The following is a 57671-nucleotide window of genomic DNA, read 5'->3' as shown; positions in this document are numbered from 1 at the left end:
ATGAGGCATTTGAAGAAAAAGTCACTTTTTTCCATGATGACCGTGTCAACTCAGCGACCTTGAGCGCCGATGGCTCTCATTTGTTGACGGCCAGTAACGATAAAACAGCGAAAATCTGTAGTGAGAAGAGCGATGGCTTATGGGAAGAAACCATCATTTTCCATGATGACGTTGTCAATTCAGCCACCTTCAGCCCCGTTGGCCACAGTCTGGTGACGGCCAGTAAAGATGGCACGGCAACAATCTATGGCTTGGAGGCCGGATCATGGCAATATAAAGCCGCCATTTCCCATAATAACGATGTCATCTCGGCCATCTTCAGCCCGGATGGCCAACATGTTCTGACTGCCAGTAAAGATGGCAAGGCGAAAATCTATGGCAAGAAAGCTGACGGATCGTGGGTCAAAAAAGCCATCATTTCCCATAAAGATTGTGTTTCCTCGGCCACTTTCAACGCCGATGGCCGCCATGTGCTGACCACCAGTAGAGATGGAACAACAAAAATCTATGGTCAGGAGAGGGATGGATCCTGGAGCGAAAAAGTCACCATTCCCCCTGATAATTTGATCAGATCAGCCACCTTTAGCCCCAATGGCCACCACTTAGTATGCATCTATGAAGACGAAGTACGAATTATCAGACTATATAGCCCCCTATTTCATGATCAATGTCACCTCTTTTGATTCATCGCTCTCAATAACTGAGAGCATTCAGAAAGAGGCTGTTATAGTTACCGGTACTGGAAGACAGAAACTTCATTGGTAGCACCTAAAAACAGATATTGAACTTTTATTTCAAAACAGACTCCAATGTACCTCATCAACTTTGAAGGTCCCTGCTAATTGAGGGCGAGTAGTGCATTAGGAGAAACCAAATATGCTTCCTGAGGCTAATAGTTCCGGCATGGCTGCAGTCTCGCCGTCAACCCATCGTGCTCGATTGGAGGGTGAACCATCGGGTGCCAGTGCGGGTAGGTCCATCACTGTATCTGACAAGGGAAAAAAGAAAAAACTTTTATTTCTCCATCTACCTATTGAAATAACAAACAAAATTATTGGTTTGTTGAAGTTTCGAGATGTTGCCAGCTTACAGCAGGTTTGTACTCATTTTAACTGGGCTATTAAAAACGATCATGCTTTGGAAAAGGCATGGTATCAACGGTTTTCTTCACCACACCAATATCAATTAAAGAAAATCCTTCCTACAGGGGATAAAGAACAACTCCGTCATTGGCTGCGACCGTTTACGAAGGATGAAGCGTTAGTCGAGTCAATTATAGAACAACGAAATAGCGCTTGTTTTCCTGCTCTGTTCTATTTCACCAAAGCCCGACTGATGTCTCAGTACAAAACGTTCGCTGTAGATACAGAAGTGATTATTGTCCATCATGGCATTGTCAACTCAGCCACCTTTAGTGCTGATGGCCGCCATTTGGTGACGGCCAGTGAAGATAAAACGGCCAGAATCTACGGCCAGAAGGAGGATGGATCATGGGAACAAAAAGTCATCATTTCCCATAAAAATCGAGTGAGCTCAGCCAAATTTAGTCCCGATAGTTGCCATGTGGTGACCGCTGGTTATGACAACAAGGCGAAAATCTATGAACTGGAAGATGATGGATCATGGGAAGAAAAAGCCATCATTTCCCACGATAGTCAAGTCAACGCAGTCGCTTTCAGTCCTGATAGTCGCCATGTGCTCACCGTCTGTAACGATGATAACGAGGTAAAAATCTGCAGTCGGCCAGACGATGGATCATGGGAAGAAAAACTCATCATTTCCCATGAAGAGTGTATCAACTCCGTCAGATTCAGTGGCGATAGCCGTCATGTGATGACCGCCAGTGACGACCAAAATGTGCAAATCTATTATCAGAAGGATGATGAATCATGGGAAGTACAAACCGTCATTTCTCATGATGACGAGGTTAACCATGCCATCTTCAGTGCCGATGGCCGTCATGTGTTGACCGTCACTGAAGACGATGAGGCGAAGATTTATGGCCAGATGGACGATGGATTATGGGTAGAAAAAGTCACCATTCCTCATAGCAGTGAAATCAACTCAGCGGCCTTCAGCGGCGATGGCTGCCATTTGGTGACGGCCAGTAAAGATAATACGTCGAAAATCTATGGCCAGAAGACCGATGGATCATGGGAACAAAAAACCATCATTGCCCATAATTGTCAGGTCAGCTCAGCCGCTTTCAGTCCCGATTGTCGCCATGTGGTAACCGCCAGTTTTGACGACACTGCGAAAATTTATGGCCAGAAGGACAATGGATTGTGGGAAGAAAAAATGACCATTCCCCATGATGCTTGGGTTAAAAGAGCTACTTTCAGCTCCGATGGTCGTCATCTGGTCACGGTCAGTAATGATGGCACGACGAAACCCTTTGGCAAGAATAACGGCGGCACGGCAAAAATCTATGGCATGAAGAATGATGGATCATGGGTCAAAAAAGCTATTATTTGCCATAAATATTCAGTCAACTCAGCTGACTTCAGTGCCGATGGCCGCTATGTGGTGACCACCAGTGAAGATGGGACGGCAAAAATTTATGGTCAGCAGACTGACGAATTATGGGTCGAAAAAACCATCATTTCCCATGAAGGTTCGATCGAATCAGCCACCTTCAGCATCGATGGACACCATATATTGACTATCAGTAGCGATAGGAAAGTGCGAATTAATAAACTACGGATGGAATAATGATTGTTTGCCGTGACAAATAAAAGGGACGCCATTGTGCATGAGCTGAAAGACAGATCTTGGTTAATGGCACCTGATCACAGGTTATGAACTTTTATTTCAAAAAAGAGTCCAATTTACCTCATCAATTTTGAATGTTCTTGCTCATTGAGGGCGACTAGAAAATTAGGAGAAACCAATTATGTTTTCTGAGGCTGGTAGTTCCAGCAGGATGGGTTCAGCCTCGCCGTTAACCCATCGCGCTCAATTGGAGGGTGAATTATCTGGTGCTAGTGCGGGTAGATCCATCACCGTACCTGACAAGGAAAAAAAACTTTTATTTCTCGATTTACCCATCGAAATAACAAACAAAATTATTGGCTTGTTGGAGTTTCGAGATGTTACTTGCTTAAAGCAGGTTTGTACTCATTTTAACTGGGCTATTAAAAACGATCATGCTCTGGAAAAGGCGTGGTATCAACGGTTTTCTTTACCACATCAATATCAACTAATGAAAATCCTTCCTATAGAAGACAAAGAACAACTCCGTCATTGGCTGCGACCGTTTACGAAGGATGAAGCGTTACTCAAATCAATCATAAAAAACCAAAATAGCAATTATTTTCCCGCTCTATTCTATTTCACCAAAGCTCAACTGATGTCTCAATGTGAAACCTTTAAATCCGTTACAGAAACCACCATTAGCCATCATGACTGTGTCAAAACAGCCACCTTCAGCGCAACTGGCCGCCACGTGGTGACGGCCAGTGAAGATGAGACGGCTAAAATCTACGGTCAGGAGATCAATGGATCATGGGTAAATAAAGCCATCATTTCCCACGATGACAAGGTCACCTCAGGCACCTTCAGCCCTGATGACCGCCATATGGTGACGACCAGCTGTGATAACTCAGCGAAACTCTATAGCCAGACGGCCAATGGATCATGGGAAGAAAATGTCATCATTTCCCATGATGAAGAGGTCAGATCAGCTATCTTCAGCGCTGATAGTCGCTATTTGGTGACCGCCAGTCATGATTGCACGGCGAAAATCTTTAGTCAGGGAGACGATGGGTCATGGGAAGAAAAGCTCACCATTCGTCACGACGATTGGGTCGACTCAGCCAGCTTCAGCAGCGATAGTCGTCATTTGGTGACCGTCAGTTTTGATGAGACTGCGAAAATCTATGGTCTGGAGGATGAGTCATGGGAAGAACAAACCATTATTACCCATGACGATTGGGTCTACTCAGCCACCTTCAGCAATGATGGTCGCCATGTGCTGACCGTCAGTAATGATTATGAGGTGCAAATCCATGGTCAGGTAGCCGATGGATTATGGGTAGGAAAAGCCTGCATTATCCATGAAGGTAAAGTCAACTCAGCTAACTTTAGTGCAGATGGCAGCCATTTAGTGACGGCCAGTAACGATGAAACGGCGGAAATCTACGGTCAGAAGACCGAAGCATCATGGGCACATGAAGCCACCATTATCCATGAGGGGCGAGTCAAATCAGCCAATTTCAGCCCCGATGGCAATTATGTGGTGACCGCCAGCAAAGATGGTACGGCAAAAATCTATGGTCAGAAGGACAATGGATCATGGGAAGAAAAAGCAACCATTCTCCATAAAGGTCCAGTCAAATCAGCCACCTTCAGTCCCGATGGTCGCCATGTGGTGACCGCCAGCAAGGATGGCACGGCGAAAATCTATGGTCTTAAGACTGGAGGATCATGGGTAGAGAGAGCCACTATTTCCCATAATCGTCGCGTCAAATCAGCCACGTTCAGCAACGACGGCTGCCTTGTGTTGACCGTCAGTAAGGATGGTAATGCGAGAATCATTGGTCAGGAGAGTCATGGGGCATGGGTCGAAAAAGCCATCATTGTCCATAAACGTAAGATCAAATCAGCCATCTTCAGCGCCGATGGACACCATATATTGACCATCAGTAGCAATGATAAAGTGCGAGTTAATAAACTACGGATGAAATAATGATTGTTTGCCGTGGCAAATAAAAGGGGCGCCATTATAACGCATTAATTTTGAACATCCTTGCTAATCGAAGGGGAGCACAGTCTTATTTTTAGTCCAGGTGCTCAAGCTGACCAGAATATGCAGGAAGAGCTTTTTTAGCATGGCAGTCAGTGAGAGGTGTAGAAAGTTAAATAGTGAGGCTCCTGAGAGCCTCCGATGAGTTTTAATCCGGATAGAGGCTGTTAAGACCGTTTTGATGGCTTGATTCACCGTTCTTTTGCTCTTTGCGCAGTTGTTTACACAGTGATATCAGTGCCTTTGTATCGAGCTTTTGTTCATGGCCGGAATAGAGGTTGGCTTCAAGCCGATTGAATGAAGTCACCAATGGATCACTGTTGAGTTTTTTCAAACACCTATCCATAGTCGTCAATCTTGAATTGCCAGACAGAGTTTGCACCCATTTAACAAAGCATCCGCGGATCTGATTGAGGTCTTCGGTATTGCAGGCGCTTTCAAACTCTTGCCAGGCTTCTTTCTCACTGAATCCCTGGGATTTAGGAATGTCAGAAGACTCAACCGCTGGCTTTTGAGAAGACCTGCATCGCCACAAAACCAATAAAGTGATCAGCCAGAGTAATCCAAACAGGGCAGATAATGAAGGCCATAGCCAGAAGGGCCTCTGGGTAGTGATATTAGCAATAGCAGGTGGACAGACTGTTTCTTCAGTCTTTTCGGTGGTTTGGACTGGAATCTCAGGGGTTGTTGTCAGTACTTCAGGGTTTTCTGAAGGATGCACGGTAATGGTTTTGGCAGGAATCGTAGCGACTTTCTCGGTCTGGGCATCGGTATCAAACCATTGATACTGCACCGGAGGGAGTTCAATTTTTCCGGGACGGGTTGGAATCAGAGCGATGGCTTCTATTCGGCTGCCAATAACACCCGAGTCAGTCGCTTTATCGTCGGACGTGGACTTGTCCGTGTAGGCACTGACGCCATCGAGTTTAGGCATAGTCACAGCAGGCAGCTGGACCCCCGTGAGTCCTTCAGCTTCTACGACGATGGTTCGAGTAATGGCGTCGCCTACCTTGATCTTGTCCAATGGTGCACTCCAGCCATCGGTCAGGGTCAGTTTTCGTGCAGGCAGCCAGACCGAACCTTTAAAGCTCTCTGGTTGTGGCCGGACGTTGAGGGTGATTTCGGCAGATCGAGCCGCAACGGGTTTGCCACTCATTGAAAAAATACTGCCAAAACTGTCCCGGCGGTCGTCAGGCATGGTGGCTGAAAAGGTAAGGCCCGGAATGTCCACCGAACCTGGTTTTTGAGGATGAATCGAGAAATTCAGCTCAAAGACACCGTACCGGGTTCCGTCCAGAACTGTCTCATAATTTCGGGTTTCACCCAGTTGCTGCACAATAGCACCATCAATATTCAGAGGTGAAAGTCGACGGTCGTCGTAAAGCTGGACCCGGTAGTAAATCTTCAGGGTCAGGATCACCTCTTGCTGAACATATGGTTTTTCGTCACTGACCTCGGTGCGAATGAAAACCGGGTCAATACCCCCCGGTCCGGCTTTCTGTTCAGTGGGCGTGTCAGATACTTCCAATCGGATAGCTTTAGAAGTCATGCCATCCAGCTGCAGGCTGGGTATCAGCAAACGGCCGGATTTTTTAGGGGAAAGGGTGACGACCCAGTCTCGCCAGGATTCGTTTCTGCCATTAATGATGCGAATCTGGCGACTTTGTCGAGTCCCCAGTATGTCAAAGTCATTTTCCAGAGGTGACAAATCAGGGGCAGCACTGGTGTCACTATCGGTTCTGAGTGTGAGTTCCAGAGTTTCGTATTCTGCCAGATGAGTCCGGTCAACAGAGGCGGTCAGGGCAGCCATCGCCTGGACAGAAAGAATTAATCCTGTCATCAGGACCAGTATTTTACTGAGTTTGGAAAAGATCGAGTTCACCATGACTGCTCCTGTTGTCTTTTTTGCTCTCTCTGTTGTTGCTGAAGGAATTTTCGCCTAAGTAGACCACCGGGGTCGTCTGGTATGGTTTTTAACCAGTTTTCAATGGCCTGCTGATCCGGGCTGGTGGTTTGCTGTTGTTCAAGAGAACCCAGTGCCTGTTGCTTCTGATCGCCCTGTTTTTCAGGTTCTCCAGTCTGGGCCTTTTGCAGCTCTTGGTTCTCTGCTGGCTTCCGTTGTTCAGACTTTTGATCCTGTTCACCAGAGAGAGAATGCTCTTTCTGATCTTCCTGTTGCTGTTCGCCAGACCGGGATTCAGAAGAGGATGCTTGCTCCTGGTTTTGTTGACCAGCGTTTTGCGGGTTCTGCTGTTGCTCATTTTCAGAGTTTTGTTGCTGGTTCTGTTTATCCTGACCCTGCTGGCTCTGATCTTTTTGTTGATTCTGCTGTGGGTTGTTGTTCTGATCCTGCTGCTGATTCTGCTGTGGGTTGCTGTTCTGATCCTGTTGTTGCTGATTCTGCTCCTGTTGTTGCTGATTCTGCTGTGGGTTGTTGTTCTGATCCTGTTGCTGCTGATTCTGCTGTTGGTTGTTATTCTGATCCTGCTGCTGTTGCTGTTGCTGCTGCTGTTGCTGTTGCTGTTGTTGCTGTTGCTGCTGCTTTTTCAGGTCTTCAATCAGCTTTTTATTGGCGATAGCATCTTCCATGCCGGGGTTTAGCTCAAGGGCTTTGTCGTAGGCGGCTTCTGCTTCATCCAGCTTGCCGGCTCTGGCGAGGGCATTACCTTGGTTGTAAAAGCCTTTTGCGGTATTGGAACGGGCAAATTCACTGGCTGCTTCTTCGTACTTACCCGCCTGATAGAGGGCCTCACCTTTCCAGTCCAGTCGGGTGAACTTTTCAGCGGCCTGTTCAGGCTTTTGGTTATTGAGTGCTTCCATAGCCTGTTGGTTATCGTTATGCCAGAGGCTGTTCCATTCTACCGCCTGTGCTGGAGGGGAAGGGATTATTGTTGCCAGCAGGAAGACGGTTAACCAGCCTTTTCTGAAGCCGGACAGTGCCAGAGGCAAAAGCAGCAATACCAACCAGAAGCCAGCATCCTGCCATTGGTCAAACTGCGTCTCAACCTTGACTGAGTTATCATTGAGTCCGGCTTTTGGCAGAACGGCTTTCAAATCACTGTCATCCAGAGTCATGTCTGCATACGTGCCACCTGTCGATTGTGCGAGGTGGCGGAGCTGCTGGCGATCCTTCTTGGGGACAATAATGGTGCCTTGTTTGTCTTTGAGGAAGCCTCCTCCGGGCAGGCTGATGGGAGCACCTTTCTCGCTGCCAATGCCCAGAATTGAAAGAGTACTGCCGCTCTTTTGCAGCAGTGAACGTATTTTGCTGACCTGTGTATCTGGAATATGGTCAGTAATCAGGAGGATATCGCCCGCTTCCCCAGCTCCCTGTGCCAGTAATTCAAGGGCCTGTTCAATGCCATCGATGGGGTTGTCTCCCTGTTCCGGCATAATCTTGGGGGATAGTGCCGGAACCAGGTTGGCTAAAGTACGATTGTCGTCTGTTAAGGGGGCAACAGTATGTGCTGAGCCTGCGAAGGCAACCAGGGCTGAAAGCCCGTCCTTGCGCATATTAAACAGATCCAGCAGTTTGTAACGAGTCCTGGAAAGTCGATCGGGTTTATCGTCTTCAGCATACATTTTGTAAGACATATCTACGACGACTACCAGGGGCTGAAGACTTTTGTTAACAGGGGTGGGGATTTTTTGCCAGGTAGGGCCAGCCAGTGCCAGAACGGCCAGTGTCCAGACAGCCAAAAGCAGGTAGAAGGGGAGTCGGCTCTGTTTCTCACTGTGACCCTGTGTAAGGTGTTGCAATAATTCAGGGGCGATAACCCGCTTCCAGTCTCCGGTTTGCTGCTGTTGTCGCCAAAAAGCGGTCAGCAGAATCAGACATGGGATGAAGGCCAGCAACCACAGAGGGCGCAGAAAATGGAATTGACTGATAAGCTCACTCATTAATGATTCCTCCCTGGCTGGCTAATTGATGCTTCAGGGAAGGCTCTCAGCGTCGCCATGAGCAGGCTGAGAATCAGGGCCAGTGCCAGAGGCCAGAAAAACAGGGCTATGCCAGGCCTGAAGCGTTCTTTGTTCTGCCTGACAGGCTCCAGTTTGTCGAGTTCGTCGTATATCTTTTCAAGCCCTTCGGTATTTTTTGCCCGGAAATATTGCCCACCCGTGAGCTCTGCAATTTCTTTCAGGGTTTTTTCGTCCAGATCTTCAGAGGGGTTGATCCGCCGTGCACCAATGGATGAACCAAAGAGGCCTGGCTGGATCATTTCATCCGCTCCCAGGCCAATGGTATAAATGCGAATGTTTTCCGAAGCGGCCAGTTTTGCAGCCTGAACAGGTGTAATTTCTCCGGCGGTGTTGGCACCGTCGGTCATTAATATCAGTATCCGACTGTCCTGGGGGCGTTTACGAAGGTGCTTTACTGCCAGACCCAGAGCATCACCGATGGCGGTTTTATTGCCTGCCATGCCAATCGCTGATTCGTCCATCAGGGTGCCAATGGTTTTCAGGTCAAAGGTGAGAGGTGCCTGTAGGTAGGCCTGGGTTCCAAACAAAATCAGTCCAAGCCGGTCGCCCTTGCGTTTTTCAATAAAGTCGTTCAATACATGCTTGGTCACCACCAGACGATTCACCGGTTTGCCCTTCAGTTCCATGTCGGCGATTTCCATACTGCCGGACAGGTCGACTGCGATCATCAAATCTCTTCCTGATCTCTCTATTTGAACCGGTTCTCCCAGCCAGACCGGTTTTGACGCAGCGACGACCAGCAGCATCCAGATCAGCCAGGGCAGCAGTGTTTGCCAGCGCTTAAGTGTTTCCTGGTGTGCAGGATGCTCACCGGCAATATCAGCCAGCCCCCGATAAAACGGGACTCGCAAAGCAGCACCTGAGGCACGGGTGGCGGGGCTGGCAAAACGATAAACCAGCAAGGGCAAGGGGGCGGCCAGTAACATCCAGGGCCATTGCAACTCAAGCATGGTGTTTCCTGATCCAGCGGACAGTCAGTTTATGGAGCTGATTCACATCAACCTCTGGTTTGTCTTTCGCTACGGACGCTTCTTTCACTGTGGGCATCTCTTTCGATACAGACATTTTCTGAAAACGTGCGTCACCCAGAGCTTGTCCGGGGTTCCCGTTGAATGCGGGGATGCCACTCTTTTGGGAGAGGAACTCCAGCCACGGGTCGCCATGAAGACGAGCGACCTGTTCGGCCGGGTAGGCATGCAATGCTGTCTGTTTGAGTAAACGGTTGCAGTCATTGGCAAACTGGAATGCATTATTGTGTTTCTGATAAGCGCTGAAAATAAAATGAGCCTGTTTACATGCCAGCCTGCGATAGCGATTTCGACGAATGTAGCGAACCACAAACAGCGTCATCAGGGTGACAATCACTATGATTAGAAAGGCGGACAGCCACCAGCCGGGAGCCAGCGGCCAGAAGCTGACGGGATCGGGTAGATGATTGGGCCGGAGTTGATCCAGAGGATTTGGTGTCATACCGACCTCCGGGGATTCATTCGGGAGCCAAACCAGGCTTGAAGCTGACTGCCTGTGTCCTGATCAGTCCCTAGCTCCAGAAGAGGCACCTTTAGGCTGGCCAGCTGGTCTTTTAGTAAGGTCTGGAAACGATGATGCCGGGATCGGTATTTCTGGCGAAGGTCTCTGGAGCGTGTATTGATAGTTTGCCGGTGAATGCCATTGGTAATGTCATAGCGCCCCGGTCTGGGTAGCTCAGATTCCAGTGGATCTGTCACTTGTACGGCGATTAATTCACAATGTCCTGAAAGCCGGGACAGGTGACGAAAGCTCTCTTCGTCAAGTCGCTGAAAATCACTGATAACGAAAACATGAGTGCCCGGGTGGGCGACCCTGCGAGCGTGTCGCAATGCTTTGCTCAGATAGTTGTCCTGTTGGTGGTGAGGAATGGTTTCAGCCTTAAGGCTTCTATTATGGTGTTCAAGCTTGTTGAGCAGGTGCATCAAGGTTTTTTTAGAACGCTTGGGACGAATCTCACTGAGTCCCTGTTCATCAAAAATCAGACCTCCAATACGGTCACTGTGCAGGAGCGTGGCCCAGGCCAGTAGGGCACCAGCCTCGACAGCAGTGACAGACTTGAAGTTTAACTGACTGCCAAAAAACATCGAATGGCTCTGGTCAACCATAACCAGTACCGGGCGCTCGCGCTCTTCCCTGAAAAGTTTTGTGTGAGGTTTCATCCTGCGTGCAGTGACACGCCAGTCAATGGACCGGATGTCGTCACCCGGTTGATAAGCACGCACCTCCTCAAAGTCAATCCCTCTGCCCTTGAAAGGGGAATAGCCGGTACCTGCCAGCAGACTGTGGGAATGATTTTGACGGAAAATGGCCAGTTCTCTGGCCTGAAAACGCAGGCTGACCAGCTCATTCAGTTGTGAGTATGCTCCACTCATGCTTTGCTCCTGGCTCAGGCAACGGGAACCAGGTTCAGTAACTGATCAATGATGTGATCAGCATCTTTTCCTTCGGCCTCGGCTTCGAAAGTCAGCAACAGTCGGTGCCGAAGGACATCGTGGGCAACTGCCTGAACGTCATCCGGGCTGACATAGTCCCTGTCGTTCAGCCAGGCTCTGGCGCGGGCGCATCGATCCAGGGCAATCGTACCCCGGGGGCTGGCACCGTAATCCAGGTATTCACCCAGACGTTCATTGTAAAGGGCCGGGTGACGGGTGGCATTGATCAGCTGAACAATGTATTCCTCAACCACGGGTTCCATATGAACGGCCAGAGCTTTCTGTCTTGCGGCAAGAACGTTGGCCTGAGTCAGGGGCGTGACCGGTTTTACCGGAGACTGTTTCATGGCTTCACCACGAGCGAGTCTGAGAATTTGTCGCTCGGCTTCGACATCGGGGTAACTGACCCGAACGTGCATCAGAAAGCGGTCCAGCTGAGCTTCCGGAAGAGGGTATGTGCCTTCCTGTTCAATCGGGTTCTGGGTGGCCATGACCATGAACACTTTGGGGAGTGGGTAGGTTTTCCGGCCCATGCTGACCTGACGCTCAGCCATGGCTTCCAGCAAAGCGGACTGAACTTTGGCAGGCGAGCGGTTGATCTCATCGGCCAACACCAGATTTTGAAAGATAGGGCCCGGCTGGAAACGGAAGCTGCCGTCTTCAGGGATATAAATATCGGTACCCGTTACATCTGCTGGCAGCAGGTCGGGTGTGAACTGAATACGGTGGAATCCAGCCTCCAGACCGTCGGCCAACGCTTTAACGGCCCGGGTTTTTGCCAGACCGGGGGCGCCTTCGACCAGCAGGTGGCCATCGGCCAGCAGGGTAATTAATAAACGGTCAACCAGATGCTCCTGTCCGACAATACAGCTACAGAGGTATTGTCTGAGTTCATTCAATTCTGAATTGTTAGACATAGAATCCTGAATCCCTGATAGCTCCCGGCAGCTGAACAGCGGATATACCTGACAGCTGCCTGTGGTTATGTAAGTTCGTTATCGTATCCGGACAGCGACAATGGGGCGCCTTTAGATATTGCTTCTATAAGGCTCCGATATTGTCAGCCGACGGTTCATCCTGTTCTACCTGTTGCCTTCAGTCTTATCGATGGATCAACGGTATTTATCCATGCTGAAAGTCCTGATGGGCAAAGCGCAACGCCTTTACCTATAGTTCAAGTAGAGACATTGTAATATAGGTTCAGTGTCTGCTCAGGTCTAGTTGTTCATGGGAAGCTGTCTGAAAACTGACAGCCTCTTTTCGAATTCTGGACAGAGATATTCCAGACTCTTTAATTAGGGTGCAAAGGTCGATAAGTTGGTAATAGATCGGGTGAATTCGCTTTAGACAGCGTCTTTCCCTGAAAAGTTTCCTTTCAGGCTATAAACCTGTTCAATGTGTCTGTCACGGCCAACAGGGTTCTTGAACAGGATCAGTTGTTATTCAGAAGCTGTTGACGTGGTCATTTTCAGGCCGACAAGGACGTCAACGGTCCCTGGCAATACATTTTCTTATCCGGAGATGCCAGCATGGGTCATCACGAGACTATGGAACGAAAGGAGTATTTGGACAAAATTGTTGAGGAGTTAAGCAACCAGATACCCGAACAGCAGAAAGAAGCCCTCCGTGAGTTTGTCTATCAGTACTATTCCATGGATATTCGACAGGAGTTGAGCAAATGCAAGCGTCGGGATCTTCTGGGCTCAACCCTCTCGTTCTGGAAGTTTATCCAGCACCATAACCCTGACAGTCCGGAGATAGAGGTATTGAATCCGGATTATCCTCACCATGGCTGGCACTCGACCCATAGCATCCTCAGACTCATTCACCGGGATATGCCTTTCCTTGTAGACTCCCTGAGAATGAAATTGAATGAACGCGGGCTAACCATCCATAACCTGCGCAATACCGTCATTCATAACCGCAGGGACAGCCAGTTTAATCTGGTATTCGATATGGACGCTGAGGCAACGGTTCACAGGGAGGCGATTATCTATGTAGAGATTGATCGTCAGGATAATGAAGAAGAACTGGATGTTATTGCCGAGCAGGTGGCCGCAGTGATGGCGGATGTGGTCAGGGTAGTCGAAGACTACCGACCCATGTCCGGTCGTGTTGAGCAATTGGCCAGCTCCATGACGGGGGGGCAGGCTGAACAGGTTAAGGAGTTCCTAAACTGGTTGCTGAGCAATAACTTCACTTTTCTTGGTTACGAAGAGCTCAAAGTGGTGGAAAGAGAAGGTCAGCGACAGATTATTCGTCCTTCCGATTCATTGCTGGGGCTTTTGAGAACCACCCATAAGGGGGAAATCGGTCAACTCAAACTGGAACCTTTTATAGAAAAGGACTTCTTTGAGCAAAAAGACTGGCTCTCCTTCTCCAAGGCAGCGGTTCGTTCAAGCGTCCACCGTCCCGCCTATCCTGACTTCATCACCGTACGACAATTCGCAGAGGACGGTTCGGTGGAGGGTGAGGCCAGAATTGTCGGGCTTTATACTTCTCCGGTGTATCGTCAGAGCCCTTTCTCTATACCTTATATTAACCACAAGACCCGAGAAGTGATTGAGCGCTCCGAACTTGATCCAAAGAGTCATCATGGCAAGGAACTGGAGCAGATTCTGGAAGTCTTCCCCCGGGATGAATTGTTCCAGACACCCAGAGACCAGCTGTTCGCCACGGCTATGTCCATTCTCCGAATTCAGGAGCGAAAAAAGATCAGGATCTATATCCGTCAGGATCCTTATGGCACTTTTTGTTCTGCACTGGTGTTTGTACCCAGAGATGTTTACAGCACCGGTCTCCGTATAAAAATGGAAGAGATTCTGTGTCAACGACTTCAAGCTGTTGATTCGGAGTTTACCACGTATTTTTCTGAGTCTGTTCTCGCCAGAGTACATTTTATATTCAAACTGCGTGGACGAATTGAGTATGATCTGGAAGCAATCAATGATGAGCTGGCTCTGGCAACCAGCTCCTGGATTGATGAATTTCGTTCAGCGCTCCTGGAGTCCAATGGAGAAGCCAAGGGCAATCAATTGATTGCCAGGTATGCCTCAGGCTTTTCTGCCGGTTACAAGGAAGCATTTTCTCCTGAGTCAGCGGTTGTTGATGTTGAACACTTTGAACGCATCAATGATAAGACATCGCTGTCTATGGGGTTCTACCGCTCCCTGAATGATGAGCCTGGCCGTATTCACTTCAAGCTCTATCATTATGTCGAACCTCTGCCACTGGCTGACCAGATTCCGATTATCGAGAATCTTGGACTGAGGGTACTGGCTGAGTATCCCTATCTTATTCGCAAGAGCGATGGTCAGGTCATTTGGATTCATGATTTTCTGTTGAGCTATGACCCTCAGAAGTCAATGGATATCCAGAAAGTTGGCAAGACATTCAAGGTGGCGTTTGAAAAGGTCTGGTTTGGGGAGGCTGAGAATGACCGGTTTAATCTGTTGGTGCTGGCTTGCGGAATGAGCTGGCGTCAGGTCGCCATGCTCCGGTCTTATTCCCGATACATCAAACAGATTCGTATGGGTTTTAGTCAAACTTATATTGCCGAAACCTTATGCAATAATATAAAAATCACCTGTTTGCTGGTAGAGCTTTTCGAAACACGCTTTAACCCGGAGCTTTCTCTGTCTAATCCTCAACGGCTTGGTCGACAGCAGCAGATTCAGCAAGCCATTCTTGAGGCTTTGGATCAGGTAACGGTACTCACTGAAGACCGGATTGTTCGCCGCTTTCAGAGTGTGATCATGGCTACTCTGAGAACCAACTTTTACCAGCTTGATTCTGATGGTAATACGAAGTCGTATATTTCCTATAAGTTGTCACCACGGGAGATTCCTGATATTCCAAAGCCGGTGCCACTTTACGAAATATTTGTTTACTCTCCCAGGGTGGAAGGTATTCATCTTCGCGGTGGCAAAGTCGCTCGGGGAGGGCTGCGTTGGTCTGACAGGGTGGAAGATTACCGGACTGAGATCCTGGGTTTGGTGAAGGCTCAGCAGGTCAAGAATGCCCTGATTGTTCCGGTGGGTGCCAAAGGGGGCTTTGTTGCTAAACAGCTGCCGGTAGACGGTCATCGGGAAGCTATCATGGAAGAAGGAGTGGCCTGTTATCAGACATTTATCCGTGCCTTGCTGGATGTCACTGATAACCTTTCCGAATCCGATGTTGTTCATCCGAAGTCTGTCGTATTTTATGACGATGATGATACTTATCTGGTCGTAGCAGCTGACAAGGGAACTGCTACATTCTCTGACGTTGCCAATGAGATTGCCAACGAATACGGTTTCTGGCTGGGCGATGCTTTCGCTTCTGGTGGTAGTGTGGGTTACGATCATAAGAAAATGGGTATTACCGCCAAGGGAGCCTGGGTTTCGGTACAGCGTCATTTCCGTGAACGCGGTGTGAACGTTCAGGAAGATCCGATCTCGGTCATTGGGGTTGGGGATATGTCAGGAGATGTTTTTGGCAATGGCATGCTCTCATCTGAAACTCTGGAAATGGTCGCTGCCTTCAACCATCAAAACATATTTGTTGATCCAAACCCTGATGTAAAGCGCAGTTATCTTGAACGGCAGAGGTTGTTTAATCTTCCCCGTTCCAGCTGGCAGGATTATGACAAATCTCTTATTTCTAAAGGCGGTGGTATCTTCTCCCGCCACGCCAAGTCCATAACAGTATCGGTCGAAATGAAGGAACGCTTTGATATCAAAGCAGGCCGAATGACGCCTAACGAATTGATACGTTCACTCTTGAGGGCTCCCGTCGACCTAATCTGGAATGGTGGTATTGGCACCTATGTGAAAGCTATCAATGAAAGTCATGCCGATGTCGGTGACAAGGCTAATGATCCACTTCGTATTAACGGCTGTGAACTCAGGGCGAGAGTAGTCGGTGAAGGCGGCAACCTGGGTCTCAGTCAGTTGGGAAGGGTTGAGTATTCCCTGCAGGGCGGGGCATTGAATACAGACTTTATTGATAACTCTGGTGGGGTTGATTGTTCTGACCACGAGGTGAATATCAAGATTCTTCTCAACGATATTGTTGCCAGTGGTGACATGACCGTGAAGCAGCGTAATGCATTACTGGAAAGCATGACCGACGACGTTTCAAGGCTGGTTCTTTCCAACAACTATCGCCAGACTCAAGCGATTTCCCTCGCAGAATCAGAAGCCCGTTATCGCATGGACGAATACAAGCGTTTCATGGAATATCTGGAAGGAGAAGGTAAGCTCGACCGGTCTATTGAATTCCTGCCTGATAATGAGGCTCTTGCAGAACGGTTGGCAGCAGGTCAGGGTTTAACCCGTCCGGAACTGTCGCTGCTGATCTCCTACAGCAAAGCAGATCTCAAGGAAGCACTGATCAGTTCGGATGTTATTGATGAACCCTATATGACCAATGAGTTGCACACCTCCTTTCCTGATACCCTGGTAGAAAAGTTCTCAGAACAGATTGATCAACACCGTCTGAAAAGGGAAATTGTAGCGACCCAGATAGCCAATCATATGATCGATATGATGGGTATCACTTATGTGCTCAGGGTTCGTCAGACTACCGGTGCCAGTGCGGCAGAGATTGCCCGGGCCTTTATGGTTGCAAGGGATGTTTTCCGTATCTCAGATTACTGGCACGCCATCGAAAATCTGGATCACCAGCTTACCACCACTACGCAGCAGCAGATGATGGTGTCGTTGATTAAATTGACTCGTCGTGCCAGCCGCTGGTTTATCCGACTCAAGCGCCAGAATCTTCTGGCGGCAGAGAGTATTGAACATTTTGGTCCACTTATCAGCAGTTTTGTTGAATCGTTCACGGATTACCTCAGCGAGTCCGAGAGAGAAGAGCTGGATAGTAAAATGGCCAGGATGATTAGTGACCAGGTGCCGGAAAGTCTGGCCAAAGTCGTCTGTGGTCAGAGACACCTATTAAGTGCCCTGTCAATTATTCAGGCTGCCGATCAGATTGGACAACCCATCGAAAAGGTTGCTCTTGCTTACTTTGCGGTGGGTGAGCGATTAGAGTTGAACTGGTACAGCATACAGCTGGGCAATATTGAAGTTGTGAATCACTGGCAGTCATTAGCCCGGGACAGTATTCGTGATGAGTTGATCTGGCAGCAGAGAGCTTTGACTATTGGTTTACTTAATACCGCGAGTGAAGAAGATCTGAGTCAGAAACTGGATGAATGGATGGTACAGCACCACGGGCTAGTGGCTCGCTGGCAGGCTGTTTTATCCGAAATTCGTAATGCCAGTGTGCACGAAATGGCCATGTTTACTGTAGCCAATCGGGAGCTGATGGATCTGTCCCAGGCCAGTAGCCTCTCGGTATAAACTATTAAGTGAATGATTAAGCGAGACGGTTACCGGATATATTATTTTTTCGTCGCATCTGACGCACCACTCAGGCACGGAGGCAGGGAGCTATGAGTTTAGGAGGCACAGGCAGGCCAGGATCGAGTTCTCAGTTCGTTGATTTGATGAAAAATGTCTCAGAGCTTGAGGCGATTCATAAAAAAGGAGGAGTGGGCCGGATTGAAGTGACTGAATGTCCTGAGAGAACAGAGCAGGGCTCTTTGACGACTTTCAGAGGGAGAAAGGTTGTCAAGGTCAAACCCCGTAAGAACCTGTTCAGAAGACTGCTTGACTTTTTTACTCTCAGAAAGTCAGTAAGAGAGATTAGAGCCATAGCTAAAAGAGATGCCGAGGCTGTTTTGTACGACCAGGTCTTGATGGCGCTTCGTGACAAACATCTGGATACACAGGATAGAAGCCGTCTTATCAATGCTGTCGCTACGGGTGTTATCCCCGGGTTCAGCCCCGGGGAGAGGCAAAGGATGAGAGAAAAAACTCTCAGCCACCTCGAAAACCTCAACGTGTTTCAGGGACCTGAGTCCATAGGAATGATGCTCAATGAGGCGGAAGACGGAGTAAAAGCCTTTCCAAAACTGATTGACACCATTTCGTCCGTCTCCCTTTATGATGCCCGCCAGGCTATTAAAGGTTATTACACGACTTTGCTCCTTGCCCCTGAGCGAATACCGGATAGCAGCAGGCTGAATCAGAATATTGCGAAGCTGGAAGAGCATTTTAAAGATACCCGCCAATCAGATGGTTTTCGGGATCTGGTCAATGAGGTGATTGAGGAGGTTATACACTCTTTGCCTGAACGCCTTTCAGAAGATGAATATGAGCAGTTATTGGCTAACTGGAGTGGCTTTCCTCATACAAACCGTGACCAGGCCCTGGCTAGAGTTATTAAGAAATTCTTCATTAATGTCACCCGCAAAGAACCTTCTATTCACGGCCACCCACGGGAGTTGGTGCAGCAGAAAACTGCTCGCTTTATTGACGCAATGAGCCGTGATCCTGAACTCGAATCGCGATTTGGTATTGACATTGAGCAGATGCTTTTTCAGTTAGCTCACGATAAAGCTCAGGTGATAGCGGAGCTGGATCGTCTGAGTGATGAAGTAACCCAGTTAGATGTAGAAGCTATCAGAGAACGCTTGAAAGCGGGTGAGGCGTTGACCAAAGAAGAAAGAGAGCTGATAGCGGAATCAAGACGTGTACTGCTGAATATTCAGTTGACGGCGGGCAGACGGTGGGACATGGCAATGCTCTCAGACCGTGGTTTCTGGATAGTTGAGGAGGAGGAATACGAAAAACTATCGAAGATTCTGGAAATCGGCACACTGAGGGGAGAAGAGGTTGATCTGGCGCAGCTCGACTGGCTGATTAAACAGCATGATGAGGCCAGAACTCATCCCCGGGTAGCTATTGAAGGGGCCGGCCCCACAGGGCTGACGTTGGCATTGTCACAGTTCGAAGCCGGTGCCAACGTTGCCATCTTTGAGAAGAGAAGTACTGCATACGACAGAGTTCAGGTGGTCAGGCTGGACCCCAAATGGATGGATATGCTGAAGTTTTATCTGGGTGAGCATTATTACGAGCTTTTTGGTGGAAGTGAAGAAAGCAAGGGCATCGTTCGTCCCGATGGCTATGGCGAGATAACCATTCATCGTTTGGAAGAAGCATTACACTACCGACTGACCGAGCTCATGGGCAGAAATTATGATAAGACCAGTGACAGTGACCAGCCTTTCAGTCTGGAAAGAATGGCTGCCTACGAGCTTGAAGAGGTAGAGTCGGGGGAGGAGGGCTTCAAGGTCAGGGCTCGTTATAATCCTGCTTATGATGTGGCGCGACAGAGCAGGGCAAAAGATCACACCCCGGAGGAAACGTTCAAGTATCGGCCTGTGGATATGCTGATCTGTGCCGGAGGTAAAAACACCCAGCTGAGAGGCAAGTTTATGGAGGACAAAGTACTTGTCCGTGCCGAGCCATACGGTGTCTGTAGCTGGGAAGGTAAAAAAGGCGCAGAGTTACCCAGCCAGAAGCTGGACAGCTTTCAGGATTTCAGAGAGGTGGTGGTCTTTGACAAGGATTTTCATGAACACTTCAGGGAGAGCCTTTCCAAAGAGCTGCTTCTTTTATCAGAACCTGCTGACTCAATAAAAAGTGTCGTCGACCCTAAGGATCTGCTAGAGCTTGAGTATAAGACTATGAATCGGGTTATGCAGACTCGCTGTTTTGAGAACAAGAATCTGGTTTACATTGGCATGGAGTTGCCAAAGCCCTTTGGCCAGTATTGTAAAAAACTGGAGGGGAAAATTAAGCGGAATGTGGCGGTCAGTGTGACTCCGGGATCGGGTGTCATTAATCCGGAAGAGGCTAATAAACAGGCTGAGAAAAAAGCCAAAGAGGGTGTCAAGGCAGTTCAAAAAGCCTGGTTTCAGGCGGTTGCCCATTATTACGGAATCGATGACTCCAGATCACTGGGAGCCACATCGGACAAAATCAATCACAAATTTGCTTCGGCCTTTTCGGTACAGCAACACAGGGTTGAGAAAAGTGTTGTAACCCAGCAAAAAGACGGGCATGAATTGACAATAACGGCAGTCGGTGATGCCGCAGTCAGCCCTCATTTTATGAGTTCCAGTGCGCTGACCGGAGCCAGAGAGCATGTTTTGCAATTGCAGGAATTTACCCAAAAAACGGCCAATGATGTCAATCCTTCTAATAGTTGGTTGCACCGGGAAGAGCTTGAGCAGAGGCAGCAGAGAACTGCTGACTTTGTGATTCAGCGAGGCGAAGTGCTCCTGGGGCTGGGGTCTCAACTGAAGACCTGATTTTGGCGGTTGCATTGGTCAATAACGGAATTATTTCTTTATCGTTTTATTTGTTGAATGGCACAGGCAGGGAGGTCAGTAGCAATGAGTATAGGAGGCGCAGGTGGGTCAACAGGACCTGCTGCTCAGTTCGTTGAATTGATGAACAACGTCAAAGAGCTTGAGACGATTCATAGAAAAGGAGAAACGGGCCGGGTTGATGTGAGTGGTGTTTCGGGATTAGTCGCGAAAGACTCTTTGGCTACTTTCAGGGGGAGAAAGGTCGTCAGTGTCAAACCCCGTGGGAATCTGCTCAAAAGGCTGGTTGCCTTTTTCTCTCCCACCCGCAGAGCGAGAGAGCTCAGAGCACGGGAGCGTGAAGCAACGGCTTTGTTGCATGATCAAGTGTTGCAGGCTCTTGGCGACAGGCAGCTGGATAAACAGGACAGAATTCGTCTCGTAGAGGATGTGGCTAACGGAATTATTCCGGGTTTCAGCCGTGCGGAGAGGCAAGAGATAAGGGATAGAAGTCTAAATACTATTCTCAGGTCTGAGTCCACAGGAGCGATGCTCATTGAGGCAGAGCAGGGAATAAAAGCCTTTCCAAGACTGACTAACAGCATTCCGGCAGTATCTTTATATAATGCCCGGCAAGCCATCAAAGGCTACTACACGACTCTGCTTCTTGCTCCTGACCGAATACCGGATACCAGCAGACTGCATCAGGATCTTGCGAAGCTGGAACAGCATTTTAACGACACCCGTCAATCGGATGGTTATCAGGATCTGGTCAATGAGGTGATTCAGGAAATTGTCCACTCTTTTCCCGAACGGCTGTCGAAGGATGAATACAGCCAGTTATTGGCAGACTGGAGTGGCCTTCCTCATACAAACCGTGACAAGGCCTTGGCCAGGGTCGCGGATCAAACCTTTGCTAATGCTACCCGCACAGAGCTTTCCATTCACGGTCACCCAAGGGAGTTGGTACTGGGAAAAAGCTATCTTTTTCTTCAAGCCATGTCCCGTCATCCGGAACTGACATCGCGATTCAATCTTCTCAGGGTTGAACAGTTGAAGAACCAGTTAAATAACGACAAAGCTCAGGTGAGAGAAGCATTGGATCGACTGAGTGCTGAGGTGACCGAATTAGATGTGGATAGCATCAGAGAACGCCTGCAAGCAGGCGAAGAGTTGACCAAAGAAGAAGGGCAGCTGATAGCAGAGTCACGACGTGTATTGCTTGATATTCAATTGGCGGCAGGTAGACGATGGGATCTGATCATGCTCTCGCAGCCTGAACACTGGAATGATCAGAAAGATCAACTCTCCAAGTTGTTAAAGATTCAGGAAATCGGGACTTTAAGAGGGCAGGAAGTGGATCTGGCACAGCTCGACTGGCTGATTAAACAGCATGACGATGCCAGAACTCATCCTCGGGTAGCGATTGAAGGGGCTGGTCCGACAGGGCTGACTTTGGCCTTGTCACAATTCGAAGCCGGTGCCAATGTGTCCATCTTTGAGAAGAGAAGTACTGAATACGACAGGGTTCAGGTGGTCAGGCTGGACCCCAAATGGATGGATATGCTGAAGTTTTATCTGGGTGAACATTACTACGAGCTCTTTGGTGAAGGTGAGGAAGGCAAGGGTATTGTTCGCTCTGATGGTTTTGGCGAGATAGTAACTCATCGCCTGGAGGAAGCATTGCATTATCGACTGACCGAGTTGATATCAAGGAATTATGATCAAATCAGTGATAGTGACGAGCCTCCTACTTTGGAAAGAATGGCTGCTTTTGAGCTGGAAGCGGTAGAGCCGGGAGGATCGGGCTACAAGGTTAGAGCGCGTTATAACCCTGATTCTGATGTGGCGAAGCAGGCCAGGGCAAAGCATGACACTTTTGAGGAAGCGGTTGAGCACCGACCTGTGGATATGATCATCTGTGCTGGCGGAAAAAACAGCAGGCTGCGGAACAAGTTCATGAAGGATCAAGTGGTCACCGGTGGCAAGCCCTACGGTGTTTGCAGTTGGGAAGGCAAGAAAGGTGAGGAGCTACCCAACCAGGGGCTGAACACCTTTCAGGATTTCAGGGAGATGGTGGTCTTTAACAAAGATTTTCATCAGCACTTCAAGGAACGGCTTTTAGAAGAGCTGCCTTTTCTAGAAGCGTCTGATAAACACACTATGGATCTGGCAGAATTGGAGCGTCTGACGCTGGATCAGGGTATGCAGACCCGCTGTTTTGAGAATAAAAATCTGGTCTACATCGGCATGGAGTTGCCAGAGCCCTTTGATCAGTACTGTAAAAAGCTGGAAGGGAAAATTAAGCAGCGGGTGCTGAATAGCCTGAATGCGTTATCCGATTCCGTTGATACAGAAAAAGCTAATAGATGGGCTGAGACAAAAGCCAAAGAGAGTCTCAAGGATGTTCATAAAGCCTGGTTTCAGGCAGTGGCCCATTATTATGGTATTGATCAATCCGGGTCATTGGGGGCGACATTGGACAAAATAAATGACAAGTTTTCTTCGGTCTTTCCATTGCAGCAGCATCGGGTTGAGCAGAGTGTTGTGACTGAGCAAACTCATGGACATGATTTGACCGTGACAGTAGCCGGTGATGCCGCAGCCAGCCCCCATTTCATGAGCTACAGCGGATTGACCGGAGCCAGGGAAAATGTTCTGCACCTGCAGAACTTCACTCACCAAACGGCCAACGATACCAATCCATTTGCTCCGGCTTTGCACCAGGCAGCGCTTGAGGGGGGGCAGCAGAGAACAGCTGACTTTGTTATTCAACGAGGCGAAGTGTTCCTGGGTTCTCAGCTAAACAACTGAGTTTGACGGTTGCATTGATCAATAACGAAAGCACTTGTTTATCGTTCTATTTTGTAAATGACTAAGGCAGGGAGGCCTATAGCTATGAGCATTGGAGGCGCAGGAGCCCCAACACCAGCGAGTTCTCAGTTCGCTGATTTATTGGACAATGTTGAGAAGCTTGAGAAGTTTTGCAGGAAAGGAAAAACGGGTCGGCTTGAATTGATTAGCGATTCGGGGGCACCAGAGCAAGACACTTCGGCTACTTTCAGGGGGAGAAAGGTCGTCAGTGTCAAACCCCGTGGAAACATCTTCAAAAGGCTGTTTGCCTTTCTTTCTCCCACTCACGGCGCGAAAGCGCAAAGAGCCCGGGAGCGTGAAGCAGAGGTTTTGTTGCATGACCAGGTGATGAAGGCTCTTGAGAGCGGGGAGCTGACTAAAAAGGATAGAAAACGTCTGGTAATTGATGTGGCTGAAGGGGTTATTCCGGGTTTCAGCCGTCCGGAAAGAGAAAGCATAAGGGGTAAAATTCTCTATGCTGTTCTCAGGTCTGAGAACGTAAACACGATGCTCAGTGAGGCGGAAAAGGGAATAAAATCCTTGCCGAGACTGATTGACAGGATTCCGGCGTTATCTATACACTTCACTCGTAAGGCCGTTAAAGGCTACTATACGGCTTCACTACTCACACCAGGCCGAGTCAGGCATGACATCAGGCTGGATCAGGATTTTGGCAGGCTGGAGCGGCATTTTGCTCGTACCGGTCAATCCCGGGATTTTCAGTGTCTGGTCAAAGAGGTGCTTCGGGAAATTCTTCATTCGTTGCCTGAACGGCTGTCGCAGGATGAGTATGATGATCTATTGTCAATCTGGAATGACGACTTATGTAGATATTATTATCAGGAGCGTGCAGTCCCCCTCCACAAAGCGGTGGGACAAATATTTGATAATGCTCAATGCCTTGAGCTTGACATTCACTGCGACCAACAAAATTTGGTACAGGAAAAAGACTACCGCTTTATTCAAGACCTGAAGCGTTATCCGAAACTGAAAATTGAATTTGATAGTCACAGCGAATTTTCTTACCTGGATGGGCGGTTATTTGAGGACAAAGCCAAGGTGAGAAAAACATTGAATCGACTGAGTGCTGAAGTCACTAAGTTAGATGTAGATAACATCAGAGAACGCCTGAAAGCCGGGGAAGGCTTGACCAAAGAAGAGGGGCAGCTGATAGCAGAATCACGACGAGCACTGCTTGATATCCAGTTGACGGGGGGCAGACGATGGGACATGGGCATACTCTCGCAGCCTGAACAATGGCGTGGTCAGCAGGATACTCTCACCAAGCTGTTAAAGGTTCAGGAAATCGGCACTTTGAGGGGGCAGGAGATTGATCTGGCACAGCTCGACTGGTTGATTAAGCAGCATGATAATGCCAGAACTCACCCCCGGGTAGCGATTGAAGGAGCCGGTCCCACGGGGCTGGCCCTGGCCTTGTCACAATTCGAAGCCGGTGCAGATGTCTCCGTCTTTGATAACAGAAGTACTGAACACGACAAGGGTCAGGTGGTCAGGCTGGATCTCAAATGGATGGATATGCTGAAGTTTTATCTGGGTGAACACTACTATGAGCTTTTTGGTGACGGTGAGGAAAGCAAGGGCATTGTTCGTTCCGACGGTCTTGGCGAGATAGCCATCCGCCATCTGGAAGAAGCATTTCATGATCGACTGACCGAGTTGAAGGCAAGGAATGATCAAACCCATGAGGGTGACGAGCCTTCCAGTCTGGAAAGAATGGCTGCTTTTGAGCTGGAGGGCGTTGAGTCGGGAGTGCAGGGCTACAAGGTCAGAGCACGTTATAACCCTGCTTATGGTGTGGCGCAACAGGGCAGAGCAGAGCATGACACCCCTGAGGAAACGGTTATGCACCGACCTGTGGATATGATCATTTGTGCCAGCGGGAAAAATAGCAGGCTGGGAAAAAAGTTCCTGAGTGATGGCATGGACGACTGGGGCAAGCCATACGCTGCTTGCAGCTGGGAAGGTAAACAAGGTGAGGAATTACCCAACCAGGGGCTGAATACCTTTAAGGATTTCAGGAGGACGGTGATCTTCAACAAAGGTTTTCATAAGCACTTCAAGGAGCAGCTTTACCGGGAGTTGCAGATGTTAAAAGAGTCTGATGACCCCATAAGGAACGTTGTCTTTCCAGAGGATTTGGAAAAATTGAAGAGCCGGACGTTATATAAGGGCATGCAGACCCGGTGTTTAGAGAACAAGAATCAGGTTTATATTGGTATGAGGTTGCCAGACCCCTTAAATGAGTATTGTCACAAACTGCAGGAAGACATTACGGATCAGTTACTGAAGAGCCCGACTTCAGGATCGGAACCCATTGATTCGAAAGAGGCTTATCAACGGGCTACTAAAAAAGCCCGGGAGAGTGTCAAGGTGGTTCACAAAGCCTGGTTTCAGGCGGTTGCCCACTATTATGGCATTGATGAATCCGACTCATTAGGGGCTACATCGGACAAAATCAATCAACAGTTTACTTCAGTCTTATGTACGAGGCCTCAGCGGCTCGAGAAAAATTTTGCGATCAGGGAAGCCCATGGACATCAATTGGCGGTGACGGCAGCCGGTGAAACTGCAGTCGGTGATCATTTCATGCTTGACAGTGGACTGAGCGGTGCCAGAGAAAATGTTCTGAATCTGCAGGACTTTACCCAAAAAACGGCCAGATATAGCGATCCATTTGATCCGGACTTGCATCGGGCAGAGTTCGAAACCAAACACACCAGAACCACTGACGATGTCAGTGAACACGCCAGGCTATTCCTCAGGTGAAGGCCCGTGTTGATGCTCGGGGCTGGGCAATGATGCCCTGATCGATGATCAGGGCCTGCTCTTCTTCGGTCATATTCTGAAAGTCAGGGTTCTCTTTCAGTTGCTGTCGGAAACGTGCGACCCTGAGTCTTTCCACTGCTTCCATGGCTCGACCCTGATCTTCCAGCCGGTTGGCCAGTGCGCTGCTCATCTGCTCAAAGCTGACCTTTTGACCCTTGCCGTGGTCGTTCTCAACACTTTTTGCGGCCATGTGAACCGCCAGCTGAAGCCGTTCAAGGGCTGCCGATGAGATATCCTTCTCCAGATGGTTATGCAGTTGATTTATGACCCGGTTTTTCAGGGTCAGCAGGTCATCACGACTGAGAGGTTGGGTGGAAACAGTACCATCCTCGTCTAAAACCCTCTTGATGGGTCGACCCAGAGCAGCCATTTTCAGCAAATAATGGCCCCTGATCGTCTGTCTCAACGAGTCTTCGAGCGTCTTCCCGATGGCTGATCGGGTGGTCCCGGGGTTGGGGGTGCCACAATGGCGGTTGATGGCCAGAGGAATCTCCAGTAATTGATCCTGAATGTAATAGCCGATGCCATGGCTGATCTCCGGAGGATGAACCCCCACTTCCCTGAGTTGTTTCCTGAAGGTGTTAAAGGCTTCGCGGTCTTTGGTCAGGGTGTCGACCTGGTCTTTATAGCTCTGGAAAATCATCAGAGCCTTCTGGTGTTTCAGGATATCTTCTGCCAGCTCTTTTCTGGCTTCAGCCAACTCAGTGACTTCCTTTTCGACTCCGGCATTAACAGTATCAACCAGATGTTTGCCCTCCTCAGTTTCACGCCATGAATCCCAGTAGGTCTTGGCTACTTCTGCGGTGATAGTTTCTCGCAGGTATTGTTTGAACGGACTCTGGGCGGTCATTTTAGCCATCATCCGTTTCGATGATGCCAGGCAATGCGCTTCTATGCGGGCTCTTTTATCGGAGCCTTCCGGCAACAGCATACGGTAATAGTGATAGCTGTCTTTAGCCGTATAAATCAGGTTCTCAACATGGTCCAGCGAGTTAAAGAGTCGACTGATGACATTGCCGGTAGACAGCGTTGTGGTAATCAATGCGAAGCTGGAGGTGGCTATGGGCCATAATGCCACGGCCGCCAGACTCCCGTAGAAGGCGCTACCGGCAACCAGTGTTCCAGCCATGACTGAACCACCCAGAACGATCAGGCATTTGGCACCTTCAGCGGCGAGCTGGCCAAAGGCTCCGGCTTCCCTGTTGTGGTAAGCACGAATCGCTTCTGTCAGTCGATTGTACCGGAATTGAAAGGGGTTAACGCAGACGTTAAAGACACTTCTGGCCAGACCTTCCTTTTTAGCAACGCCCCTGGCAATCAGCGCCAGCTCATCCATAGGGCTGGATGCGTTGGCAAAGGCCGGTCCGTAGTTGATCAGCCTGTTCAGGGTACGAACCTGACGACCTTCCAGTTGATTGACACCTTCACGGATGGCAACGGCTCCCGTTGCATGAGCCGTTGCCGTGGCAATTGCTCCTGCCATTCCGCCAACGCTCCAGCCTACTGCACCCCCTGCCAGGCCGGCAATCAGGGCGCCTGCTGTCAGTCCGATAACATTGCCCAGTCTGGAACCTGCCGTATGACTGGACAGGTCGGCAAAGAAGTTCAGGGCGACAGAGCCCTTGAGAGCCAGATCGGAAACCTGCAGCAGAAACTGAAACTGTTTTAATAATGCCGCCTGTTGGGGGTGGTTGGCGTAATCGAATGCTTCGTTAACGGCTTCATCTCCGGCAAAGCAGGAGGCGGCCGATTCAGCCGACAGCCTTGCCTGAAGCTGTGAAACCAGTCCGGCATTCCCGGCGCCCACCAGTATTTTCAACTGCTCAATAGTTTGGGCGGAGTCTCCAACCAGACGTCGGAACAAACGAGGGTGGCGTTGAGCTATTTCCAGTACGCCTGAAAGTGTTTCGCAGGCTTGCTTTTCCAGCTCTGTGTAACTGCCCTGTACTCCCGTCAGAATGGTCCAGGCACTGCTTTTACCGCTGTGCCAGTCCTGAATCGTGGTCGCGGCTGGCTGTACAATGTTGGACACTCTGTTAAGGATACCTGTGGTGGAGCCGGGAATGGCTTCACAGGTTTTCAGAAGCTCTTCCCTGAACGAGTAGCCTACTGCTTTCAGATCTTTCAGGTGCTGAAGTTCAGACATTTTGTCCCTTAGAGATTTTCTGCCCGGCCAGACAACCTGATACCCCACCGCCATAATAGCTTCCTTGCCCGAATGGACGGGGCTGACCGGGGCTGTTTCCTGCAGTGCCTGATCCAGTATTTTCAGCAGTTGCAGGTTTTCCTGATAATCACCGGTACCCATCACGGCCGGTGTTTCAGGCTGTTCTATCAAGGCTCTGGTCTCTGCCATCACCTGTTCTTCCTGGGCCAGCCTGAGATCATGATGTTTCTGCTGGTAAGCGACTATGGATGAGTAGCTCGGATGTTTGTGATAAGCCTTCAGGTGATCACTGTATTGAGTAATGGCATGATACAGCTTCATTTCTGTATCGGCCCCTTGCCTGCTGGTATTCAGTTTCTGCATGAGGTGCCGGGTGGCAGGAGGATTGAGCATAAAGATCCTTTCTGAAAGAGGGGCTTCCAGCTCCAGTTTCATAAAACGAACCAGTTGAATGGCGTGATGGAAATGCTTTAACTGTTTGAACATGTCAGCAGCGAAGTCCGCAGGAACGTCTTTATGCCCTTCCACAGCCAGCATACAGTCCACCTGTTGCTCTGCTTCATTGAGCTCTTCGATGGAGAGTTCCGATAACTCGGTCGACATCAAGTATTGATAGCGCTGCTTGAAATAGAGCTGTTGGCATTCCCTTTCCAGCAAGTCCCGGAACTCTTCATGATTGGGGTTCTGAATGAAGTCCGTCAGATTTTCGGGCGTGCAGCGCATTTCCGCCAGAGACTTGAGCTGATTCGATAATAACTGCAGCTGCTGTCGACTTTGCCATTGCCCGGAGCGCAGCTTTTTTCGAGCTTCATCGATATCAGCACAACAGCGATCCAACAGCAGTTGGTGAACAATTTGCGGGGTTTTCCAGATCATTGTCCCGGTTAACTGTGAGCGGTTGTGCCAGTGACCGGGTGGTGGAAAATAGAGTCCCTCCAGAGCTTTCCGGGCGTCGATTTTTTTCAGCCCAAGAGCCTGCCTGTTTGCCTGAAGGCTCAACGCCGCCGCAGATGGGTTGGCTCCGGCATTCTCTGGTTTGAAGGGATCCGTCATCCTGTTCTGTACGAAGCACTCCTGAAGCACATGGTAAAAAGGTGTCTTGCCATGCCTTGTTTCAAAGTCAAGCAACCCTCTCAGCAGAGCATCGTCATCACGCGTTTCCAACAGATTGAATAAAGCCTCCAGTTTTTGTCTGGCTTCCGGTTTGTTGGAGGTGATACCCCACCAGTTCTTTTCTAAGTCGTCAGCCAGTGCCAGCAATCTCTGTTTTAACAGGGCAAAGCCCCTTTCGGGGCACACATCCAGAATCCGTTCGAGAATGCCATAGGGATGCATCATAGTGATGACATCAGCGTCCAGACCTTCTTGCCTGAACCTGTCCAGCAACTCTGAATAGTCATTAATCAGGGTTTCCGGATCGTGATCTGAGAAATGCCAGTGATCCTTTTGGTGAGTTAGAGGTTGAGTTGCAGTTTCCGCCAGTCTGGCATCGTAATCCTTTATCCAGTCCGGGTTATCTTCGGCATCCTCAAACACGTCATCTTCATCGTCGGGATCGGTTTCAGGGACAGAAGTAATGTTTTTGCCAATCATTACTGCAGTTAAAGACTTAGTGACTTGATGCTCAGAGAGAGGCTTTGATAAGGGGGCAGAATGGTTTTTGGCCTGGTATGACAAGTAGGTTCCTGCTTCCCCCACAAGGCTCTGCATGGGATTCAGGCAAGAGGTAGAGTTGCCTGAACGATGGGGGGCTGCAGGTAGACTTCCAATCGATAATTCTGACATTTCTGGCCTCCTACCTATTTCGGATATCGGGTTCCTCTAATGTTTAAGACCCTGAAAATGGCGGAAAATTTCCATTTTGGTCAGAATAACTTACCGTCTGGTTATGAATATAAATGTGGAATGATAAAAAAGCCCTTACACAACACTGGTTTTCAAAATGGAGCAGCGTATAATTCCGCGGGTTTATCTAAATTAACCGGGGCTTTTCATGTATCAACTGGGCCGAAAGTTGTTATTTTGTCTCTCTGCTGAAAATGCACACGATGTAGCATTAGAGATGATAGGGGCAGGCCAGCGGCTAGGCCTGAACAATGCTTTTGTGCCATCTGTTCCTTCCCGCCCCAGGGAAGTTATGGGGCTGACCTTTGAAAATCCTGTGGGGCTGGCAGCAGGGCTTGATAAAGACGCAGATTGTATTGATGGCTTGGGCAGTCTGGGTTTTGGTCATATTGAACTGGGTACAGTGACCCCCCGTCCTCAACCCGGCAATCCAAAGCCTCGCTGCTTTCGTATTCCAGAGCGTGAGGCGCTGATCAACCGTATGGGGTTCAACAATAAAGGGGTTGATCATCTGGTTCAGAATGTCCGTAATTGCAATTATCAGGGCATCATTGGCATTAACATTGGCAAAAATTTTGATACTCCCGTGGAAGACGCTGAAACGGATTACCTGACTTGCCTGAGAAAAGTGTATCCCCATGCCGGCTACATCTCGGTCAATCTCTCATCCCCTAACACTCCGGGGCTGCGTAAATTGCAGTTTGGTGATGCCCTGAAAAGTCTGCTGGAGGCATTGAAAAAAGAGCAGGCTTTACTGACCGACAAATATGGTCGCAGGGTGCCGGTAGCTATCAAGATCGCACCGGATATGGATGAAGCAGAAATTGCTGACATCGCCCGTGAACTGGTTTCCTGTGAGATGGACGGGGTGATTGCGACTAATACCACGCTGTCAAGGGATGCTATTGAGGGTTTGCCTAATGCAGAAGAGCAGGGCGGACTCAGTGGGGCACCACTAAGTGACCGCTCGACAGAAGTCATTAAACTGTTGTCCTCCGAACTTTCCGGAAAACTACCTGTTATTGGTGTGGGCGGCGTGATGGATGCCGGAACAGCAGCCGATAAGATCAGGGCAGGGGCCAGTCTGGTTCAGTTGTATTCGGGCTTCATTTATAGGGGCCCTTCCTTGATTCGTGAGGCGGCAGAAGCCGTTTACTCCTGTGATCATGGTTGAAGGCTCTTCGGTCGACTTCATGAGTCTCTGAGAGATTTCCAAGCGAGCCGATTCAGGAATATTTTTCTTCGTTCATGGCTGCAGGCGGGATGAAAGAAGCCCCGGAAGTCCGGGGCTTATAGGCTTCAACAGTAGGGTAACTCATAGAAAGGAGGCATTACTGGCCCGTTGCAGGCCGGAAATGCCAATCAAGCCGTCCCAGTTGTCTACGCGACCTTCCCGCCAGCCCGTTAACCAGGCTTGGCGAAGTTGAGGGTCCGTATGTGGGCAGATATCCTTCGAACGTCCAGACGCACCTGTCCGATATCCTTTGGTAAAGGCTCTGTCTGTCATATCCCTTTTTTGTCTTTTCATCATGTGGTACTGCCTCTTGCTGATTCGTTTATCAATGCCTCCCTGGCACCCTGTTACAGCACCTGAAAATTCCCTGATCCGGTCTGTTGTGATAACTCCGGATGCCCACCAGGCTTCATGCAACATACATGCAACGAGGGAGCCGGGAAAAACCAGAGAGCAAACATACAGGGAACGTCTACGGTTTAATTTCTAACGAAGTTTGATCGGACTGTCGAGAAATCAATCCTAATAAATATTGAATTTTTAAATTATTTTGGAATATCAGTTATGAATACGCCTCTTGCTGAGCGTTCTCTAGAACTTTTTGCCAGCTGCCCCAAGGGGCTGGAAATCCTGCTGGCCAGTGAGTTAACGGGCCTGGGTGCGCAATCTGTCCAGGAAACTGTCGCTGGTGTGAGCTTCAGGGGCAGTCTTGAAGTTGCCTATCGGAGTTGTCTCTGGTCCAGGCTGGCAAGCCGGATTCTACTGCGGCTGGGCGAGATTCGATCCGAGAACAAAGACAGTCTTTATCAGGGGGTCAAAACGTTTGAATGGGATGATCATCTCGATCAGCAGAGCAGCTTCCGGGTCGACTTCACCGGTTCGACACCCGATATTAATCACACCCGATTCGGTGCTCAGGTCGTTAAAGACGCCATCGTTGATCAGCTGAGAGATGAGCATGGCTGGCGGCCTTCTGTGAGTGCTGCTAACCCTGATTTAAGAATTAATGTTCATGCCAGAGGAAAAACAGCGTTTGTATCGATTGATCTGTCAGGTCAGAGTTTGCATCAACGGGGCTATCGTCAGGAATCCGGTGAAGCACCTCTGAAGGAAAATCTGGCAGCGGCCATTCTGATAAGATCTGGCTGGCCTGAAATGGCTGCCCGGGGAAAACCCTTAATGGATCCCATGTGCGGAGCCGCTACTCTGTTGATAGAAGGTGCCATGATGGCGGCCGACATTGCCCCCGGTCTGCTTCGAGCCCGTTTCGGGTTTGATCGCTGGATGGGGCATGTGCCAAAGGTTTGGAGTAAAGTGCTGGAGGAAGCCAGAGAACGTCGTCAGCAGGGGCTAGCTGCCATGGATTCGGAGATTACTGGCTTTGAAGGCCTGGGGTCTGTTGCTCATCGTGCCAAATCCAACCTTGAAAGGGCCGGGCTGTCAAAAAGGGTCAATATACGACAGCAGGAACTCAAGGATCTGGCCATGGGGTTGGGGTCTGACGTAGATGCCGGATTGGTGGTTTGTAATCCTCCCTACGGTGAACGTATGGGCGATGAAGCCAGTCTGGTCTACCTTTACAAACATCTGGGTGAAAAGCTAAAACAAAACTGCCCGGGCTGGGAAGCAGGCATTTTTACGGGTACACCCAGTCTGGTGAAAAATCTCGGAATGGGGCCCAAAAAGAGTTATTCGCTCTTTAACGGAGCACTGCCCTGTAAGCTCTTTCTTTACGATATTCGCAGTCGTGAAGCAAGAGAGGCCGCGGCAGAAAAACAGCAGGGGAGTCAATCAGAGACCCGAACGGTTACCTATATTTCTGAAGGGGCCACCATGTTTGCCAACCGCTTGAAGAAAAATTTCAAGCAGATGAGCAAATGGGCCAGAAAAAACAACATCGACTGCTATCGCCTCTATGATGCCGACATGCCCGAATACTCTTTAGCGGTTGATGTGTACCGTGACTGGGTGCACGTTCAGGAGTACGCAGCGCCCAAATCCATTAACGAAGAAAAAGCTCAGGAGCGCTTAATCGAAGCCTTGGCAGTGACACCTGAGGTACTGAATATACCGGATGAAAACATTGTCCTGAAACGACGCGAGCGGCAATCAGGTTTCAGTCAGTACGTCCGGCAGGACGAACAGAAACAGCTGATGGAAGTAAAAGAGGGCGGTTGTCGTTTATTGGTTAATCTGAATGATTATCTGGATACGGGTCTGTTTCTTGATCATCGCCTGATGAGAATGAGGCTGCAGAAAGAGGCTGAAGGCAAGCGCTTCCTCAACCTGTTCTGTTATACCGCCACAGCCACTGTTCATGCTGCCATGGGTGGAGCTGTGTCTTCTACCAGCGTTGATCTCTCCAATACCTATTTGGACTGGGGTAAAAAGAATCTGGCCCTGAACGGTCTGAGCGAGCGCCGTCACCGGATGGAGCGAGAAGACTGTCTGAAATGGCTGGAAAAAGATACCGGCGAGTACGAACTGATTTTTATGGACCCTCCCACCTTCTCCAACTCCAAGAAGCTAAAAGGTGTTTTTGATGTTCAGAAAGATCATTTCAGGTTAATTGAGCTGGCAGCAAAAAGGCTTAGTAAGGATGGTACTCTCTATTTCTCTAACAATTTTAGAAAGTTCAAACTGGATGCGCGAGTTGAATCAGAATTTCTTGTTGAAGAGATCACTCATCAAACCATTGATCGAGATTTTCAACGGCGTAAAGGGATTCATCGAAGCTGGAAGATTATGAAAAAAGAAAATGGCTCTGCTATTTAGGCATTGGTCCTTTCTGGTTTGCCTTTTCCAGCTCCAGGAAACTTAAAGGTGATTTTGATATTCAGAAAGATCATTTCAGGTTAATTGAGCCGGCAGCAAATCAGAGTTACACTTTCGAGCCATGCAAGCGACAACGGGGTTTGAGGCGTCCTACCCTGTCTTCTTGGGCAGCTAATCAGGAGCTGAGGAGTATGAAGCTGACTTCAAGGCTAGCGGTGTCAACGATTCTTGTGCTCGCATTCGGAACTGTTCAGGCACTGGATCGGAAAATTTATTTTATAAGAAACTATGATTCCGACCATAGCGTGTCTTACTCTTTCAAGGCTGGGTCAGACAGCTCTTGCATGTATGGGGTGTATTCTCCGACGACTGACTCAATGCCATCAGGTAGCTTAGGCATTAGCAAACTTGGTCTCCATTACAAGAATCTTATATTTACAGAATGTTCCATCGGCGATAAACCGCGATATCAGGATATTGTCATATCCCGGGATACCCCGCCCAAGACGACCGCTGTCGTTCGGTGGCATATGCCAGTCTGTGACTTCTGTGGACCCTGGGCTGAGACTAAATCTGATCCTGCCAACATATTGCAGTGTCCCTTTGATCATTATGGAGATGGCACCGATGTAATGCTGGTTGTGGGTCAAAATGTGGCCGGTTCAGGTGGCAGCTGCAGACACAACAATTTCCGGGATTGACAGTAAACAGTTTGTGATTGACTTATCGCTGGGGGCTCTGTGAGGGTGATTTTCACCGCAGAAAACGGATTCGTCGAAGCTGGATGATTATGAAAAAAGTAAATGGCACTAATATTTAGGCATCAGTCCTGTCCGGTTCACCGGTATCTACTTGTCTGGCTGTGAAAATTACCGCTATTGGAAACGTTTTTAATAAGACTTAATTAAAAAAGGTCTTTGTACTGACCCGCCAAAAATTCAAAGTGAGAGCTCTCAATAAGTTTATTAATAACAGAAAATGTTTGTTTAAGTTTATTGAAATTTCTCCCGTCTCCGGAGTCTGTCGAGCTTATTGCGCTTGAGGTTCCTCGATCAGGAAGATCGAACAATACCTGAAATACAGACATTGACTGACGAACATCGGAGTTAAAGGATAGTTTTTATATGCAACAGTCTTTAAACGTTCTGAAACAGCCCAGGCCGTTTTATATGATCTTTTTTCTAGAGCTATGGGAGCGTTTTGGCTACTACGGACTTCAGGCTATTCTGGCCGTCTATCTGGTTCGTGAACTGGATGTTCCGGAGTCTGAGTCGTTTATTATCTTTGGTGCCTTTAATGCTCTGGTCTACGGCCTGGTAGCGCTTGGTGGTTTCCTGGGCGACAAGGTATTGGGTACCAAGCGGACCATAGTGTTCGGTGCCCTGGTGTTGATGACTGGCTATGCCATCATGGCCGCAGCGGGCAACGACATGCAGATGGTTTATCTTGCCCTGGCCACTGTCGCAGTGGGTAATGGCCTGTTCAAGGCGAATCCTTCCAGCCTTCTGGCCAAGTGTTATAAAGAAGGTGATAGTCGTCTGGATGGCGCCTTCACCATGTACTACATGGCGATCAATATAGGCTCCTTTATTTCTATGCTGACTGTACCTTATGTGGCGGACCATTTCGGCTGGAACGTGGGCTTCATAGTCAGCGCATTGGGACTGTTGGTGGCTCTGGCTAACTATTTCATCATTCGCCACTGGGTAGCCGGTTATGGCTCTGAGCCTGACTTTAAACCTCTGAACTACAGGAAGTTTGGACTGGTTTTTGTCGGTGTTATTGCTGCGTGTTTTGCCTGTGCCTTTGTTCTGAACCATCTGGTTATTGCCAATGTCCTGTTGGCGATGGTCGGGAGCGGTGTGGTAGTGATCTTCCTGAAAGAAATTCTGGGTTCTGCCGGTGTTGAGCGTGGCAAGATGATTGTTGCTCTGATATTGATGCTGGAAGCGATTGTCTTCTGGGTAATGTACTACCAGATGCCGACCTCCCTCAACTTCTTCACCATTCATAACGTTGAGCATGTTATTTTTGGTTTTGAAGTTAACCCGTTATCCTTCCAGTCTCTTAACCCATTCTGGATCATGGTGGCCAGCCCGATATTGGCTTACATTTACAACCGTACTGGTGTGACCGGAAAAGCCATGAGTATGCCGGTCAAGTTTGCCATGGGTATGGCCCTGACATCAGTGAGCTTCTTGCTGATTCCTCTGGCTGCCCGGTTTGCCAGTGCCGAGGGGCTGGTTGCGCCGGGCTGGATTGTTGGTACTTACCTGGCTCAGGCGCTGGGGGAACTGCTGATCAGTGGTCTTGGTCTGGCGATGGTAGCTCAGCTGGTGCCTGAGCGCATGCATGGTTTCATTATGGGGGCCTGGTTCCTGACGACTTCGGCAGCCTCAGTAGTGGCTGGTTATGTAGCGGGCTTAACCACTGTGGCTTCTGGTCAGTCAGCGACCGCATTGGATACTCTGCCGATCTACAGCCATTTCTTTGAAGTCATGGGCCTGATTTCAGCGGTGGTAGCCGTAATCATGTTTGTGACGGCGCCTAAACTGAACAGGTTGATGAACCCGGTAGAAAAAAGTCAGGTGAAACCGGCAACAGCCTGATTGCTCTGACATTTTGGTGTTATGAAGAGGCGACTGTTCAGTGAAGGTCGTTTTTTTCAATGGTTTCTGGTTTCGTTTTCTGTCGGGAACTTTCTGTGGTGTGAATACTCCAATCAGGGGAACTGACTGAAAGTGATCAGGCGTTTTTGTGATTTACCTGAACGCTGTAAAGAGTCATTGTAGCTGATGATTTTTTTAATCTTTCAGTTTATCTGGATAAATAAGAAGGGAGGCTTATTCAATGGAAGCGACATCATCTGGCAGCACAAGTTGGGCTATGCCTGAAACAACTGGCTTGGTTTCAAAAATTAAGGTTGATGAGGCAAAGTTTAATCAGTTGGACTGTCGAATTGTCGGCGACGAGAAGCTGATGGGTTTTTCATTAAAATTGAATGATGGTTCAAAAAGGAAAGTGAAACAAAACTATTTCCGTGGTCTGGTATATCGTTACGATTCAAGACCATTAGTAGAAATCAAAGAAGCTGGAGGGTTTTATCCTCGCATACCAAGAGATAAGAATCATCGAGTTTTGGTTTCTGAGGTGATTGAGTATACCGGACTTTTTGATTTAAATCCCGTTGTATCTAATCAGACCACCGGTATTGTTGCTACGTCTCAATCAGTGAGTTGGAATAATGGCTTTTTGAGTCAAGACTTGAAGAAATATCAATACATGATTGACACGAAAATGGACAACATTCGAGGTCTTGATCCTGATTATTTTCGAGCAGGTGAGGCACCATGTTATGAAGTGTGCTTCGAGGACCCGTTACCCTACAACAGCATTGTCGGTTATTTTGAAAATCAAAACCATGAAGTTTTTTATTTAAATAATGAATATCAAGGCAGCTTTAGCTGGAATGCGGAAGATCTTGTTCGTCATTACAAAAGTTTACCTGTACAAATCTATTCTTCATTGAAAAGAAGAATAAATAAGAGTTGTTGTACAGTGCAATGATTAGGTCTGTGGAACCATTTAGTGATTATGCGGTCAAATAAATTATGAATCGGAAAGGAATTCCGTAAACCAAAGGGGGTTTTGTATATGAATAGTTTGATGAGTACTGTGAACGTTACTAACGGATTGCACATAAAACCGGGCCAGAAAGACACGAGTTCAGAAGTGGTTAGCCATCAAAGCAATAACATCATCGGCAGTAAAACTTACAAAACCTCATTTCCTGAAACACCCATTACCCAAAGATCTGCGACAGCGGCGGTAAACTTTCCCAGCGTGCCTGCCAATCTCTGTCAAAATGACATCAATACTGACGGGCAAAACTTCCAGTCCAGGCATATCTGTGGCCCTACCTCAGTGGCCAATACTCTGGCGCCATTGCTGGGCATTACCGGACTTGAACATCAGCATGCCCTGGTAATCAGACTGGCTGAAGCGTTTGGTATGAATGAGAATGTTGAAAACGGTATCGGTCCTATTGAGCTGATGGCCGGTGTCCGTTCGTTTATGGAAAAAAATTATCAGCTGACACCAGACATTCGTTACTACGGCTGGCGGGCTGAGTATGCTTCTGCCAAATCATCGTTTAACCATATACATTCCAGGCAGCCACCGAATCAACAGCAAATCATTGAAAATATCGGGATATCAGACGGGGCCTGGCTGAATATCGGTTTTTACGTTTACGATGAGAACACCGCTGAATACAAACGAATCTCGGGGCATTGGGCAACACTGGCAGGATGTGATAGCAATGGCGAATTGGCAATTCATGACCCTGCAGGAAGAGCACATACTGCAGCCTGTCAGGAAAAAAATCAGAGCGTTACCATCCTTGATGCTGGTCAACTTAACGACAGAAACAGAAAACGTAGTGCAAAAAACGTTCTCTGTCTGACCCGGTCATTCAAACTGCCCATTGATCAACGGGGCATTAATACTGCCATTATTGATGGCGTGATTTTTTTTCGATGCAGGGATAACTTGGCCGGAAACAATTTCCCCTTGCCCCCATCGAGTGTACTTATTGTTTGAATCCAGTGTTACCTGTACTGACTAACTGGTTAATGCTTTATGTGGAAGCAAATGCTTAACTACTGGATTGTTTAATTCCAATAAGTCAGGTAAATCATTAGGAAATTGTTTTATGGATGCCAGATTTTCGCCCCGAGAACGCTTATCTACTGAAAGCCAGAGCTTCTCGGCACAACCAATGGGTGTGGACAACTCTGCACTCTGCGCTTCTTCAGGCAACGCCAGCTCTCCTTATTCGCCCGTTGCCGCTGCGGAAGTAGAACCGAAAGTAAACAGAAAAATAGCTGATGATGCAGATTTTTATTATATCTGCGATTCTTCCATGGGATATCGCTGTGAACGTACCCTGGAAGAGCGGGATATTCAGGCACTTGAATCATTGTATCCGAACCTTTTTGTAAAGGTGGATAATGCTATTGATAGAGCACTTAAAACGGTCGATAAAAATGAAGAGTGTCTCATTTATTGGGTTTCGCTCGATATTGAACATTTTCAGCTCTATCCCGAAGCATTACAACCAATAGCAGAATATCTCTATAATCAATTGGAAGAAGCACCCTTCTCAGAAAATAATCAAAGATACGGTTCGGGCTTTAATATTGAAGTAATGCCGTATGGATTATTCAAAAGTAAGTTTTTCAGTATTAAGGAAAGTATTAATGGTGATCAACAATTATTTGTTGATCACGACGGCTACAAAAACATGCTGGAAAATAAGAAGCTGGTCTCCGCTTTCCATGATCTTACTTTTGGTGATAAAACCCCTGAGGAAAAAATTGAAACTTTGAAAATGATATTTCCTCCAGATCAACCGGATGGCCAACAAGTTACATTTGAGGAGTTTCGTATGAACGCGCTTGCGCTCATGGGCGACGATTTTAAGCAGGCCCAACAACGTGCTGTTGAATCGGGTATGGATCCATAAGGGAGCTGATACTCCCCGAATTTTATAAATTCCTCAAGGCATCTGTTAGCTCATGGCTGTTCGTCAGCTCACGGCTGTCTAACTGACGATTCAGTGGCAACAGCGGTTGGCTCGGCTTTTTGGAAGTTGGGGTGCACAACCGCTCGCAGAACCGTTTTATCTTCAAAATAAACGGTCATGTCCTGGTATTGCCACTTGGTAATAGCAGGTTTTCCGACCGTTTCAGAGACTTCAGGTGATCCCAGACGATCCCTGACGGACTCCATGCTTTGACCTCTTTCCGGCAACAGAACCGTGCTGCGAAGTTCAGCCGACTGACTGCCAACGGGTACTGCAATCGAGTCACCGGCTTCTGCTGCAAAAGCATTCAGATTGAGGCTGCCAAGACCCAACAAAGTCATGGAAAGGGCTAATGACGGTAGTGATAATAAATGTTTCATGACAGGCATATTTTTCTCGCTACTTTCTTTTCTTGCTACTTTCTTACTTTCGTGGGTCGGGTGCAACAGCTCTGCTGCCCTGATTATCGTTCTGGGAAACTGTAGCTTTTGCAAGGAAATGCAAACAGCCTTATTCGTGCCGGGCTGTTGGGGTTATAATAGCGAACTTTACAATCATTGGCGCCTCATAAAATCTAAATGTTCAGACCATTACCGTTTTTTGTCGGCCTCAGATATACCCGGGCCAAACGAAGGAATCACTTCATTTCCTTTATTTCATTGATGTCAATGGTTGGGCTGACCCTGGGGGTCTGCGTTCTGATCATTGTCATGTCTGTCATGAACGGTTTCGATCGGGAACTGAAACAGCGCATTTTGGGTATGGTTCCCCATGCTACCATTACTTCGGCATCCGGCGGCATGCAGGATTGGCAGGATATTCTTGAGCAGGTCTCTGCCCATGAGGGGATTGTTGCCGCTGCTCCCTTTGTCGATGGTCAAGGTATGCTGACCAGTGGCAGCGAGGTTCGGGGAGCGATGCTGTATGGGATTGATCCGGCCTTCGAAAAGGAGGTGTCTATTGTCGATCAGAATATGGTGCAGGGATCTCTCGACAATCTGAAAGCCGGCACGTTTGGCATAGTGCTGGGTGAGATCATGGCTCAGTCCCTTGGGGTGACGACCGGTGATAAGGTTACCATGGTTCTGCCTGAGGCGAATGTGAACCTTGCGGGTGTTTTCCCCAGACTCAAACGTTTTACAGTAGTCGGTATCTTTGCAGTAGGCGCTGACGTGGATGGCAGTCTGGCCTATATCAACATTCAGGATGCTGCCCGATTCATGCGAGTATCGGAAGGTGTTGAGGGCATCCGTCTGAAAATGGAAAACCTGTTCGCTGCCCCCAAACTGGCTTGGGAGGTGGCTGTTCAGCTGCCGGGGCGTTACTACGTGCAAGACTGGACTCGTACCCAGGGGCAACTGTTTCAGGCGATCCAGATGGAAAAAACCATGGTAGGCCTGCTTTTGACGCTGATTGTTGCCGTAGCAGCATTCAATATCGTCTCTACCCTGGTGATGGTGGTGACTGACAAGCAGTCGGATATCGCTATTCTGAGAACACTGGGAGCCAGTCCGAAAACCATTATGGGTATCTTTATGGTACAGGGGTCTCTCATTGGTATTGTGGGAACATTATTGGGGGTTGTGCTCGGTGTGATTGCCGCATTGAACGTTTCTGAAATCATTTCAGCTCTTGAGTCCTGTCTGGGTATCCAGTTCCTCAGCCCGGACGTTTATTTTATCAGTTATCTGCCTTCTGAATTGCAATGGTGCGATGTTGCTGTCATCAGTATTGCAGGTCTGTCCATGAGTTTCCTGGCCACTTTGTATCCCGCCTGGAGAGCCTCTAAAACCCAGCCAGCAGAGGCACTTCGTTATGAATGAGTCCATCAACGCCGTATTAGAGTGCAGGGCACTGGCCAAAAGTTTTGATGAAGGCCCTGAAAAACTGGAAGTATTGAATGACTTAAACCTGGTGATCGGTCCTTCGGAGAGGGTCGCGGTGGTTGGCAGCTCTGGCTCAGGGAAAACGACATTACTGCAATTGTTGGCCGGACTGGATCGTCCTTCTTCGGGTGAAATCAGAGTCTGCGGCCATGAGCTGGCAACGATGAAAGAAGCAGAGCAGAATGAACTGAGAAATCGCCACCTGGGCTTCGTCTACCAGTTCCATCATCTGTTACCTGAGTTCACCGCTCTGGAAAATGTCTCTATGCCGCTACTGCTGAGAAAGAAAACACCCATCAGACAGATCAGGGAAAGAGCCGAACAGTTACTGGATGCCGTGGGGCTTGGGGCAAGGGCCAAACATAAGCCCGCAGAATTGTCAGGAGGAGAACGCCAGCGCGTAGCCATTGCCAGAGCCCTGGTTACTGAACCTGATCTGGTGTTTATGGATGAACCAACGGGTAATCTTGATCCTAATACAGCAGAAAAAGTGCATGATTTGATGGCCTCTCTCAGCAATGAGTTCAAGACCAGTTTTGTTGTGGTAACCCATGACATGAATCTGGCCAGACAGATGGATAGAGTCTTCCGACTGGATTCCGGAACGCTGATCATCGCTTCTTAAGCCAACCTGTCAACAGCCCGGAAAAATTATTCTGCTGTTCCAGATGGGTTGTGTCCACTGGCATGGTTACTGCGGCTTTGATAGCATGGGGCAAATGGCAATATTGTGGTTTGCCCCTGCTTTTGCTAGCAAGCCATCTCGATACTGAGTACCATCTTTCTGTATTGTCGTCTTTCAATCCCTCATATTCCCAATTGGTAGAGATCTATGCATTCCTATTTGCTGGCTGGTGACCACGGTATTCCTCTGACTCTGGTGGAAACTTCAGATTATGATCGCTGGTTTGATGAGCAGTCAGAACCTCTACAGAACTGGCTGACCTGCACAGACTTCAAAGGAGAGGGCATCAGTCTGATTCCCGGTGAAGAAGGTGTCGTGGATCAGGTTATTGTCGGTGTTGAAGATCTGTCCAGCCACTTTATCTGCGGAAATTTGGTCAATCAGCTGCCAGCTGGGGACTACAAACTTCAGGGCGATGAAAACCTTCTTAAACTGGCCGCATTTAGCTGGGGGCTGGGTGCTTATCAGTTCGACCGCTACAAAAAAACTGAACAGAAAGAGCGTCCAAGATTGATTCTGCCGAGGCAGGCAGAGGTTTTAGAAGCCGAAAAATTTGTTAAAGCGATGGCCATTGTTCGTGATCTGGTGAACACTCCGGCTGGCGATATGATGCCCGAACATCTGGGTGAGGCCGTAGAAAAGCTGGCCGAAGAGTTTGGTGCCAAAGTCAGTCAGACGGTAGGTGATGAGCTGTTGACTCAAAATTATCCCACCATTCATGCGGTCGGGCGCGCCAGCAGTCACGCACCACGGCTGATTGACATGACCTGGGGTGACGGGAAGCATCCCTTGATCACACTGGTGGGTAAGGGCGTCTGCTTCGACAGTGGCGGTTTGGACATGAAAGGTGCAGACGGTATGCGTCTGATGAAAAAAGATATGGGCGGTGCCGCTCACGTCATCGGACTGGCGCGCCTGATCATGGACTTTAACCTGCCTGTTCGTCTGAGAATGCTGATTCCAGCCGTTGAAAATGCGGTTGCCGGAAATGCCCTGCGTCCCGGAGATATAGTGAAAACCCGTCAGGGTTTGACGGTAGAAATTCACAATACCGATGCCGAAGGTCGTCTGGTTCTGTGTGAAGCACTGACGGAAGCCAGTACCGAAAATCCTGACATGATTGTCGATTTCGCCACTCTGACCGGAGCCTGTCGTGTGGCTCTGGGTACTGAGGTGGGGGGCTTTTACACTGACGATACGGCCCTGGCCTGTGAACTGATGCAGGCGGGTGACAAAACGGACGACCCAATCTGGCGCATGCCCTTGCACAAGGACTACAGGTACATGCTCAACAGCGAAATCGCTGATATGACCAACTGCGCCAAGGAGCCTTATGGAGGGTCTATTACTGCAGCTCTCTATTTGCAGGAGTTTGTCGGCAAGGGCATTCCCTGGGTTCACTTTGATATCATGGCCTGGAATATTCGTCCTCAGCCCGGTCGCCCGCTAGGTGGAGAAGCGTTTGGGGTTCGTGCCGTGTTTGAAGTACTTCAGGATCGCTACGGTCAGTAATCAAATTCCCGTTGGCGAAAGCCACTCCTGATTGCAGGCAGTGGCTTTTATTATGGGTGGGTGTGTTCTGGCTGGCATTAAAATTACTATATAAAAATAGGTATTCGAAAAATTCTTCTGCTCTGCCACTAAGCCAATTCCAGTAACCCTATCGATTTGTATGATGACTTTGTCACCCCGAGTTTGACGTATACAGTTCTCTGCTGAATATTCGTCATTACAACCGCATTCGACGATTCAGGCGAATCTCATCGGGGCCAGATAATCACTTTACTGAAACTCTGAGATCGTCCCTGAGTTCATCGCTTTTCTCAAACCGGGTATGTCGACAGTCGTCAGGTATAAAACATCGGCGTTTCAGTAAAATTTCAGCACGTTTGTCAAGAATGGGAAAATCCATGAACCATTAACTTTTCGTTCCGTGCCCCTTTTTCTCTCGTCTATCCTCACTGCTCCTATTCATAGAAAACAAAGGATAAAACCATTAAAAGTTTACTCCTGCACGTATTGGTCGTTGTGCCTTTCGTTTGCCCGGTTGAGCCGCAGACCTACCGTTTTATCGTTCAGGTCAACCAGAATGGCGTTTCGACAAGCCAGAGTTTTTCTATCAAAACTGAGCCGGGCACATTATCTGCAATGCCAATGACCGATGGGAGGCTGATGCCAAATGAATCATCACACATTACCCGCACAGACGGATATTCAGGGTCAGGCACGTTACCCGATGACAAACCCTCTTGGCGAAACAAACTTCAGATCATCACTTTGATGTACGGAACGGGCGGCGGAAACTATTCCCGGACAACGGGGTCAGAGAATCATGGTCAGTCATTCAACAGACATTCAGAAAAATCGCACTCACTATACGACAACGACCATAATGATGAAAATTCGGGTCGGCCCACGGGCTTCCGACATAGCCTTGACGAAAATTGCCATGAACAGCCCTGTTGTCATCGACAAAGACGCTGTATCTTCGCTCCCTCCGCAAGTACTCAGTGTCGTTCAACCTCAGACGACTCTTTCGCTTGCAGAACAGATGTTTATTTGCAGACAGGCGATAAGACATCTGGCTCGGTAAGTCATCCTGCTGAAGGCCCGACCGTTGTCTCAGGTACTCACAGCACAGCTGCTCGATCATTAAAATTAAATCCACCTCCTGTGAAAAAACAAAGGAAGGCAGGCTCCAAAAAATACCGATGTGATCACTCTGGCTGTGAAAAATCTCTTGGCTCTCAAGCCTCATTGAACACTCACAAAAGTCAATATCACAGCGGAGAGCGAACCTGCCCTGAGTGCCAGAAGACCTTACCAAACGCTCAAGTCCTGTCAGTTCACAAAAGAAAAGATCACACCCCGGAGCAAACTTGTCCAGAGTGCCAGAAGACCCTGCCAAACGCTCATGTCCTGTCAGTTCACAAAAGTCAATATCACAGCGGAGATCAAACCTGCCCTGAGTGCCATAAGGTTCTGTCAAACACCCAAGCCCTGTCGGTTCACAAAATTCAATATCACACCCCAGAGCAAACCTGCCCTGAGTGCCAGAAGGCTCTGCCAAACAAGAAAGCTTTGTCGGAACACAAAAGTCGATACCACACCGGAGAGCAAACCTGCCCTGAGTGCCAGAAGTCCCTGCCAAACGCGAAAGCCCTGTCGGATCACAGAAAGCAACACCGAAAACAAAAGTTTGATGATGCACAGTCAAGTGATTGATTTTTTCGGTTTGTGCAGCCCTGCACGACGTGTCCATGGCGCCAGTCGATCCACATACTATTTCGAATACCTCAAAAATACAGCTATTTATCTGAAAAGGAGAGCTATGACGGGATGCATTCATGCACGTATTCCCGGAGGCTATTTGTCTTTTACTCAAGGCGCAGCCATGGTTGGTGTTTGGTGCGTGGAGTCATACTTTCTCAGTCTGAAGCACATCCAGTACATTAATCCATAGAGCTTCATTGACCCCACTAATACTCCCCCCCAGGCTGCTGTCTGCCAGCATGCGATCAGAAGAAATCCTCCCAGACTGCCGCCCAGATAATAAGCAACAAGGTACAGAGCGGTAGCCGTAGCCTTGGCACGGGTGGCATGATGACTGACCCAGCCATAAGCCAGAGAGTGAACAAAGAATGCTCCGGAGCTGATCAGCAATAATCCGATAATGATTGTCGTCAAGGCCTGAAAACTGGCTATCCATAACCCACACATGCTAATAAATGTTCCGATCAACAGGCCTTGGGTGATGGTGTTTTGCTTACGCCAGTGCCCACTGAGTCGGGAAGAAATAGTGCCGCTCAGGTAGCAAAGAAAGATCAGTGCAGTCCAGCCCACAGGAAGAGAGTGGGGGGGAGCAATCAGTCTGAGACCCATGACAGTGTATAAATTGACGAACAGGGCAAAGTTTAGGCCACCAATTAATACAGCCAGTAACAATTTTGGATTATGCAGGTGCCCGGCAATAATACGGGTAGCTCCTTTAACACTGACCCCGGATTCTTGCTGAAAATGAACCGCTCTGGGCAATAACGCGTAGACAGTCAGAGCACATAGCAGACTGAACAGTGCCATGGCCGCAACGGCTGTCTCCCAGTTCCACTGTTCGGACACCAATCCCCCAAAGATACGGCCACTGATACCTCCCAGGGAGTTTGCGCTGATATAAGTGCCGACAGCCATCACGAGGGCGTTTTGGGTGAATTCTTCTGCCATGTAGGCCACTGCTACGGCAGCAAAACCTGCCAGAGCGACGCCCAGCAGTGCTCTGGCAACAATCATAACCGTCAAGCTGTTTGAAAGGAGTATGCCCAGTCCTGTCAGAGGTATCAGTGCCAGGCTAATCATCATCACAGGGTAACGTCCCAGCTTTTCTGAAAGAATGGCCCAGGGCAACAGTGACATTGCCAGACCGGCCGTACTTGCTGCCAGCAGGCCATTGGCCTTGAGCACAGATATCGAGAATTGATTAGCCATGACAGGAATCAATGGCTGAAACAGATACAGGTTACAGAATATCAGGAATGACCCCAGTGCCAGGGCAAAGGTGGCTTTTCGATAAGAGGGCGTGGCTAGATCAATCATGTTATTACTGCTACCTGAATGCTGAACTATATATTTTACAAGTCAATTTCTTGTGAGCTTATAGATTTCTGGAATGCTAATTTCTCTTTATTGAACCATGCTGTTGATTCACAATCCCATCCCGGAATAAAAAAATCTTCTGTGCAGTGTACAGCATCAAACTCAGTCGCTACTCGTTCCCAGTCTATATAATTATCATCTTCTGCATGAGGGAAGTTTTTTAATAAGTATTCATATTTTTCAGTGGAGTCAATATTAAATATTTTTGCTGTTTCTGAAACCTTAAATTGAGCAGCACTGGTTCCTAACCAAAAATTCAATCCATTTTCCCTGCACCATTCTATCCATGCAGTTGTACTTTTACCTTTTGGTATAAATACCTGGAATGAATGATAATCGTCAGTTGTTGTAAGTTGATTTGAAAACGCAGTAGCTTGGGAGCTTGTTGGCTCAGAGGGCTGAACAGGAGGTAAATTCATAGTAAATTCCTTATAGTTATTTATTCTTAGAGAGTTCATTCACCATAAAGTTCATAACAATCCGGCAACCGTGTCTGACAAATTCTTCCCGTTCGTTCCCGGGTTCTACCCCTCCACCTCACTCAGCTTTGCCTCACGGTTAAAGCAAACGTTGAATTTGAAGCCAGTGTGAGAATAAAGTTATATGAAGACAACCTTGCTATGTGCCTCTGCCGGAGGCTCGTTGCGCAGAGTGAACGCCAGGTCTGCTCTCTACCTTTCTCTGAGCCGCTAAAATTGGAAATTGTGATGGTCTGGCGAAAAAAACGGTTATCTGTCTCTGGCTGATTGAGCCTTCAAAGAGTTAGTAAGAGAGAGGTGCGTTATAAAGTCCTGATTCTTTCCATATGATCCAAATTCGCTAATTATGCGTAAACGCTCTAACATTGGGTTTTGAGACCTTAATTAATCACCGAAGAAAGGTGTTTTGTATGTTAAGAGTACTCTATCGTCTGCCTGACCTCTCCTTCGCCCAAAAGTTGAACGATCTTGCAGAAGCTGAAGGGGTTAACCACAACCGGATCCACATCGCTCACAAAGATCATCTGGCTACGCAAAAAAAACATCTGAATGATCTGTCCTTCCTCGAGGAATACGACACTGTCCACTCGGGTGGACGAGGGTTTCTCGTGGGCATCCTGCTGACAGTTCTGACCGGACTCTCGGTTCATGAGTTAACGGAGGGACATCCCGTTGCCTCAGTCGTTACCTTTTTCTCTTGCCTGGTGGTACTGGGTTACTCCACCTGGCTGGGAGGTTTGATCGGAGCTTCCAGTGACAACTTCAGGCTTCAACCTTTCCATGATCACATAGAGCAGGGTGGAAGTGTGGTCATGCTGGATGTTGAACCTGACTCCCTTTCAAAACTGATGCATGTGATTGCACAACACATCCCTGAGGCGGAACCGGCTGGCAGAAGCCAGAGGTTAGACAACCCATTTAAGGGATCATGGATTCTCAAAAAACACTCGTGAGGCTAGCTTATGAATCTGAAAACGCTGACTGCCATTGTTCGCCGGAAGCCGACCCACCTGGAATTGATCTCGGCTGAGGGTGACATCTATCTATGCCGCATTAACGATAAGGAGTGGCTTACCGAGCGTGCCGAAAAAAAACCCAAGGTCTTTCACAGCATCTTTGAGGCCAAATACACGTTAGGCAAATATCTGTCGGATCAGCTGGATATGGTCATGTCTACAACCTACGACGAAATGATCAGCTCAGGGGATTACCGCGAAGGTAGAACTATTCGTCATGGGCTTTCAAAAATTGATCGATAGCCTCGCACCAGCGATCACTTGATCGATCAGGTAACAGGCCCTGATCTCGTAGATCCAGCCTGAACTCCACAACGGAACGCCACTCCGGAGAGCCGAGATCAGGGCCGTGACCCATGGAGTCACCAGTGAATAGTATCGACTCTACAAACTCATACCAGCTTTCGGAACACATCGACTTTTTTTCTGACCCTTTAAAAGCAGAACACCCCGTCAGAAGCAAGCCGATGGTTAACCCTGTCAGAAGATAGTGTGACTGCATCACTTCCTCCCTCCATTCAGCGCCATAGTTGGATGATTAGTGTCAATAACACACTGATGATAATCATTGAGGTGACAGGAATGAAGACCTGAAAGTCATTACTCTTCCAATGGAGGTCACCGGGAAGGTGACCAAACCATTTCAACAGCCCTGGCGCAAAATGCAGAATCAGTCCAAGGGACACCAGAACCAGACCCACGAAAATCAACAGCTTTACCATGGTAACGGTTTTGCTTGGCAATATAGGATTTCAGAATAGGATAAAATGTCCGCTTTAGTCGATCAGACCCGCTTCACGGGCCTCAATGGTGAGGGTCTCGCGAAAGTCCGGATGAGAGATTGCAATCAGGGCCGCAGTACGATCTTTCAGTGACTTGTTGTGCACGTCGGCAACACCGTACTCTGTCACAATGAACATAGCGTCACTGCGTGGTGTGGTCACCGGAGTTCCGGCGGGCAGGGTCAGTTGAATACGGGATTCCAGACCGTTTTTGCCTTTGAAAACAGACGACAGGGCGATAAAGGACTTGCCACCTTTGGACATGCCTGCGCCGCGGACAAAATCAAGCTGACCACCTGTGCAGGAAATCTGGTTCAGGCCAACACCTTCAGCCGCAATCTGTCCCGTCAGGTCGCACATCAAAGCACCGTTGATGGAAATGAAATTATCCTGCTCCGCTATTTTTTCCGGCTTGTTCAGGGTTGGCAGGGGCATGACGTGGGCGTCGTCGTTGTTATCCAGAAAATCCAGAAGTTCACGACTACCGACGGCCAGTCCGTAAACCAGTTTGTTTTTGTCAATGGTTTTATTGCTGTTATCAATAGCGTCTTTTTTAATCAGGTGCAGCAGAGAGTCCGTCATCATTTCCGAATGCACGCCCAGGTTCTTTTTATTTTCCAAACCATAGGCAACCGCATCTGACAGTCCGCCAAAACCAACTTGAATGGTATCACCATCATTAATGTAAGGCAGAATGTGGCTGGCAATACTCTGTTCCAGTTCGCTTGGCTGTGCCTGGGGCGCGAAGGGCAGTTCGTGGCTGCATTCAACCAGTTTGTCAACCTGATCCACATGGATAAAGTTACTTTCACCTTTAAGGTAAGGTACCTGATCGTTGACAACTACTATAACCTTTTCGGTACTTTCAACAACGCTGTCGCCTAACAGGGCACCAATATGACCCAGACTCATAAAGCCATTTTCATCAGGCCGGGAAACTTCCATCAGCAGAACATTTGGCTTCATGATGTTTTTCATAAAGCTCTGTGTCTGCGAAAAATGCACAGAATTAATCTTTATATTGCCATGAGGTCCCAGGAATTTTCTTTCCAGTGGCCCGGTAAACAAGCAGTTGTAATTAATGTGGCCTTTAAATTCTGCCTTGAGAAAATCAAAAGGAAACATTAATAGTGCGCCGTATAATTCAACGTCTTTTAATTCATCTTTACGATGGCAAAGCTGTTTGAGAACCGGAATGGCAATACCATTGGCACCACCAATCCAGACCCGGTCCCCGGATTGGATTTCATTGGCCGCATCGTCCAGGGGTGAACATTTACGATCGTAGGTAGATTGCCAGTTTTTGATATCAAATTGAGCAGTCACGGTGACTCCTTTTTTGTCTGCTAATAGTGACCCATTTGATGAATGCCCCGTAAACATTGGAAACGCAGGGTCTTGTTTGAAAACGATAGGGTCTTCACTCTACATCAATGGCCCACTAAAAACTTGACAGGGCGCGCCATGTACTTGTTTATTACCGACTGTGACTAAATGAGTTGATTTGAATCATATTTCGAACTGTTTCAAGACTAAACGCCCGAGGCTTGGGTATTTCGGTACTGCCTTGGTGACATACCTGTCCAGCTTTTAAATGCCCTTGAAAAGCTGCTTAAATCGCCAAATCCTAACTCATAAGCGACAGTGGACAGCGGTGTGTCACTGGACTCAATCAGGGCAATGGCTTTTTCATGGCGTATTTTGTTAACCAGCTCCCGGTAACTCAGCCCCAGCTCTGACAGTTTTCTCTGGAATGTACGACTGCTGATATTCATTAGGCCGGCCATTTTAGAAGTGGCCGGCGGAATAAGCGGGCTTAGTTCCAGCAGTGAGCGACTGACTCTTAAAACGAGGTTTTTTTGTTCAATCATTAACAGTTTTTTCTGTACCAGTGATTCAGTTGCCTGAAGTAACTCCGGGTCACTGGTCCGCAAAGGCAGATCCAGCGCATCGACACTGAATTCTATTCGATACTGAGACATGGAGAATTTCAGAGTGCACTCCAACTTGTCCTTGAGTTTTTTATGGTATGTGGGTTGTTCAAATGGCAAGTGTATCGTTATTTCAGTTTCATGGTCCCAGCGTATTACCCTGGCAACCGCTGACACCAGGGCCATCATGCCGTGTTTGGTCAGGTTGACCTGTTTATCGACAGCGTCATTGTCAATTAATAATAATGACGCTGTCCCGGCTGCTTCATTGAAGATGATTCGCGTGGTTGTCGTGATCAGTGACTGATAAGTTTCCAGTTTTTCAATTCGTTGCCTGAGTGATGCAGAGCTCCATAAGACAATACCCAGTGATTTGAAATCAAGCGGTTGCAGTGAAAGCCCCAGATCGACAGGCAACAGGGGTTCATCCGTCTGCTCTACGGCCCAGTAAAGCAACTTGCGAGCGCCATCGACAGGGATTGGCCTGTCGCAGTATGACCCGCTTTCAAGAGGAATATTAAAATGCTCGGGAGGTAATGGACTGACCCCATGTTTCTGTAGTTGCAGATTAATCAGGTCAAACCATCGTCCACTGACCGTTCCGCGGTATTTATTAATCACTTCCGATGATGAATCGGTAAAAGATGTTTTACGGCGCATAAATTTCTGGTTTGTTGTAAAGGCGTGCTGAGAACAAGCAAACTTGGTGGATTAACCTTCCGGCATGGCCTCGCGGTCCAGCGACAAAAGGCCCGACTGAACGAGCTGGAGTGCGGGTACCCGTGTACGCAATGATGATAATGTTTGCATCACTGCTGTTCAGCATTTTCAATGCCTGTTGCAGATTATACCGCTCAAAAACAGACTTGGAACTGATCTTTTCCTCATTCCAAAAGAGTAGTATGTGTCCTTGGATCTTGATGGATTACTTATGCGGCAGAAGACAGTGTCGCAGAACGAATATACGTATTTCTTATCGTGAAAAATATTTCATCCCTGAGTGTGAAGAAGAATTGTTTCAGTTGTTCATGGCTGATTGATGTAATTTACTGACAAATGTCTGGGGGAGCCCCTTCTTATTACCGTTTAATCCACAATGGCCTGTGGTCAGAGATTCTCTATTCTCAATTTTGTGTTCAATAAACAAATGGGTAAAAAAGCAGTTTTCAAAGCCGGAAAACAATGGAAAAAGCTTATTTTTCAGCCCCGAGACAAAATGTCAGCAGAGTTGAGGGGAGTATTTGAATGTCCTTTAAAATGACCATTAGGCCAGCTGGCGGAAAAATAAGAGTGAACTTACTCTATGGATTAAAGGTCTAATTAATTGACACATATCAATACTGCAGTGGGGCTGATCCATTAGGTTTGCACACTCGATTTGTGCGAATTGCTTATAAAGTGATCACCCGATTGGTGATTTCCGTACCGTGAAAGGGTCTTTCAGACAGATGACACGCTATGGAAGTTGGAATGATCAAACAGCCTGGAGCTGGGGGTTTAGCCTTTCCCTGATTGTCACCTGATGATCAGAAAGGGCGCGAACTCTATTATAAATAAAGTAGGTACAGTATGGGTGAAACTCAATCTCTATTCGAACGCATGGCCAGCACGAGCCTGGTGCTGAGGATTCTCATTGGTATTGTGCTGGGTGCAGGCCTGGCGGTCGTTGCTCCCGATACAGCTCTTTCTTTCTCTGTTCTGGGCTCTTTGTTCGTCGGTGCTCTCAAGGCCGTAGCGCCGGTTCTGGTTTTTATGCTGGTGGCTGCCTCTATTGCCAACCAGAAAAAAGGTCAGCATACCAACATGAAACCCGTGATTGGCTTGTACCTGATTGGTACTCTGGCTGCTTCTCTGACGGCTGTTGTCATGAGCTTTGCCTTTCCGGTCACTCTGACTCTGGTCACCAATGAAGCCAGCGCCAATCCTCCACAGGGTGTTGGCGAAGTACTGAACACCCTGCTGTTCAGCATTGTCCAGAACCCTGTTGAAGCCCTGATGAGCGGCAACTTTATCGGTATCCTGGCTTGGGCCGTTGCTCTGGGTCTCGCGCTGCATCGTGCTTCAGATACCACCAAACGTGTGGTTCACGACCTTTCCGATGCGGTATCCAACGTCGTTCGCTTTGTTATCCAGCTGGCACCTTTTGGCATTTTCGGTTTGGTAGCCAACACAGTAGCCAAGACTGGTTTCTCTGCCCTGGCTGAGTACGGCCAGCTGCTGATGGTTTTGATCAGCTGCATGTTGATTATTGCGCTGGTTGTAAACCCACTAATCGTGTTTGCCAAACTGAAGCGCAACCCATACCCGCTGATTTTCCAATGTCTGCGCGAAAGCGGTGTAACCGCATTCTTTACCCGTAGTTCTGCTGCCAACATTCCAGTGAACATGGAACTGTGCAAAAAGCTGGATCTACATGAAGATACCTACTCGGTATCCATACCTTTGGGGGCGACCATCAACATGGCAGGCGCTGCTATCACCATCACTGTGATGACCCTCGCCGCAGTTAACACTCTGGGTATTCAGGTAGACATGCCAACCGCTCTGATTCTAAGTGTGATCGCTGCCATCTCGGCCTGTGGCGCTTCCGGTGTTGCAGGTGGCTCTCTGCTGCTGATTCCACTGGCTTGCAGTCTTTTCGGGATCTCTGCCGATGTGGCCATGCAGGTGGTTGCTGTCGGTTTTATCATCGGCGTTATCCAGGATTCTGCTGAAACCGCTCTAAACAGTTCAACCGACGTTGCGTTCACTGCTGCAGCATGCATCTCTGCTGAAGAAAGCGGTCAGGTCGTTCAGGTGACCCGGGAGGTCAATGCCTGAGACTGAAGTACTATCCAGTCCATAAAAACCGCCAGCTGATCCTGGCGGTTTTTTTTATGATGAAACAATCAGGAAGCTCTGAGATCGAATCGGTCAAGATTCATCACTTTGACCCAGGCGGCAGCAAAATCATGAACAAACTTCTCGCCAGCATCGGATGAACCGTAGACTTCAGCCACAGCACGCAGTTCGGAGTCAGAGCCAAAAATCAGGTCTACACGGGTTGCACTCCACTGACTGGCACCGGTTTTACGATCATGACCTTCAAAAATATCTTCATCCACAGACGTCGGTTTCCACTCAGTATTCATATTCAGCAGATTGATGAAGAAATCATTGGTCAGTGCATCTGTTTTAGAGGTAAAAACCCCATGCTGACTCTGGTCACTGTTGGTATTGAGAACACGCATGCCTCCAATAAGCACCGTCATTTCAGGAATGGTCAGGGTCAACAGCTGAGCCTTGTCGATTAAAAGTGCTTCAACAGGTACATCTGTGGTTTTTTTCTGATAGTTTCTGAAGCCGTCTGTCATGGGCTCCAGTAGCCGAAAGCTCTGAACATCCGTTTGCTGCTGTAAAGCATCCATACGACCAGGGGTGAATACCAGTTCAATATCGTGGCCAGCATTTTTAGCAGACTGTTCAATGGCTGCACAACCGCCCAGAACAATCAGGTCGGCCAGGGAAATCTTTTTATTACCTGATTGAGAGCCATTGAACGCTTGCTGGATATCTTCAAGTTGCTGCAGAACACGTGAGAGTTGTTCTGGTCTATTAACCGCCCAGTTTTTCTGCGGCTCAAGTCGGATTCGAGCGCCATTGGCACCTCCACGCATATCCGAACCTCTGAAGGTTGAGGCAGAAGCCCAGGCGGTTGATACCAGTTCGCGGATGGAGAGGGTCGAATCGAGAATCTGCTGCTTAAGTGCCTCCTGATCATCTTTATCCACCAGTTCATGATCAACAGGTGGAACGGGGTCTTGCCAGATCATCACTTCGCTGGGCACTTCCGGACCCAGGTAGCGTGCTCTGGGCCCCATGTCTCTGTGAGTCAGCTTAAACCAGGCGCGGGCAAAGGCATCGGCAAACTGATCCGGGTTTTTATAAAAGTTTCTGGATATTTCCTCGTATGCTGGATCAACCCGGAGCGACAGATCGGTGGTTAGCATGGTGGGCTGATGACGTTTTGCTGGTTCATGAGCGTCAGGAATGGTGGCTTCACTGTCCTTGGCCATCCATTGATAAGCTCCGGCCGGGCTTTTGGTCAGTTCCCATTCGTATTTAAACAGATTTTCAAAATACAGGTTGCTCCACTGGGTAGGCTGGCTGGTCCAGGTGACTTCAGGACCACCCGTGATGGTATCACCGGCTTTACCGCATCCATGGCTGCTGCTCCATCCCAGTCCCTGTTCGGTGATGTCTGCCGCTTCGGGCTCAGGACCAACCAGAGAAGGGTCACCCGCCCCGTGAGATTTGCCAAAAGTATGACCACCAGCAATCAGGGCAACGGTTTCCTCATCGTTCATGGCCATGCGGGCAAAAGTACTGCGAATTTCCATAGCAGCGGCTTTCGGATCAGGGTTGCCATCGGGGCCTTCGGGGTTAACGTAGATCAGGCCCATCTCGACCGCGGCCAGTGGCTTTTCCAGGTCGCGTTCACCGATGTGGCGCTCATCACCCAGCCAGGTTTTTTCGTTGCCCCAGTATATGTCTTTTTCTGATTCCCAGATATCCACTCGTCCGCCGGCAAAGCCAAAGGTTTTAAAGCCCATGGCTTCGAGGGCTACATTGCCTGCGAGAATCATTAGGTCGGCCCAGGACAGTTTTTTGCCATATTTCTGTTTAACAGGCCAGAGCAAACGACGGGCTTTGTCGAGATTGGCATTGTCCGGCCAACTGTTGAGCGGTGCAAAACGCTGGCTACCTGTGCCTGCACCGCCCCGGCCATCAAGGGTCCGGTAGGTTCCGGCACTGTGCCAGGCCATTCGTACAAAGAGAGGGCCATAATGACCAAAATCTGCTGGCCACCAGGGCTGGGAATCAGTCATCAGTGTTTCCAGGTCAGTTTTGACTGCTTTGAGGTCCAGAGTGTTGAACTCAGCCGCATAATCGAAATGCGCGCCCATCGGGTTAGAGGCATCACCGTGTTGTCGGAGAATTTCCAGCTGTAACCGATTGGGCCACCAATCCTGATTGGAAGTGCCGCCGCCAGCGGTATGATGCAAAACCGGACATTGACTAGCAGACATACAGTGCCTCCGATTCATTCCTGCAGTGATGTAGATCAAACTTCTTAAGGTCAAGATAGCCGCTTGAATGCGTCAAAGAAATTGTGTGATTACGATGAGGCTACCCAAATGCAGTTGGATTTTAGCCAAGGGGTATGGTGACTAGAAGTGTAAGAGCCATTGGCTGCGTACGCAAATGATAAGGTGATTGCTTACGAGACAGGCTTTCAGTCCCAGTCAATCATTGCTCAATAAGTTCTGGATCAATGATCAAAGTTCCTGAGCAAGCTGAATTGAGTGAGGCGTGAAGCCCTGCGATCAAATGTCCGGGTGGCTTTACATTGAAGCTGGTTATGATGACCAATCATTGCATCGGCAAAATCGTAACCGTTGGTATAATCATCAAGGGCTTTGAGCGTGGCCTGATAATCCTGCGTCAGGCACTTTTGCAACTGAATAACGGCTCTTAATTTCTGACATTGCTGACCTGGACTGACTTGATAGTAGTGAGTGAGTACCCAGGCACTTTCTACTTCAGTTCTGCATTATGAACGCCGCCAACCACCATCAGCAAGTCAATGGGAGGGTGGTTATAGAATCCATAGTCAGGATTCACGCTATATCCGGCGCGGGCAGAAACAGTTTCACCAGTCTCTCTTATCAGAAAGACATTAAAAGGCTTGTGGTCTGCACAGACCCGACTGGCTGTTGAAAATACTTCAAAAGAACCGGAAAAATCCAGTACTTATGCATTGTCGTATATATAAATGGCAATGTTCATGGATTCTTATTCTTGATTTGGCTACTAATGAGTTTCCCGAATATAAAGAGATCTGAACAGTGGGGCAAGCTACAGAGCAGAGATACCAGACTCCTCTCAGCTCTGAATGTTGTTGGCTTTAATGCTCTGATAGCTCTAGCTGGCTTTGGGCCAGCGAAATCCTGTGTTTATCGAGGTTTTTGATCAATCAAGGTGAGCGCCGATGATCTCAGCGCCTGCTGCATTTGATTTCAAACCCTGTCTGTTGATACCAGGTTTTTGTCTGAATTTCGCTCCAAAAAGGACATCAGTTGTTCTTTATTCGGATTTGCGAACATGCTAAACAAGATGTGTTCACAGGTCTTTCCTGAAATCAAACTCATCTTTTCAACTTTGTGTTGTGACCAGAGGTTCTATGTGCTTGCCCTGAAGGGATTTAGAAAATGTAATGGATACAAAAACTGACATCAGGATCGGCTTCAAGAGCCCATTGATGTTTACCCTTGACAGGGACAAACACCAGATAGGTATCAGTGTTGCTAAAGCCGAAGCTTTTGGACATGGACTGTCATTCCCCGATTAGCTTGGTCGGGCTCAGGTAAGAACCAGCATTCAGTTGTCATTGACTAGATTGTAATTGTTATAATATAACATAACAAATTAGGGTGTACTCACCTGTATATTTACCTCAACCGGAACTATCCGTCATGACTCAACTCCCCGTCACTGTGCTGTCAGGC

General features: G+C 48.4%; 40 protein-coding genes (2 of these 40 only partly in view). 23 read left to right on the top strand and 17 right to left on the bottom strand.

From position 1 onward, the window contains the following. The 3 genes from KBW69_RS12635 to KBW69_RS12625 all read left to right on the top strand — a co-directional run. Window positions 1–683, top strand: the 3' end of a protein-coding gene (locus KBW69_RS12635) for an F-box-like domain-containing protein (RefSeq protein ID WP_257281096.1). Its footprint begins 1138 nt before the window's first position; 683 of the gene's 1821 nt are visible here — the last part of the coding sequence; its start codon lies off the left edge, out of view; the stop codon is at window positions 681–683. A gap of 193 nt (window positions 684–876) precedes the next feature. Then, entirely contained in the window at window positions 877–2712 is a 1836-nt protein-coding gene (locus KBW69_RS12630) for a WD40 repeat domain-containing protein (RefSeq protein ID WP_257281095.1), read from the top strand. Between the two features lie 181 nt (window positions 2713–2893). Next, window positions 2894–4687 (top strand): F-box/WD repeat-containing protein, encoded by a 1794-nt coding sequence (locus KBW69_RS12625; RefSeq protein WP_257281094.1) that lies wholly within the window; start codon window positions 2894–2896, stop codon window positions 4685–4687. 205 nt (window positions 4688–4892) lie between these two features. Here KBW69_RS12625 and KBW69_RS12620 read toward each other — a convergent pair whose 3' ends face one another. From KBW69_RS12620 to KBW69_RS12595, 6 genes are read right to left on the bottom strand one after another with little or no spacing between them, the layout of a single operon-like run. Then, a complete protein-coding gene (locus KBW69_RS12620) occupies window positions 4893–6629 on the bottom strand; it encodes a BatD family protein (RefSeq protein ID WP_257281093.1) in 1737 nt (578 codons plus the stop codon). Next, window positions 6623–8644 carry a VWA domain-containing protein gene (locus KBW69_RS12615; RefSeq protein ID WP_257281092.1) on the bottom strand — a complete coding sequence of 674 codons (2022 nt, stop codon included), beginning with the start codon at window positions 8642–8644 and terminating at the stop codon, window positions 6623–6625. The genes KBW69_RS12620 and KBW69_RS12615 overlap by 7 nt, the downstream gene beginning before the upstream one ends. After that, window positions 8644–9675, bottom strand: a complete 1032-nt coding sequence (locus KBW69_RS12610; protein WP_257252376.1) for a VWA domain-containing protein — start codon at window positions 9673–9675, stop codon at window positions 8644–8646. The genes KBW69_RS12615 and KBW69_RS12610 overlap by 1 nt, the downstream gene beginning before the upstream one ends. Further along, entirely contained in the window at window positions 9668–10195 is a 528-nt protein-coding gene (locus KBW69_RS12605; protein WP_257281091.1) for a DUF4381 domain-containing protein, read from the bottom strand. Before KBW69_RS12605 ends, KBW69_RS12610 begins: the two co-directional genes overlap by 8 nt. Further along, window positions 10192–11127, bottom strand: coding sequence for a DUF58 domain-containing protein (locus KBW69_RS12600; RefSeq protein WP_257254798.1), 936 nt, complete (start codon window positions 11125–11127; stop codon window positions 10192–10194). The genes KBW69_RS12605 and KBW69_RS12600 overlap by 4 nt, the downstream gene beginning before the upstream one ends. Before the next feature lie 14 nt (window positions 11128–11141). Then, window positions 11142–12104: a MoxR family ATPase gene (locus tag KBW69_RS12595; protein ID WP_257281090.1), complete on the bottom strand. Its 963-nt coding sequence runs from the start codon at window positions 12102–12104 to the stop codon at window positions 11142–11144. Window positions 12105–12716: 612 nt separating this feature from the next. On the opposite strand from KBW69_RS12595, the gene KBW69_RS12590 reads away from it, so the two are divergent. The 4 genes from KBW69_RS12590 to KBW69_RS12575 all read left to right on the top strand — a co-directional run bounded on the left by KBW69_RS12590 (window position 12717) and on the right by KBW69_RS12575 (window position 26026). Then, the gene (locus KBW69_RS12590) at window positions 12717–17531 is read left to right on the top strand and encodes an NAD-glutamate dehydrogenase (RefSeq protein WP_257281089.1); all 4815 of its coding nucleotides are present in this window, start codon (window positions 12717–12719) and stop codon (window positions 17529–17531) included. A gap of 92 nt (window positions 17532–17623) precedes the next feature. Beyond that, window positions 17624–20389 (top strand): hypothetical protein, encoded by a 2766-nt coding sequence (locus tag KBW69_RS12585; RefSeq protein ID WP_257281088.1) that lies wholly within the window; start codon window positions 17624–17626, stop codon window positions 20387–20389. An 84-nt stretch (window positions 20390–20473) separates the two neighbouring features. After that, window positions 20474–23200, top strand: a complete 2727-nt coding sequence (locus KBW69_RS12580) for a hypothetical protein (RefSeq protein WP_257281087.1) — start codon at window positions 20474–20476, stop codon at window positions 23198–23200. 84 nt (window positions 23201–23284) lie between these two features. After that, a complete protein-coding gene (locus KBW69_RS12575; RefSeq protein ID WP_257281086.1) occupies window positions 23285–26026 on the top strand; it encodes a hypothetical protein in 2742 nt (913 codons plus the stop codon). Here the strand turns inward: KBW69_RS12575 and KBW69_RS12570 are convergent. Continuing rightward, window positions 26019–30038 carry a hypothetical protein gene (locus tag KBW69_RS12570; protein ID WP_257281085.1) on the bottom strand — a complete coding sequence of 1340 codons (4020 nt, stop codon included), beginning with the start codon at window positions 30036–30038 and terminating at the stop codon, window positions 26019–26021. The two genes, KBW69_RS12575 and KBW69_RS12570, sit on opposite strands and share 8 nt — an antisense overlap. 208 nt (window positions 30039–30246) lie before the next feature. Between KBW69_RS12570 and KBW69_RS12565 the strand changes: the two genes are divergently transcribed. After that, a complete protein-coding gene (locus KBW69_RS12565) occupies window positions 30247–31272 on the top strand; it encodes a quinone-dependent dihydroorotate dehydrogenase (RefSeq protein ID WP_257281084.1) in 1026 nt (341 codons plus the stop codon). 141 nt (window positions 31273–31413) lie between these two features. Here the strand turns inward: KBW69_RS12565 and rmf are convergent, their stop codons facing one another. Next, complete coding sequence (rmf, locus tag KBW69_RS12560; RefSeq protein ID WP_257281103.1) at window positions 31414–31626, bottom strand: ribosome modulation factor; 213 nt, start codon at window positions 31624–31626, stop codon at window positions 31414–31416. A 270-nt stretch (window positions 31627–31896) separates the two neighbouring features. On the opposite strand from rmf, the gene rlmKL reads away from it, so the two are divergent. From rlmKL to KBW69_RS12535, 5 genes are all read left to right on the top strand, one after another. Beyond that, entirely contained in the window at window positions 31897–34107 is a 2211-nt protein-coding gene (gene rlmKL, locus KBW69_RS12555) for a bifunctional 23S rRNA (guanine(2069)-N(7))-methyltransferase RlmK/23S rRNA (guanine(2445)-N(2))-methyltransferase RlmL (protein ID WP_257281083.1), read from the top strand. A gap of 1124 nt (window positions 34108–35231) precedes the next feature. Then, the gene (locus KBW69_RS12550; RefSeq protein ID WP_257274186.1) at window positions 35232–36716 is read left to right on the top strand and encodes an oligopeptide:H+ symporter; all 1485 of its coding nucleotides are present in this window, start codon (window positions 35232–35234) and stop codon (window positions 36714–36716) included. Between the two features lie 241 nt (window positions 36717–36957). Continuing rightward, on the top strand, window positions 36958–37674 hold the full coding sequence (locus tag KBW69_RS12545) for a hypothetical protein (protein ID WP_257274187.1): 717 nt from the start codon (window positions 36958–36960) through the stop codon (window positions 37672–37674). A gap of 87 nt (window positions 37675–37761) precedes the next feature. Next, a complete protein-coding gene (locus tag KBW69_RS12540) occupies window positions 37762–38709 on the top strand; it encodes a hypothetical protein (protein WP_257274188.1) in 948 nt (315 codons plus the stop codon). A gap of 112 nt (window positions 38710–38821) precedes the next feature. Then, the gene (locus KBW69_RS12535) at window positions 38822–39634 is read left to right on the top strand and encodes a hypothetical protein (protein ID WP_257274189.1); all 813 of its coding nucleotides are present in this window, start codon (window positions 38822–38824) and stop codon (window positions 39632–39634) included. A gap of 68 nt (window positions 39635–39702) precedes the next feature. Here the strand turns inward: KBW69_RS12535 and KBW69_RS12530 are convergent, their stop codons facing one another. Then, a complete protein-coding gene (locus KBW69_RS12530) occupies window positions 39703–40140 on the bottom strand; it encodes a hypothetical protein (protein WP_257281082.1) in 438 nt (145 codons plus the stop codon). A gap of 132 nt (window positions 40141–40272) precedes the next feature. Here KBW69_RS12530 and KBW69_RS12525 point away from each other — a divergent pair, with 132 nt between their 5' ends. From KBW69_RS12525 to KBW69_RS12510, 4 genes are all read left to right on the top strand, one after another. After that, window positions 40273–41517 carry a lipoprotein-releasing ABC transporter permease subunit gene (locus tag KBW69_RS12525; RefSeq protein WP_257274191.1) on the top strand — a complete coding sequence of 415 codons (1245 nt, stop codon included), beginning with the start codon at window positions 40273–40275 and terminating at the stop codon, window positions 41515–41517. After that, window positions 41510–42205, top strand: a complete 696-nt coding sequence (locus KBW69_RS12520; protein ID WP_257254160.1) for an ABC transporter ATP-binding protein — start codon at window positions 41510–41512, stop codon at window positions 42203–42205. Before KBW69_RS12525 ends, KBW69_RS12520 begins: the two co-directional genes overlap by 8 nt. Before the next feature lie 207 nt (window positions 42206–42412). Then, window positions 42413–43777 (top strand): M17 family metallopeptidase, encoded by a 1365-nt coding sequence (locus tag KBW69_RS12515; RefSeq protein ID WP_257254159.1) that lies wholly within the window; start codon window positions 42413–42415, stop codon window positions 43775–43777. 516 nt (window positions 43778–44293) lie between these two features. Then, a complete protein-coding gene (locus KBW69_RS12510) occupies window positions 44294–45490 on the top strand; it encodes a C2H2-type zinc finger protein (protein WP_257281081.1) in 1197 nt (398 codons plus the stop codon). A 156-nt stretch (window positions 45491–45646) separates the two neighbouring features. On the opposite strand, the gene KBW69_RS12505 is transcribed toward KBW69_RS12510, so the two are convergent. Continuing rightward, complete coding sequence (locus KBW69_RS12505) at window positions 45647–46855, bottom strand: MFS transporter (RefSeq protein WP_257281080.1); 1209 nt, start codon at window positions 46853–46855, stop codon at window positions 45647–45649. A 35-nt stretch (window positions 46856–46890) separates the two neighbouring features. After that, complete coding sequence (locus tag KBW69_RS12500; RefSeq protein WP_257275838.1) at window positions 46891–47334, bottom strand: hypothetical protein; 444 nt, start codon at window positions 47332–47334, stop codon at window positions 46891–46893. A 470-nt stretch (window positions 47335–47804) separates the two neighbouring features. On the opposite strand from KBW69_RS12500, the gene KBW69_RS12495 reads away from it, so the two are divergent. Both KBW69_RS12495 and KBW69_RS12490 read left to right on the top strand, forming a co-directional pair. Beyond that, entirely contained in the window at window positions 47805–48347 is a 543-nt protein-coding gene (locus KBW69_RS12495) for a hypothetical protein (RefSeq protein WP_257275836.1), read from the top strand. Between the two features lie 9 nt (window positions 48348–48356). Beyond that, complete coding sequence (locus KBW69_RS12490) at window positions 48357–48653, top strand: DUF6482 family protein (protein WP_257255361.1); 297 nt, start codon at window positions 48357–48359, stop codon at window positions 48651–48653. On the opposite strand, the gene KBW69_RS12485 is transcribed toward KBW69_RS12490, so the two are convergent. From KBW69_RS12485 to KBW69_RS12470, 4 genes are all read right to left on the bottom strand, one after another. Next, on the bottom strand, window positions 48619–48912 hold the full coding sequence (locus KBW69_RS12485; RefSeq protein WP_257255362.1) for a hypothetical protein: 294 nt from the start codon (window positions 48910–48912) through the stop codon (window positions 48619–48621). The two genes, KBW69_RS12490 and KBW69_RS12485, sit on opposite strands and share 35 nt — an antisense overlap. A 16-nt stretch (window positions 48913–48928) precedes the next feature. Beyond that, a complete protein-coding gene (locus tag KBW69_RS12480) occupies window positions 48929–49132 on the bottom strand; it encodes a DUF2905 domain-containing protein (RefSeq protein WP_257255363.1) in 204 nt (67 codons plus the stop codon). Window positions 49133–49186: 54 nt separating this feature from the next. Beyond that, on the bottom strand, window positions 49187–50518 hold the full coding sequence (locus KBW69_RS12475) for an acetyl-CoA hydrolase/transferase C-terminal domain-containing protein (RefSeq protein WP_257281079.1): 1332 nt from the start codon (window positions 50516–50518) through the stop codon (window positions 49187–49189). 206 nt (window positions 50519–50724) lie between these two features. Then, the gene (locus KBW69_RS12470; protein WP_257281078.1) at window positions 50725–51783 is read right to left on the bottom strand and encodes an AraC family transcriptional regulator; all 1059 of its coding nucleotides are present in this window, start codon (window positions 51781–51783) and stop codon (window positions 50725–50727) included. 909 nt (window positions 51784–52692) lie between these two features. On the opposite strand from KBW69_RS12470, the gene sstT reads away from it, so the two are divergent. Further along, complete coding sequence (gene sstT, locus KBW69_RS12465; RefSeq protein WP_257281077.1) at window positions 52693–53943, top strand: serine/threonine transporter SstT; 1251 nt, start codon at window positions 52693–52695, stop codon at window positions 53941–53943. A 68-nt stretch (window positions 53944–54011) separates the two neighbouring features. Here sstT and katG read toward each other — a convergent pair whose 3' ends face one another. Further along, window positions 54012–56192 carry a catalase/peroxidase HPI gene (katG, locus tag KBW69_RS12460; protein ID WP_257281076.1) on the bottom strand — a complete coding sequence of 727 codons (2181 nt, stop codon included), beginning with the start codon at window positions 56190–56192 and terminating at the stop codon, window positions 54012–54014. A gap of 242 nt (window positions 56193–56434) precedes the next feature. Beyond that, the gene (locus KBW69_RS12455) at window positions 56435–56623 is read right to left on the bottom strand and encodes a hypothetical protein (RefSeq protein WP_257275830.1); all 189 of its coding nucleotides are present in this window, start codon (window positions 56621–56623) and stop codon (window positions 56435–56437) included. Between the two features lie 95 nt (window positions 56624–56718). Between KBW69_RS12455 and KBW69_RS23795 the strand changes: the two genes are divergently transcribed. From KBW69_RS23795 to zigA, 3 genes are all read left to right on the top strand, one after another. Then, window positions 56719–56883, top strand: a complete 165-nt coding sequence (locus KBW69_RS23795) for a hypothetical protein (protein ID WP_257281075.1) — start codon at window positions 56719–56721, stop codon at window positions 56881–56883. 496 nt (window positions 56884–57379) lie between these two features. Then, entirely contained in the window at window positions 57380–57514 is a 135-nt protein-coding gene (locus KBW69_RS12445) for a hypothetical protein (RefSeq protein ID WP_257275827.1), read from the top strand. A gap of 124 nt (window positions 57515–57638) precedes the next feature. After that, a protein-coding gene (gene zigA, locus KBW69_RS12440; protein WP_257275826.1) for a zinc metallochaperone GTPase ZigA crosses the window boundary here: on the top strand, window positions 57639–57671 show its 5' end (the start). The gene runs 1167 nt beyond the window's last position; only the first 33 of its 1200 coding nucleotides appear in the window; its start codon is at window positions 57639–57641; its stop codon lies beyond the right edge, outside the window.

This window comes from Endozoicomonas sp. ISHI1 (assembly GCF_024606225.1).
In the GTDB taxonomy this organism is placed as follows: domain Bacteria; phylum Pseudomonadota; class Gammaproteobacteria; order Pseudomonadales; family Endozoicomonadaceae; genus Endozoicomonas_A.
The sequence above is the reverse complement of the archived record's forward strand: the minus strand, read 5'-3'. Positions and strand labels throughout refer to the sequence as shown.

Coding starts and splice junctions, on each gene's coding strand:
- KBW69_RS12445 (WP_257275827.1), top strand. CDS start 57,380: ATGGATACAAAAACTGACATCAGGATCGGCTTCAAGAGCCCATTGATG.
- KBW69_RS12575 (WP_257281086.1), top strand. CDS start 23,285: ATGAGCATTGGAGGCGCAGGAGCCCCAACACCAGCGAGTTCTCAGTTC.
- katG (WP_257281076.1), bottom strand. CDS start 56,192: ATGTCTGCTAGTCAATGTCCGGTTTTGCATCATACCGCTGGCGGCGGC.
- KBW69_RS12605 (WP_257281091.1), bottom strand. CDS start 10,195: ATGACACCAAATCCTCTGGATCAACTCCGGCCCAATCATCTACCCGAT.
- KBW69_RS12570 (WP_257281085.1), bottom strand. CDS start 30,038: ATGTCAGAATTATCGATTGGAAGTCTACCTGCAGCCCCCCATCGTTCA.
- KBW69_RS12525 (WP_257274191.1), top strand. CDS start 40,273: ATGTTCAGACCATTACCGTTTTTTGTCGGCCTCAGATATACCCGGGCC.
- KBW69_RS12550 (WP_257274186.1), top strand. CDS start 35,232: ATGCAACAGTCTTTAAACGTTCTGAAACAGCCCAGGCCGTTTTATATG.
- KBW69_RS12590 (WP_257281089.1), top strand. CDS start 12,717: ATGGGTCATCACGAGACTATGGAACGAAAGGAGTATTTGGACAAAATT.
- KBW69_RS12500 (WP_257275838.1), bottom strand. CDS start 47,334: ATGAATTTACCTCCTGTTCAGCCCTCTGAGCCAACAAGCTCCCAAGCT.
- KBW69_RS12595 (WP_257281090.1), bottom strand. CDS start 12,104: ATGTCTAACAATTCAGAATTGAATGAACTCAGACAATACCTCTGTAGC.
- KBW69_RS12505 (WP_257281080.1), bottom strand. CDS start 46,855: ATGATTGATCTAGCCACGCCCTCTTATCGAAAAGCCACCTTTGCCCTG.
- KBW69_RS12565 (WP_257281084.1), top strand. CDS start 30,247: ATGTATCAACTGGGCCGAAAGTTGTTATTTTGTCTCTCTGCTGAAAAT.
- KBW69_RS12535 (WP_257274189.1), top strand. CDS start 38,822: ATGGATGCCAGATTTTCGCCCCGAGAACGCTTATCTACTGAAAGCCAG.
- KBW69_RS12630 (WP_257281095.1), top strand. CDS start 877: ATGCTTCCTGAGGCTAATAGTTCCGGCATGGCTGCAGTCTCGCCGTCA.
- sstT (WP_257281077.1), top strand. CDS start 52,693: ATGGGTGAAACTCAATCTCTATTCGAACGCATGGCCAGCACGAGCCTG.
- KBW69_RS12515 (WP_257254159.1), top strand. CDS start 42,413: ATGCATTCCTATTTGCTGGCTGGTGACCACGGTATTCCTCTGACTCTG.
- KBW69_RS12495 (WP_257275836.1), top strand. CDS start 47,805: ATGTTAAGAGTACTCTATCGTCTGCCTGACCTCTCCTTCGCCCAAAAG.
- KBW69_RS23795 (WP_257281075.1), top strand. CDS start 56,719: ATGAACGCCGCCAACCACCATCAGCAAGTCAATGGGAGGGTGGTTATA.
- KBW69_RS12485 (WP_257255362.1), bottom strand. CDS start 48,912: ATGCAGTCACACTATCTTCTGACAGGGTTAACCATCGGCTTGCTTCTG.
- KBW69_RS12625 (WP_257281094.1), top strand. CDS start 2,894: ATGTTTTCTGAGGCTGGTAGTTCCAGCAGGATGGGTTCAGCCTCGCCG.
- KBW69_RS12610 (WP_257252376.1), bottom strand. CDS start 9,675: ATGCTTGAGTTGCAATGGCCCTGGATGTTACTGGCCGCCCCCTTGCCC.
- KBW69_RS12620 (WP_257281093.1), bottom strand. CDS start 6,629: ATGGTGAACTCGATCTTTTCCAAACTCAGTAAAATACTGGTCCTGATG.
- KBW69_RS12600 (WP_257254798.1), bottom strand. CDS start 11,127: ATGAGTGGAGCATACTCACAACTGAATGAGCTGGTCAGCCTGCGTTTT.
- rlmKL (WP_257281083.1), top strand. CDS start 31,897: ATGAATACGCCTCTTGCTGAGCGTTCTCTAGAACTTTTTGCCAGCTGC.
- KBW69_RS12470 (WP_257281078.1), bottom strand. CDS start 51,783: ATGCGCCGTAAAACATCTTTTACCGATTCATCATCGGAAGTGATTAAT.
- KBW69_RS12490 (WP_257255361.1), top strand. CDS start 48,357: ATGAATCTGAAAACGCTGACTGCCATTGTTCGCCGGAAGCCGACCCAC.
- KBW69_RS12545 (WP_257274187.1), top strand. CDS start 36,958: ATGGAAGCGACATCATCTGGCAGCACAAGTTGGGCTATGCCTGAAACA.
- KBW69_RS12480 (WP_257255363.1), bottom strand. CDS start 49,132: ATGGTAAAGCTGTTGATTTTCGTGGGTCTGGTTCTGGTGTCCCTTGGA.
- rmf (WP_257281103.1), bottom strand. CDS start 31,626: ATGAAAAGACAAAAAAGGGATATGACAGACAGAGCCTTTACCAAAGGA.
- KBW69_RS12585 (WP_257281088.1), top strand. CDS start 17,624: ATGAGTTTAGGAGGCACAGGCAGGCCAGGATCGAGTTCTCAGTTCGTT.
- KBW69_RS12580 (WP_257281087.1), top strand. CDS start 20,474: ATGAGTATAGGAGGCGCAGGTGGGTCAACAGGACCTGCTGCTCAGTTC.
- KBW69_RS12520 (WP_257254160.1), top strand. CDS start 41,510: ATGAATGAGTCCATCAACGCCGTATTAGAGTGCAGGGCACTGGCCAAA.
- KBW69_RS12540 (WP_257274188.1), top strand. CDS start 37,762: ATGAATAGTTTGATGAGTACTGTGAACGTTACTAACGGATTGCACATA.
- KBW69_RS12615 (WP_257281092.1), bottom strand. CDS start 8,644: ATGAGTGAGCTTATCAGTCAATTCCATTTTCTGCGCCCTCTGTGGTTG.